Annotated in this window: 53 protein-coding genes, 2 tRNA genes, 1 other RNA gene and 1 pseudogene (1 of these 57 running past the window's edge); 23 read left to right on the top strand and 34 right to left on the bottom strand. The window is 61.2% G+C overall.

The annotated features are described in order from the left end of the window. Positions 1-1,085, bottom strand: the 5' portion of a protein-coding gene (locus M9890_00285; protein MCO5175409.1) for a hypothetical protein. Its footprint begins 142 nt before the window's first position; the window shows 1,085 of its 1,227 coding nt (coding positions 1-1,085); it begins with the start codon at positions 1,083-1,085; its stop codon lies off the left edge, out of view. 99 nt (positions 1,086-1,184) lie between these two features. Here M9890_00285 and ffs point away from each other — a divergent pair. Continuing rightward, an RNA gene (gene ffs, locus M9890_00280) (signal recognition particle sRNA large type) lies at positions 1,185-1,446 on the top strand. Positions 1,447-1,526: 80 nt separating this feature from the next. On the opposite strand, the gene M9890_00275 is transcribed toward ffs, so the two are convergent. The 5 genes from M9890_00275 to sdhC all read right to left on the bottom strand — a co-directional run bounded on the left by M9890_00275 (position 1,527) and on the right by sdhC (position 5,310). Further along, the gene (locus tag M9890_00275; protein MCO5175408.1) at positions 1,527-1,973 is read right to left on the bottom strand and encodes a hypothetical protein; all 447 of its coding nucleotides are present in this window, start codon (positions 1,971-1,973) and stop codon (positions 1,527-1,529) included. 109 nt (positions 1,974-2,082) lie between these two features. Beyond that, positions 2,083-2,781, bottom strand: coding sequence for a succinate dehydrogenase iron-sulfur subunit (locus M9890_00270; protein ID MCO5175407.1), 699 nt, complete (start codon positions 2,779-2,781; stop codon positions 2,083-2,085). Then, on the bottom strand, positions 2,781-4,511 hold the full coding sequence (gene sdhA, locus M9890_00265) for a succinate dehydrogenase flavoprotein subunit (GenBank protein MCO5175406.1): 1,731 nt from the start codon (positions 4,509-4,511) through the stop codon (positions 2,781-2,783). Before sdhA ends, M9890_00270 begins: the two co-directional genes overlap by 1 nt. Positions 4,512-4,514: 3 nt before the next feature. Next, positions 4,515-4,928, bottom strand: a complete 414-nt coding sequence (locus tag M9890_00260; protein ID MCO5175405.1) for a succinate dehydrogenase — start codon at positions 4,926-4,928, stop codon at positions 4,515-4,517. A gap of 22 nt (positions 4,929-4,950) precedes the next feature. Further along, positions 4,951-5,310 carry a succinate dehydrogenase, cytochrome b556 subunit gene (gene sdhC / locus M9890_00255; protein MCO5175404.1) on the bottom strand — a complete coding sequence of 120 codons (360 nt, stop codon included), beginning with the start codon at positions 5,308-5,310 and terminating at the stop codon, positions 4,951-4,953. 294 nt (positions 5,311-5,604) lie between these two features. On the opposite strand from sdhC, the gene M9890_00250 reads away from it, so the two are divergent. The 5 genes and pseudogenes from M9890_00250 to rho all read left to right on the top strand — a co-directional run bounded on the left by M9890_00250 (position 5,605) and on the right by rho (position 12,749). Beyond that, entirely contained in the window at positions 5,605-6,756 is a 1,152-nt protein-coding gene (locus tag M9890_00250; protein ID MCO5175403.1) for a M20/M25/M40 family metallo-hydrolase, read from the top strand. Positions 6,757-6,762: 6 nt separating this feature from the next. Further along, positions 6,763-9,687 (top strand): exonuclease domain-containing protein, encoded by a 2,925-nt coding sequence (locus tag M9890_00245; protein ID MCO5175402.1) that lies wholly within the window; start codon positions 6,763-6,765, stop codon positions 9,685-9,687. Between the two features lie 22 nt (positions 9,688-9,709). Continuing rightward, positions 9,710-10,702: pseudogene (gene glpX / locus M9890_00240) on the top strand (class II fructose-bisphosphatase). 605 nt (positions 10,703-11,307) lie between these two features. Then, a complete protein-coding gene (locus M9890_00235) occupies positions 11,308-11,481 on the top strand; it encodes a hypothetical protein (GenBank protein MCO5175401.1) in 174 nt (57 codons plus the stop codon). 38 nt (positions 11,482-11,519) lie between these two features. Beyond that, positions 11,520-12,749, top strand: coding sequence for a transcription termination factor Rho (rho, locus tag M9890_00230; GenBank protein ID MCO5175400.1), 1,230 nt, complete (start codon positions 11,520-11,522; stop codon positions 12,747-12,749). Between the two features lie 38 nt (positions 12,750-12,787). Here rho and M9890_00225 read toward each other — a convergent pair whose 3' ends face one another. Together M9890_00225 and M9890_00220 are read right to left on the bottom strand one after the other, a co-directional pair. Further along, a complete protein-coding gene (locus M9890_00225) occupies positions 12,788-13,846 on the bottom strand; it encodes an AIR synthase-related protein (protein ID MCO5175399.1) in 1,059 nt (352 codons plus the stop codon). Next, entirely contained in the window at positions 13,830-14,912 is a 1,083-nt protein-coding gene (locus M9890_00220; protein MCO5175398.1) for a 6-phosphofructokinase, read from the bottom strand. The genes M9890_00225 and M9890_00220 overlap by 17 nt, the downstream gene beginning before the upstream one ends. A gap of 167 nt (positions 14,913-15,079) precedes the next feature. Between M9890_00220 and proS the strand changes: the two genes are divergently transcribed. Then, positions 15,080-16,543: a proline--tRNA ligase gene (gene proS, locus M9890_00215; GenBank protein ID MCO5175397.1), complete on the top strand. Its 1,464-nt coding sequence runs from the start codon at positions 15,080-15,082 to the stop codon at positions 16,541-16,543. A gap of 7 nt (positions 16,544-16,550) precedes the next feature. Here proS and xseB read toward each other — a convergent pair whose 3' ends face one another. From xseB to M9890_00165, 10 genes are all read right to left on the bottom strand, one after another. After that, positions 16,551-16,871 (bottom strand): exodeoxyribonuclease VII small subunit, encoded by a 321-nt coding sequence (gene xseB, locus M9890_00210; protein ID MCO5175396.1) that lies wholly within the window; start codon positions 16,869-16,871, stop codon positions 16,551-16,553. After that, on the bottom strand, positions 16,868-18,079 hold the full coding sequence (gene xseA, locus M9890_00205) for an exodeoxyribonuclease VII large subunit (GenBank protein MCO5175395.1): 1,212 nt from the start codon (positions 18,077-18,079) through the stop codon (positions 16,868-16,870). Before xseA ends, xseB begins: the two co-directional genes overlap by 4 nt. Positions 18,080-18,083: 4 nt before the next feature. Continuing rightward, positions 18,084-18,587 (bottom strand): acetyl-CoA carboxylase biotin carboxyl carrier protein, encoded by a 504-nt coding sequence (accB, locus tag M9890_00200; GenBank protein ID MCO5175394.1) that lies wholly within the window; start codon positions 18,585-18,587, stop codon positions 18,084-18,086. Between the two features lie 10 nt (positions 18,588-18,597). Further along, a complete protein-coding gene (efp, locus tag M9890_00195) occupies positions 18,598-19,158 on the bottom strand; it encodes an elongation factor P (protein ID MCO5175393.1) in 561 nt (186 codons plus the stop codon). A gap of 26 nt (positions 19,159-19,184) precedes the next feature. Beyond that, a complete protein-coding gene (locus M9890_00190) occupies positions 19,185-20,222 on the bottom strand; it encodes an aminopeptidase P family protein (protein MCO5175392.1) in 1,038 nt (345 codons plus the stop codon). A gap of 58 nt (positions 20,223-20,280) precedes the next feature. Continuing rightward, entirely contained in the window at positions 20,281-20,760 is a 480-nt protein-coding gene (gene aroQ / locus M9890_00185) for a type II 3-dehydroquinate dehydratase (protein ID MCO5175391.1), read from the bottom strand. Next, positions 20,757-22,406, bottom strand: a complete 1,650-nt coding sequence (locus tag M9890_00180; protein ID MCO5175390.1) for a glycosyl hydrolase family 18 protein — start codon at positions 22,404-22,406, stop codon at positions 20,757-20,759. The genes aroQ and M9890_00180 overlap by 4 nt, the downstream gene beginning before the upstream one ends. Next, a complete protein-coding gene (locus M9890_00175) occupies positions 22,403-23,665 on the bottom strand; it encodes a hypothetical protein (protein ID MCO5175389.1) in 1,263 nt (420 codons plus the stop codon). The genes M9890_00180 and M9890_00175 overlap by 4 nt, the downstream gene beginning before the upstream one ends. An 86-nt stretch (positions 23,666-23,751) precedes the next feature. Then, positions 23,752-25,761 (bottom strand): excinuclease ABC subunit UvrB, encoded by a 2,010-nt coding sequence (gene uvrB / locus M9890_00170; GenBank protein MCO5175388.1) that lies wholly within the window; start codon positions 25,759-25,761, stop codon positions 23,752-23,754. A gap of 133 nt (positions 25,762-25,894) precedes the next feature. Continuing rightward, complete coding sequence (locus M9890_00165) at positions 25,895-26,320, bottom strand: hypothetical protein (GenBank protein ID MCO5175387.1); 426 nt, start codon at positions 26,318-26,320, stop codon at positions 25,895-25,897. A 272-nt stretch (positions 26,321-26,592) separates the two neighbouring features. On the opposite strand from M9890_00165, the gene M9890_00160 reads away from it, so the two are divergent. Then, the gene (locus tag M9890_00160) at positions 26,593-27,069 is read left to right on the top strand and encodes a hypothetical protein (protein ID MCO5175386.1); all 477 of its coding nucleotides are present in this window, start codon (positions 26,593-26,595) and stop codon (positions 27,067-27,069) included. Between the two features lie 17 nt (positions 27,070-27,086). On the opposite strand, the gene M9890_00155 is transcribed toward M9890_00160, so the two are convergent. After that, positions 27,087-28,130, bottom strand: a complete 1,044-nt coding sequence (locus M9890_00155) for a prephenate dehydrogenase/arogenate dehydrogenase family protein (GenBank protein MCO5175385.1) — start codon at positions 28,128-28,130, stop codon at positions 27,087-27,089. 97 nt (positions 28,131-28,227) lie between these two features. Continuing rightward, on the bottom strand, positions 28,228-28,434 hold the full coding sequence (locus M9890_00150) for a hypothetical protein (GenBank protein ID MCO5175384.1): 207 nt from the start codon (positions 28,432-28,434) through the stop codon (positions 28,228-28,230). Between the two features lie 176 nt (positions 28,435-28,610). On the opposite strand from M9890_00150, the gene M9890_00145 reads away from it, so the two are divergent. Then, positions 28,611-28,835, top strand: a complete 225-nt coding sequence (locus M9890_00145; GenBank protein MCO5175383.1) for an aldehyde dehydrogenase family protein — start codon at positions 28,611-28,613, stop codon at positions 28,833-28,835. Continuing rightward, on the top strand, positions 28,835-30,100 hold the full coding sequence (locus M9890_00140; GenBank protein ID MCO5175382.1) for an aldehyde dehydrogenase family protein: 1,266 nt from the start codon (positions 28,835-28,837) through the stop codon (positions 30,098-30,100). Before M9890_00145 ends, M9890_00140 begins: the two co-directional genes overlap by 1 nt. 161 nt (positions 30,101-30,261) lie before the next feature. On the opposite strand, the gene M9890_00135 is transcribed toward M9890_00140, so the two are convergent. Further along, positions 30,262-30,696 (bottom strand): CoA-binding protein, encoded by a 435-nt coding sequence (locus M9890_00135; protein ID MCO5175381.1) that lies wholly within the window; start codon positions 30,694-30,696, stop codon positions 30,262-30,264. A gap of 69 nt (positions 30,697-30,765) precedes the next feature. Continuing rightward, positions 30,766-30,855 (bottom strand) — tRNA-Ser (locus M9890_00130). Positions 30,856-31,069: 214 nt separating this feature from the next. Between M9890_00130 and M9890_00125 the strand changes: the two genes are divergently transcribed. The 6 genes from M9890_00125 (at position 31,070) to M9890_00100 (ending at position 34,944) form a co-directional block, all read left to right on the top strand. Next, positions 31,070-31,801, top strand: coding sequence for a Crp/Fnr family transcriptional regulator (locus tag M9890_00125; protein ID MCO5175380.1), 732 nt, complete (start codon positions 31,070-31,072; stop codon positions 31,799-31,801). Between the two features lie 94 nt (positions 31,802-31,895). Beyond that, on the top strand, positions 31,896-32,126 hold the full coding sequence (locus M9890_00120) for a DUF1858 domain-containing protein (GenBank protein ID MCO5175379.1): 231 nt from the start codon (positions 31,896-31,898) through the stop codon (positions 32,124-32,126). 20 nt (positions 32,127-32,146) lie between these two features. Beyond that, complete coding sequence (locus M9890_00115) at positions 32,147-32,461, top strand: metal-sulfur cluster assembly factor (protein MCO5175378.1); 315 nt, start codon at positions 32,147-32,149, stop codon at positions 32,459-32,461. After that, positions 32,461-33,345: a DUF2249 domain-containing protein gene (locus M9890_00110; GenBank protein ID MCO5175377.1), complete on the top strand. Its 885-nt coding sequence runs from the start codon at positions 32,461-32,463 to the stop codon at positions 33,343-33,345. The genes M9890_00115 and M9890_00110 overlap by 1 nt, the downstream gene beginning before the upstream one ends. Then, positions 33,342-34,721 carry a cbb3-type cytochrome c oxidase subunit I gene (locus M9890_00105; GenBank protein MCO5175376.1) on the top strand — a complete coding sequence of 460 codons (1,380 nt, stop codon included), beginning with the start codon at positions 33,342-33,344 and terminating at the stop codon, positions 34,719-34,721. The genes M9890_00110 and M9890_00105 overlap by 4 nt, the downstream gene beginning before the upstream one ends. Next, positions 34,702-34,944: a DUF2249 domain-containing protein gene (locus M9890_00100; GenBank protein ID MCO5175375.1), complete on the top strand. Its 243-nt coding sequence runs from the start codon at positions 34,702-34,704 to the stop codon at positions 34,942-34,944. Before M9890_00105 ends, M9890_00100 begins: the two co-directional genes overlap by 20 nt. A gap of 79 nt (positions 34,945-35,023) precedes the next feature. On the opposite strand, the gene M9890_00095 is transcribed toward M9890_00100, so the two are convergent. The 4 genes from M9890_00095 to uvrA all read right to left on the bottom strand — a co-directional run bounded on the left by M9890_00095 (position 35,024) and on the right by uvrA (position 40,322). Further along, positions 35,024-35,107 (bottom strand) — tRNA-Ser (locus M9890_00095). Positions 35,108-35,180: 73 nt separating this feature from the next. Further along, positions 35,181-36,446 carry a serine--tRNA ligase gene (gene serS / locus M9890_00090; protein MCO5175374.1) on the bottom strand — a complete coding sequence of 422 codons (1,266 nt, stop codon included), beginning with the start codon at positions 36,444-36,446 and terminating at the stop codon, positions 35,181-35,183. Positions 36,447-36,691: 245 nt separating this feature from the next. Beyond that, a complete protein-coding gene (locus M9890_00085) occupies positions 36,692-37,279 on the bottom strand; it encodes an HNH endonuclease (GenBank protein ID MCO5175373.1) in 588 nt (195 codons plus the stop codon). A 163-nt stretch (positions 37,280-37,442) separates the two neighbouring features. Further along, the gene (gene uvrA / locus M9890_00080; protein MCO5175372.1) at positions 37,443-40,322 is read right to left on the bottom strand and encodes an excinuclease ABC subunit UvrA; all 2,880 of its coding nucleotides are present in this window, start codon (positions 40,320-40,322) and stop codon (positions 37,443-37,445) included. A gap of 462 nt (positions 40,323-40,784) precedes the next feature. On the opposite strand from uvrA, the gene M9890_00075 reads away from it, so the two are divergent. Genes M9890_00075 through M9890_00060 form a run of 4 tightly spaced genes read left to right on the top strand, consistent with a single transcriptional unit; the run spans position 40,785 to position 46,455 of the window. Next, the gene (locus M9890_00075) at positions 40,785-43,457 is read left to right on the top strand and encodes a valine--tRNA ligase (protein MCO5175371.1); all 2,673 of its coding nucleotides are present in this window, start codon (positions 40,785-40,787) and stop codon (positions 43,455-43,457) included. Between the two features lies 1 nt (position 43,458). Beyond that, positions 43,459-43,980, top strand: coding sequence for a DNA-3-methyladenine glycosylase (locus M9890_00070; GenBank protein MCO5175370.1), 522 nt, complete (start codon positions 43,459-43,461; stop codon positions 43,978-43,980). Further along, a complete protein-coding gene (gene mutL / locus M9890_00065; protein MCO5175369.1) occupies positions 43,980-45,719 on the top strand; it encodes a DNA mismatch repair endonuclease MutL in 1,740 nt (579 codons plus the stop codon). The genes M9890_00070 and mutL overlap by 1 nt, the downstream gene beginning before the upstream one ends. 55 nt (positions 45,720-45,774) lie before the next feature. After that, on the top strand, positions 45,775-46,455 hold the full coding sequence (locus tag M9890_00060; GenBank protein MCO5175368.1) for an AroM family protein: 681 nt from the start codon (positions 45,775-45,777) through the stop codon (positions 46,453-46,455). A gap of 47 nt (positions 46,456-46,502) precedes the next feature. Here M9890_00060 and M9890_00055 read toward each other — a convergent pair whose 3' ends face one another. The 3 genes from M9890_00055 to rfbD are packed head-to-tail and all read right to left on the bottom strand — an operon-like array spanning position 46,503 to position 49,160. Beyond that, on the bottom strand, positions 46,503-47,285 hold the full coding sequence (locus tag M9890_00055) for a glycosyltransferase family 2 protein (GenBank protein ID MCO5175367.1): 783 nt from the start codon (positions 47,283-47,285) through the stop codon (positions 46,503-46,505). Between the two features lie 16 nt (positions 47,286-47,301). Beyond that, on the bottom strand, positions 47,302-48,360 hold the full coding sequence (locus M9890_00050) for a glycosyltransferase family 2 protein (GenBank protein ID MCO5175366.1): 1,059 nt from the start codon (positions 48,358-48,360) through the stop codon (positions 47,302-47,304). Then, the gene (gene rfbD, locus M9890_00045; GenBank protein ID MCO5175365.1) at positions 48,324-49,160 is read right to left on the bottom strand and encodes a dTDP-4-dehydrorhamnose reductase; all 837 of its coding nucleotides are present in this window, start codon (positions 49,158-49,160) and stop codon (positions 48,324-48,326) included. The genes M9890_00050 and rfbD overlap by 37 nt, the downstream gene beginning before the upstream one ends. Before the next feature lie 159 nt (positions 49,161-49,319). Here rfbD and M9890_00040 point away from each other — a divergent pair, with 159 nt between their 5' ends. Both M9890_00040 and M9890_00035 read left to right on the top strand, forming a co-directional pair. Then, a complete protein-coding gene (locus tag M9890_00040) occupies positions 49,320-49,613 on the top strand; it encodes a hypothetical protein (GenBank protein ID MCO5175364.1) in 294 nt (97 codons plus the stop codon). 5 nt (positions 49,614-49,618) lie between these two features. Next, entirely contained in the window at positions 49,619-50,503 is an 885-nt protein-coding gene (locus M9890_00035) for a deoxyribonuclease IV (protein MCO5175363.1), read from the top strand. On the opposite strand, the gene M9890_00030 is transcribed toward M9890_00035, so the two are convergent. From M9890_00030 to M9890_00010, 5 genes are all read right to left on the bottom strand, one after another. Further along, positions 50,487-51,914, bottom strand: coding sequence for an aldehyde dehydrogenase family protein (locus M9890_00030; protein MCO5175362.1), 1,428 nt, complete (start codon positions 51,912-51,914; stop codon positions 50,487-50,489). The genes M9890_00035 and M9890_00030 overlap by 17 nt on opposite strands. A gap of 96 nt (positions 51,915-52,010) precedes the next feature. Then, complete coding sequence (locus tag M9890_00025) at positions 52,011-52,247, bottom strand: hypothetical protein (protein ID MCO5175361.1); 237 nt, start codon at positions 52,245-52,247, stop codon at positions 52,011-52,013. A 254-nt stretch (positions 52,248-52,501) separates the two neighbouring features. Next, complete coding sequence (locus tag M9890_00020) at positions 52,502-54,880, bottom strand: molybdopterin-dependent oxidoreductase (GenBank protein MCO5175360.1); 2,379 nt, start codon at positions 54,878-54,880, stop codon at positions 52,502-52,504. Positions 54,881-55,227: 347 nt separating this feature from the next. Continuing rightward, positions 55,228-55,824 carry an ABC transporter substrate-binding protein gene (locus M9890_00015; GenBank protein ID MCO5175359.1) on the bottom strand — a complete coding sequence of 199 codons (597 nt, stop codon included), beginning with the start codon at positions 55,822-55,824 and terminating at the stop codon, positions 55,228-55,230. 60 nt (positions 55,825-55,884) lie between these two features. Next, the gene (locus M9890_00010) at positions 55,885-56,298 is read right to left on the bottom strand and encodes a hypothetical protein (protein MCO5175358.1); all 414 of its coding nucleotides are present in this window, start codon (positions 56,296-56,298) and stop codon (positions 55,885-55,887) included. A 220-nt stretch (positions 56,299-56,518) separates the two neighbouring features. On the opposite strand from M9890_00010, the gene gatB reads away from it, so the two are divergent. Next, a partial coding sequence (gene gatB / locus M9890_00005; protein MCO5175357.1) for an Asp-tRNA(Asn)/Glu-tRNA(Gln) amidotransferase subunit GatB occupies positions 56,519-57,671 on the top strand: 1,153 nt, incomplete at its 3' end.

Here is a 57,671-nt window from a genome sequence, read left to right as displayed (position 1 = left end):
AGGATGTCGCGGCGTTCGCCGATCGTTTCGGCGACGAGTGGCGATACGGTGACGGGCCGCGGCGCGTCCAGCTTGCGGCGGGAAATGATCATGCCGGCGACAGTTGCAGCAGCAATGAGTGCAAGTAGCGCAATGAGCGCGGGGGCGACGGTGGACAGTGAGCGTCCGGTCGATGAGGCACTCGGCAAATTACCGAAGCGCAGACGGATCGTGTCTCCTGCTTCCAGCGAACCGGTCGACCAGACGTGGTATTGCGCGTCGCCAATTGGCACGATGCCGTTGTCGAGCAGCTGTCGCGATTCGGCAGCGACAGTCGGGCCGTCGCCGTTTGCATCGACCGGCAGCAGCAGGCGCATCTCGCTGGTCGGATAGTCGGCCACCAGCGCAATGTCGAACGTGGTGCTGGTGTAGGGGATTGTGTAGTTAAGCGATGCCGGGTTGGCGACACCGGGGCGGAGCGGAGACGTCGCAAAGACGGTCGTTCCCTCCAGACTGGGTGTTCCGAAGTCAAACCCGGCACGCGGACCAACTTCGGCAGAGTTGGCCGGGACGCTGAAGCGAAGCGTGCGCCCGTCCTCGTCGGCGACGATCGTCCGGTTGCCGGTGTTCTCGAACGAGAACACATCCGTAATCGTGACCGCACCAGATTCCTGATCGACTGCATTGAGCAGGATCCCGCGAGAGGCGAGAGTAATCGTCGACTGATCTGCAGTCGTCTCGTAAACCGTGATGTCAGACGTCTGCTCCGGAGTCGTGCTGATCTGCACCATGCCGGAGGAGTACAGCACACCTTCATAGGTCACCGAGATGGCGTACACAAGCCCGTCTGATGTATCGAGTCCGTCGAATGCGTAGGTTCCGTCGGAAGCAGTCGTTGTCGTGACATCGACGCTTTCCGGCACAGTTCCACCCGATGGCATCTGATCGAAACGGGATGCTGTGACGGTCGCGTCTGCTAGCGGAGTGCTGGTTGTTCCGTTGGTGACTGTGCCCGAGATGCGTCCGTTCGTATCTGCAATTGCCGTGGCTGGAATGAGCAGAATAGCCGCAAACACGATCATCATCGCGGTACGAAGTAGTCTCACAAACGCTCACTCTCAACGCCGCAACGGCTCGACACTCGACCGATTGTACCCCTCCAGATCGGCCAGATCCGGGAGAGCATCGTGTTATACTCTTCGCGGTCGTGCTAGGTGGGGAACTAGCGGTGCCCTATACCCGCAATCCGCTCTAGCGGGACGGAATCCCCTTTCTCGGCCCGATCCTTTGGGACTGCCCGTGTAAGTGGTGTTGAAGGCCGGGTCCCGCGCGGCGCGGACCCGCGAACCGGGTCAGATCCGGAAGGAAGCAGCCCTAAGTGGTCACCCGTGGGTGACGTGGGGAAACCCTGCCGGAGCTAACTGCTCGGTGTAAGCTGGAGGGTCGCGGTCAACAGAGGGTGCACGGCCAACCCTCATCAGGACAGCGAATGAAAGAGCCGCTGGTCGATCGACCGGCGGCTCTTTCGTCGTTTCATTGAAGATGAATCAGCGCGCAGTGCGCTTGCGTGACTTGCTGGAGCCGTGCGGCGGAATGTACTGCTTGCGCACGCGATGCCGCTCTCGCTCGGCGAGTTGGGCCGGCAGGATAGTGCGCGCGTAATAGACAAAGTAGGCGAGCACGGCAACCAGAATCAGCATCATCAGGTACAGCCAGATGCGGCGCTCAAAGGTCAGAAACTCGAACTGCATGACGCGGATGCCGAAGAAGACCAGGCCAACGCCCGTGACCCAGAGCAGTAGCTCCGAACCCTTGCGAACCGCATCGCGGCGAATGCGATCGGACTTGAAGCGGCGTGGTGCGTCGTAATAGGCAAGTGCACTCAGGATGAACAACCCGCCGAATACGATCAGGTAGGTCACCGACAGGGGACCAAACACAGGGGTTTCCCGCGTCGTTGCTGTCAGATAGCTCCAGTCAAACGGGTTCGTCATTGAGGCGGCCTCCATGGCATGCGCGGGTCAAGAGCCGCAGTATACACAGCGTCCGTAGCAGAGCGCGACCATGCAGGTCAGCTCCGCTACGGACGCTCCATCGTTCGAATTATTCGCCGGTCATCAGTGTGCGCTTCACCTGTTCAATTGCCTGCGTCACCTTGATACCGCGTGGGCATGCGTCGGTGCAGTTGAAGATCGTGCGGCAACGCCAGACGCCATTGCGATCGTTCAGAATGTTCAAGCGCTGCTCGGAACCCTGGTCGCGGCTGTCGTAGATGAACCGGTGCGCGTTGACAATCGTTGCCGGTCCGACATAGCCCTCGTTAGACCAGACGATCGGGCACGACGTTGTGCAGCACGCGCACAGGATGCACTTCGTCGTGTCATCAAAGCGAGCGCGGTCTTCGGCAGACTGGAAGCGCTCGCTGCCAACAGGTGGGGCATCGTCGTTAATCAGGAACGGCTTGATCTTCTTGTAGCTATCGAAGAACGGTTCCATGTCGACGACGAGATCCTTGATGACCTCGAATCCCATGATCGGCTCGACGGTGATCGTGGAACCCACGTCCTTGATCAGCAGCTTGCAGGCAAGCCGGTTACGCCCGTTGATGCGCATGGCATCCGAACCGCAAACGCCGTGCGCACACGAGCGGCGGTACGTTAGCGTGCCGTCAACATGCCATTTGATCGTGTTCAGCGCGTCGAGAACGCGATCCGATGGCTCCTGTTCGACCGTATATGTCTCGTAATGCGGCTTGCTATCGGCCTCCGGGTTAAACCGGAGCACCTTCACCGTTACTTGCATTAGTACTTTCGCTCCTTCGGCTCAAAGCGGGTCAGCACGACCGGCTTGTACCGCATCTGTAAGCCGCCGGACGTTCGGTAGGCGAGCGTATGCTTCAGCCAGTTGGTGTCGTCGCGGTCCGGGAAATCTTCCCGCATGTGCGCACCACGACTTTCCTGGCGAGTGACCGCGCCTGCGACGAGCGCCTCAGCGCAATCTAGCAGGTAGCCAAGCTCAAGGGCTTCCAGCAGATCCATATTGAACACATCGCCCTTATCGGTGATGGCGATGTGATGGTAACGATCCTTCAGATCTCGGACGGTTTGTTGGACTTCGGCAAGATGCTCGCCGGTGCGGAAGACACTGGCCTTGTCCATCATCTCGAACTGTAGCGTCTGGCGAATATCCGCGACGTTCTCGCCCTTTGTGCGCTCCAGGATGTTGGCGACCTCGGCGCGTCCGCGGAACTCCGGTTCCGGTGGCAGCGGCTCAAGGTCGTTCTCGGCGATGTATTGCAGCGCGTGCCGCCCGGCGCGCCGTCCACAGACGACGAGGTCGACGAGCGAGTTAGTGCCGAGACGATTTGCGCCGTGGACGGAGACGCAGGCAACTTCGCCGGCAGCGTAGAGTCCCGGCAGCACCGTGTTCTGCTCGTCAATTGTGACCCGACCCTCGACGTCGGTCGGCAAGCCGCCCATGGCGTAGTGCGCGGTCGGCTGGATCGGGATCGGCTCCACGTGTGGATCGATGCCGAGATAGGTCTCAACGAACTCGGTGATGTCCGGAAGCTTGGCTTCCAGCGCGCCCGGCGGCAGGTGGGTCAGGTCGAGGGTGACGTAGTCCTTGTTCGGCCCAGCGCCACGACCTTCGCGGATCTCCTGCCAGATGTAGCGCGAGACGATGTCGCGCGGTGCCAGGTCCTTCAACGTCGGCGTGTAACGCTCCATAAAGCGCTCACCCTCGACATTGCGGAGAATGCCGCCCTCGCCTCTGGCACCCTCAGTCAGCAGGATGCCCTTCTTGTAAATGCCGGTCGGGTGGAACTGGTAGAACTCCATGTCCTGTAACGGAAGTCCACGCCGGAACGCGATCGCCATGCCGTCACCAGTCGCGGCCATCGCGTTTGACGTAATCTGGAATGCGCGACCAAAGCCGCCGGTGGCGAGAATGATGGCCTTGGCGTGGAAGACGTGGATTTCGCCGGTCAGCACTTCCATCGCAACGACGCCATTGCAGACGCCGTCGTCGGTCATGATCAGATCGAGCAGATGAAACTCGTCGTAGAACTCGACGTCGTGCTTGATGCAGGTCTGGTAGAGCGTGTAGAGGATCATGTGGCCGGTGCGGTCGGCTGAGTAGCAGGCCCGACGGACCGGCTCCTCACCAAAATTCCGCGTGTGACCGCCGAAGCGCCGCTGGTCGATCTTGCCTTCCGGCGTGCGGTTGAAGGGGAGCCCCATGTGCTCCATCTCGATCACCGCGTCGATTGCTTCGCGGGCGAGCACTTCGGCTGCGTCCTGGTCGACGAGGTAGTCGCCACCCTTGACGGTGTCGAACATGTGCCAGACCCAGTGGTCTTCCTCGACGTTGCCGAGTGCGGCGGCGATGCCACCCTGGGCTGCGCCCGTGTGCGAGCGCGGCGGATAGAGCTTCGAGATAACAGCGGACTTGCACTTCCCGGCGAGCTGGGCTGCTGCCATGAGCCCGGCACCACCGGCGCCAATGACGAGTGCGTCATATCGGTGGTACATGATCTATCTCCCTGCTGCCTGAGCGGCTTCCAGAGCCTGTGGCGTGAACGTTACGATGGCGAGCCCGCCAATGATGAGGAATACCAGAGTAATGACGGCCAACGTCGTGTGTGCTGCGATGCGCCAACCCGGCTTGCGGATGTAGTCCTCAATGCTGACGCGCGCACCGTTTACGCCGTGCAGCAGCGCTAGTGCCAGAAGCAGAAAGTCATACACGCGCCAGAATGGCGAGCCCCAGCGGTCGGCGACGAAGGCGTAGTCAATCTTATCGACGGTGTTCACGATGTGCATGATGACGACGTGCAGGATCGCCAGAATAACCAGGAGCAATCCGCTGACCCGGAAGAAGTACCAGGAAAACATTTCGACGCTGTTTGTATCGGCCGGCTTTGACCGGCCACCACCACGACTGAGCATGCCTAACGCACCCCTCTCAAATTCAGTCGAACAATGGCCGGATCATCAGGACAGCTGTTGGTATGAATGTGAGGAAGAACAGGATGATTGTCGCGTTGAAGAGCTGCTGCTGAATCAGCGACGCACGATCCCAGAAGTCGATCAGGATAATGCGAATGCCGTTGAGCGCGTGGTAATACAGCGCACCAACCAGCAGAACTTCCATCAGCCGGAAGCCAAGTGAGTGGTAAATGAAGAGGAGCGAATTGAACTCCTCTGCCCCGTAGCTGATGACAAAAATGTCGGCGATGTGAACGAGCAGAAACAGCAGGACACCCAACCCGGTTAACCGGTGAAGCGCCCATGCGAGCATGCCTCGATCGCCTCGGTAGATCCGCTGCATCTGCCACCTTCCCCCGCAACGTTACACACGACATGAACGCCCGAGTCGAGCGGCAAAAACGGTTGAGGTTGGTGCCCGGCTAGAAGCGCACTCGCGTGTCTCACTGTACGAACCCCCGCGCGCTGTGTCAATGATAACTTGTTCGTCGAGCATTCAGCGCGATCCTGCGCGTGATTGCGCGGCTCCATGCTATACTGCCCTCGCGTTCCACAGCGTGGTTTTCAACCTCTGGGGCGACCCCAAAATCGCCGGGCGCATGCCCAATTCAGCCGTTGCAGGATAGCAGGAGGACGAGTGTCGCCGAGTCAGCGTCAGCTGGAGCACGTGCGTGCCACCGCTGAGAAGCATGTGCAAGTCGTTGCTGAGCTCGCATTGCGAATCTGCGCGGTTCCCGCCCCGTCGGGGCAGGAGATGGACCGTGCGCGCTTTGTGGCGCAACTATTCAACGATGTTGGCTATGACGCTGAGATCGATGACGTTGGCAATGTCTACGCTCGCCGAGGATCACGTGGCGGCAAGGTGCTGATGCTCGCGGCGCACACGGATACCGTTTTTCCGGCCGGCGTCCCGATCACCGTCGCGCGCAACAACGGCACGCTGAGCGGCCCGGGCATTGGCGACAACTCACTCGGTGTCGCCGCCATGATCGGTACATTGATCGCGCTGGACGACCTGGGTATTGAGACGGAGTACGACATCATCGCTGCGGCGACCGTTGGTGAAGAAGGGCTGGGGAACCTGCGCGGCGTGCGCGAGGCCGTCCGTCGCTATCAGGATCAGCTCGCCGGAGTCATCGCAGTGGAAGGCCACAACGTCGGCCGCATCACCCATGCTGCCGTCGGATCGGTGCGCTGGAAGGTTACCGTCACTGGCCCCGGTGGTCACTCCTGGGGAGCGTTTGGCAAGCCCAGCGCCATCCATGGCATCGGCCGCATCATCGCCGAGATCGCCAAGCTGAATGTGCCGACAAAGCCGAAGACGACCTACAACGTCGGCCTCGTGGATGGCGGAACGTCCGTCAACACCATCGCCGCGAGCGCGACGGCTGTTATAGACATGCGGTCAGTCGATCCCGATTCCCTGAACAATCTGGTCGATCGTATCGGGCACATCGCCGACACCGCTGCCGGCGAAGGTCTGACTGTTGAGGTAGAAGTCATCGGCGAGCGACCAGCAGGTGCCATCCCGGTCGAGCATCCGTTTGTCCGCGCATCCGGCGATGTTCTGCGCGCGCTCGGAGTCGAGCCTGTGTTCGAAGCGTCGAGCACGGACGCGAACATCCCGATCAGCCTGGGCATCCCGGCCGTCTGCGTTGGTGTGTCACGTGGCGAGGGTGGCCACACCGTCAACGAATCGATACAGGTCGAGCCGATCGAGCTCGGGCTGTCGCAACTCATCCTGTTAGCTGCCGGTTCTGCTATCGAAACCGATTCAACGTCTGGATAGATTTTGATGACCGACGTCTGTGTCGCACTCGATCTCGAGGCGACAGGCATGGAACCTGGCCGCGACGAAATCATCGAAATCGGAGCGGTGAAGTTTCGCGGAGCGCGCGTCATCGATCGATTCGAGTCTCTCGTTCGACCGTCATCGCCAATCACACTCAGTATCCAGTCGCTAACTGGCCTGGCCAACGACGATTTGCGCCGCGCGCCGCTGTTTCCGCTCGTTGCGCCACGACTGCGCGATTTTGTCGGGCAAGCACCGATCGTCGGACAGTCGGTAAGCATGGACCTGGCGATGCTCGAAGCTGCCGGGTTGCGATTCCCGAATACGCGCTACGACACCTTCGAGCTGGCAACCGTCCTGCTCCCCGAACTCCCGGCCTACAACCTCGCTACCGTCGCAGCCGCGCTCGGCGTTGATGTGCCGAGTTCGCATCGTGCGGTCGTCGATGCCGAGACAACGCAGGCGGTCTTCAATCGACTCGTCGAGCGCGCAGATCGATTTGACGACGCCACGCTGGAACGACTCGTCACGGTCGCTGCGGCTGGTGGCACGCATATCGGGCGACTGTTTCGCTCGATCCTGCGTGAGCGGCGCCAGGAAGCGATGGAGTTTGGCGGGTCCTCGATTGGCGCGCAGCTGATGGCGCAAATGTCCAGCGCTCCCACGTCAAGTTCCGAGGCGAAGTTCCTGCTGCCCCGCGAGCGGCCCGAACGGCTGGAGCCGACCGGTAGCGAAGGGCTCGTTTCGCTGGAAGCGCTCGACGCTGCGATGGCTCCCGAGGGCCCAGTAGCCCGGATGATCCCCGGCTACGAAGTGCGCCCGCAGCAGGTCGAGATGATGCACGCGGTTGCGTCGAACCTGAACCAGGGTGGCGCACTGATGCTGGAGGCCGGGACCGGGACCGGCAAGTCCCTTGGCTATCTACTTCCGGCTGCCCTGCACGCAGTCGAGCGCGGCGAGCGCGTTGTCGTCTCGACGGCCACGATCGCGTTGCAGGACCAGCTGATGAAGAAGGATCTGCCGGCGTTGATGGCGGCAGCAGAGGCGGCCGGAACCGGCAGTGAAGATGCAGAGTTACGCAAGCTGCGCAACCTTCGTGTCTCTGCGTTGAAGGGCCGCGCGAACTATCTCTGCCTGCGGCGCTGGTTCCTCGCGCAGCGTGAAGCGCCGACATCCGAGCCGCAGGCACAGCTCTACGCGAAGGTCATCGCCTGGTTGCAGCAGACGGAGACGGGTGACTCTGCGGAACTGCATCTATCTCCCGACCAGCGACCATATTGGAGCCAGCTCGCTGAAGAAGAGGGTGCCTGCATTCCGGGTCAGTGCATCTTCCATCGCCGTAATCAGTGCTTCCTGTTCCGCGCGCGTCACGAAGCCGAAGCGGCACACGTCGTTGTCGTCAATCACTCGCTGCTGCTTTCGGACATGCAGGCGCGGCACTCGGTCATTCCGCCCTTCCGCCACCTGATTGTTGATGAGGCTCATCATCTTGAGGCAGAGGCGACGTCGCAAGTCGGCTACGCGTTGTCGCGATCTCACGCGCTTGACCTGGTTCATCGCGTCGTTGCAGACACGCCGCCGGTCGGCGTCACAGGCGTGCTGGGATTATCGTTCCGCTCGATCGCGTCCTCGCCGAGCGATCTGGCCAGAGCGCAGGCAGCGTCGTTGCAAGCGCATCTTGATGCGGGGCTGGATGCAGCGCGCGAATGCGTCACTCGGATCGATGGATTCTATGTAGCGCTCGGCGATTTCCTGGAACGCTATGAGCGCTCGTCGAGCGGTTACGATCGCCAGACGCTGGTCACGCCAGCAGCGCGGCGTGACCCGGGGTGGTCTCAGCTGGAAATTGAGTGGGACGATCTGACCCTGCCCCTTGGCCGTTTGTTCGAGTCCATGCGCCAGTTTGATGCTGTCGTGCAGCAATGCTCCGATGAAGACCTGCCAACCCGTCCCGAGATCATTACCGAGCTGGAATTGCTGCAGCAGGAGTTGGAGCTCTTCCGCATGCGCATGACCGGGTTTGTGTCTAACCCGGATCCTGAAACGATCTACTGGCTCAGCCGCCGGGTGTCGTCTGATGAGACGAGCGGACACACCGCGCCGTTGCACGTTGGCGAAATTCTCAATGAGCGTCTGTTTCAGCGCTGCGACAGTGTGACGCTGACCTCGGCAACGCTGACGACCGACGGTTCGTTCGATTACATTCGCGATCGCCTGTCGCTCGATCACGCCGACGAGTTCCGGGTTGCGTCGCCCTTTGACTATGAGCGATCTGTCTTGTTGTCGCTCGTCGACGACGTGCCTGAGCCGGGTGAATCCGGCCACCAGAAGAAGTTGCACGATGCCGTTGTGCAACTCTGCCGCGCGTCGCAGGGTCGGGCGATGGTGCTCTTCACCTCGCACAGCGCGCTGCAAGCCACCTACCGCGCAGTGAAGCGCCAGCTCGAAGCTGACAACATCCTCGTGCTGGGACAGCGGATTGACGGATCGCCGCGACAGCTTATCGAGCGGCTGCGGGCGAATCCGCGCACGGTGGTGCTCGGCACTAACTCGTTCTGGGAGGGCGTTGACATCGTCGGCGGTGCATTGAGTTTGCTGGTGATCACCAAGCTTCCGTTCCCGGTTCCGTCCGACCCGGTGTTCGCTGCGCGGAGCGAGCTGTTCGACGATCCGTTCGGACATTACGCGGTGCCGCAGTCGATCCTGCGCTTCAAGCAGGGGTTCGGGCGCCTGATTCGGAGCTCCGAAGACCGCGGCGTCTGCGCAGTCCTCGATCGGCGCATAGTGACGCGGCGCTACGGACAGTCGTTCATCGCGTCGCTGCCCGAGTGTCGCGTCGAACGTGGATCAACCGAGGATGCGGCGTACATCATCGAGGAATATCTGGACGAGTCACCAAGTGAGGCGCAGAATGCGTTTCCAACATGAATTACACAGAGAGGACAGCGAGATGAGCAATTCGCAACCGACGCAGCCAGATCGTAATCTGGCACTTGAGCTGGCCCGGGCGACAGAGGCCGCAGCACTTTCTGCTGCCCGCTGGATGGGCCGTGGCAACAAGGAGGATCCGACCAGGCTGCTGTCGACGCGCTAGCACGACGCTACATCGGATCGAAATGGATGGGTCGTCGTCATCGGCGAGGGTGAGAAGGACGAAGCGCCGATGCTCTATATTGGCGAGCAAGTCGGCTCCGGCTCGGACCCGAAGGTCGACATCGCGGTGGATCCGATTGACGGCACCCGACTCCTCTCGAATGGTATGCCGAATGCGTTGGCGGTCGTGGCGCTGTCAGAGCGCGGTACGATGCACTATCCGCCGCACATCGCGTACATGGAAAAGATCGCGACTGGGCCGGAGGCTGCCGACGCGATCGACATTGAGCGATCCGTCACGGAGAACCTGGAGCGTGTGGCGAAGGCAAAGGGGATGGCTGTTCGCGATCTCACCGTCGTCATTCTGGATCGACCGCGACACTCCGCAATTATCGACGAGATCCGGCAGGTCGGAGCACGCATCAAGCTCATTATGGATGGCGACGTTGCAGGAGCGTTGATGACGGCCATGCCCGAAACTGGCGTCGATTTGTTGCTGGGCATCGGCGGCGGCCCGGAGGGCACCATCTCGGTCTGCGCGCTCAAGTGCATGGGCGGCAACATGCAGTGCCGCATCTGGCCACGCAACGATGATGAGTGGCGGATCGTACGGGAAGAGAATCTGGACACGACCAAGGTGTACACAATGGATGACCTTGTCTCGTGCGACAACGTGTTCTTTTCGGCGACAGGGATTACCGATGGAGAGTTGCTTCGCGGCGTGCATTACACACAACGCGGCGCTTCGACTGAGTCGCTGGTGATGCGCTCAAAGTCCGGCACGATTCGCAGGATTTCGGCATCGCATCGTCTCGATAAGCTACAGCAATTCTCGGTCACAGAGTACTAGGATTCTCACATTTGACGTGGCGCTGAAATACTGTTACACTGCGTTGCAGGGACAGTTGTCTGCTGTCCTGACCTCGGGCTTGTTTCAGCGCCACATCTCAAACACAATGCATCAACAGCTATAAATGAGCCCTTCCGCGCGATCTGTTCCTAAGCCCACGTCGTGAACATTGCCACGACGATTTCATATGAGTCAGGTTTGATGGTTGCCCGTACCAGGGCCGCATGCGCCGCGATGGCGCGAACGTAAACGGTGAATCATGTCCCAGGAAACCAGTTCCGATGTCGTCGTCGAGGCATCAGAGGAAGTCGAGAAACCCAAACCTCGACGCGCGCCTCGTCGAAAGCCCGCCAAAGTTGAGGCAGCTATCGAATCCACACCAACAACATCCACAGACGAACAACCAGCCGTCGAAGCACCTGCCGCACAGGCCCCGGCTCCGGCCGAAACACCTGTAAGCGCTGAGGTTTCGACGCCTGCCGAGACGGTAGCGAGTAGCGATGCGCCTCAGGCTGCAGCGCCGGCTGAGGAACCGAAGGTCGCGAGCGAGCCTGCTACAGAGCCGACTTCAGCAACGTCGGCTGAACCCCCAGCAGCCGCAGCCGATGGGCAGCACGACAACGCTCCTCGCGACCGTAATCGTGCTCAACAGCAGCCACGGCCACAGCGTCAGCCACGGCGCGACCGGCCAGACGGCGATCGCCAGTCGCACGATGGTCACCGCAACAATGGTCGACCGCGTGGCCAGTTCCGCGAACGCGAACGCGACATGGACCTGATCCAGCGCGACGGCCCATCACATAACATCCTCGATCTGATGCAGAAGGAGATGCCGGAGCTTCAGGAGCTGGCTCGAACGATGGAGGTGCAAAACCCCCAGCGCTTCAAGAAGGCCGACCTGATGAACCGCATCCTGCAGGCGCAGACTGAGGCTGCCGGCTATAAGTGGGGCGAGGGCGTCCTCGACGTTATCGAAGACGGCTTCGGCTTCCTGCGCGGCGAGCGCTATCTGCCGGGTCCGGACGATATCTACGTCTCACAGTCGCAGATTCGCCGCTTCGGCCTGCGCACCGGTGACAAGGTTGCCGGCCAGATTCGCCCGCCGAAGGACAACGAGAAGTTCCACTCGCTGCTGCGTGTTGAAGCAGTCAATGGCCTCGATCCTGAGACTGCGCGTCGACGACCGGGTTTCGATACGTTGACACCGATCTTCCCACTTGAGCTCATTGATCTCGAAACGCAACCACATATCCTCTCGACGCGGCTGGTGAATCTCGTCGCGCCGATCGGTCGCGGGCAGCGTGGCTTGATCGTTTCGCCGCCGAAGGCGGGCAAGACGATCATCCTGAAGGCGATTGCCAACGGCGTTACTACGAACTGCGCCGACATTCATCTGATCGTCTGCCTCATCGGCGAGCGTCCGGAAGAAGTTACCGACATGAAGCGGTCGGTTGATGGCGAGGTTGTCTCGTCCACGTTCGATGAGCCGGTTGAGGACCACACTAAGGTTGCCGAGATGGTCCTGGAACGTGCCAAGCGTCTGGTCGAGGGCGGTCGAGACGTGGTGATCCTGCTCGACTCGATCACGCGCCTCGCGCGCGCCTACAACCTGGCTGTGCCACCCAGCGGTCGTACGCTGTCCGGCGGTATCGACCCGATTGCACTTTACCCACCGAAGCGCTTCTTCGGCGCTGCTCGAAACATTGAGGGTGGCGGTAGCCTGACGATCATCGCGACCTGCCTGGTCGACACTGGTTCTCGTATGGACGACGTCATCTACGAGGAGTTCAAGGGCACCGGTAATATGGAATTGCACCTTGACCGCAAGCTCGCCGAGCGCCGCATCTATCCCGCTATCGACATCCAGCGCTCCGGCACGCGCCGCGAAGACCTGTTGCTGGACGAGAATGCGCTCCGGCAGGTGTATACGATGCGCCGCATGGTCTCAATGCTCGGCGGAACCGAGGGCACCGAGCTCGTCGTCGGGCGGCTGGCGAAGACGCAGAACAACGCCGAGTTCCTGGTGACGCTGACAAAGGACATCTAGCCCACCGCGTTAGCTCGAACAAGCACGAGAGTCGGCCGTTATGGCCGATTCTCGTTGCTTTGTGCGGATTCGCGTTCAGCAAAGAATCGCGCGATTTCGTCGACGGCGAATACTGGCAGCGGCTGTCGCCGACCATCACGAACCATCGAACACGACCCATCCGCAATTATGTGCCCGATGATGCCGGCCGGGATCCCTGCGCTGTTCAGTGCGGCAATTCCGCGGTCTGCGTCTGCGCCGTCGACCACGGCAAGCAGCGCACCGCTGGCGATGAGGCCGAGTGGGTCGATGCCCAACGCGCTGCAGATGGCGCGCGTCTCGTCGCGAATTGGAATTGCGTCCCCGTCGACCTCGATGCCCAGAGACGCCGCAGCGGCCAGCTCGCCGAGAGCGGTCGCGAGCCCCCCTTCAGTCGGGTCGTGTAAACCGCGAATCGCCACGCCGGCGTTCTGCAGTGCGCGTGCAGCTGGGATGACGGAGATCCCGGGGGATTCAAGGAAGCGCTCGGCGCTCGCAAGCAGCTCCGCGTCAATGCGGTCAACGAGCTCATCATGCGCCTCGTGGGCGAGGATGGACGTGCCCTCGATTGCGATGCCGGACGCTAGCAACACTGCGTCACCGGGCTCGGCCCTGCTTAGATCGTAAAGATCCGAAGGGGCGCAAGTACCGATCATCTGGCCAACCAGGATGAGGCGATCGAGTCCGATCGTGATCTCCGTGTGCCCTCCGACAAGGGCAACACCGATTTCGCTGGCGGCGGTCGCCAACGAAGCGAACGTGTCTTCAACCATTGCCGGTGTCGTCTTGCCGTCCGGGAAGAGCGCCGTTACGAGGAGCCAGCGCGGGCTCGCGCCCATGCAGGTGATGTCGTTGGCGTTGACGTTGACAAGGTATCGCCCTGCGTCGTTCGTCGAGAACGTGATCGGGTCGGTCTTGACGACTAGTGCTGTCTCGTCGACCTGAATTGCAGCGGCATCGCGCCCGATGCCCGGTCCGATCAGGACGGCGGGGTCCGGGCTGATGTAGTGTCCGAGCAGGCTGCCCAGCAATTCGCCCGGCAGCTTCCCGGCCGGTAGAAGCTCATCTCGATTCGCCAACGTACATCCCCATCATATGCGCTGCTCGCAGGAGCGCGTGATCCTGCGGCACAACTCGTGGACCAGCAGCGACCTGGTCGAGCGATGTATATTGCACGCGTTCGCCGTCAACTCCGACCATCACGCCGTTCTGACGCTGATGCACCGCCTCGACAGCGGCGGCTCCCAACACCGTTGCCAGCAGTCGGTCAGCAACGACGGGTGAACCTCCGCGTTGAATATGCCCGAGCGAGATCGACCGCACCTCACTGCCGGTGCGGTCGGCCAAACTGACAGCCAATTGATCGCAGACACCACCAAGTCGCCACGAGTGGGAGGCCCCGTCGCGCGCGCGATAGACCATCTCGCCGCTTGGTGATTGGACGCCCTCAGCGACCACGCCAATCGTAAAGCGGCTGCCACGATCTTCGCGGCGACGGATCGTGTCAACGATGCCATCAAGAGAGTAGGACCGCTCAGGGATCAGTACGACGTCTGCGCCGCCTGCGACGCCGGCGTGCAGCGCAACCCAACCGGCGTGACGTCCCATGACTTCCAGTAGCAGAATGCGATGGTGCGATTCCGCCGTCGTGTGCAACTTGTCGATGGCGTCGGCGACGGTCGTTATGCACGTCTGAAAGCCGATTGCGTAGTCAGTGCCGTGCACGTCGTTGTCGATCGTCTTCGGCACGCCGATCACCGGTAGTCGACCATCGGCGAACTCATAGGTCAGGCGCATGGTCCCATCGCCACCGATTACGATCAGCGCCACGACGCCGGCCTCGCGGAGAGTCTCGAAAGCATCTGCCCGCCGATCGCGCGGCTCCGACTCGCCTGGGGCGACATAGTGCGAGAGGTCGGTGCGATTGGAGGAACCCAGGATCGTGCCGCCAACTCGCAGAATGCCGCGTGTGTCTGCGAACGTCAGCTCACGGAGCCGGCCCTCGACCAGTCCCTCGTAGCCATCGTGAATGCCGATGACGCGGTAGCCATAATCATGCGTTGCAATGCGCGTGATTGCCCGAATTGCGGCGTTGAGTCCGGGGCAGTCGCCGCCGCCTGTCATCACGGCGATGGTCCTCGTCATGATTCTCCGATACCTTGTTACAGTAAAAGAGGCAGATCTGGCGGCGGTGATGGTTGCTATAATGATCCGCTGGCATGACATTGCATACCGGTGTCCAAACGTCGATTCTACATGACTGCCAGGATTGCAATTTTCCGGCACCCGCCGGGCACACAGATGGGGCGACCGTGGAGGAAGACAACACGACTCGAAGCCGCGGCTTCGTTGAGGAGCTGATCGATCAGGACGATGACTTCGATCGTTGGTACGTCGATGTCGTCAAGCGGGCCGAGCTGGCGGATGATGCGCCGGTGCGTGGCTGCAAGGTCATTCGGCCCTACGGCTATGCGTTGTGGGAGAACTTCCAGTCCTCACTCGACCGTCGATTCAAAGCCACTGGCGTCCAGAATGCCTACTTCCCGATGCTGATCCCGCAGCACATGATGGAGCGCGAGGCAGAGCACGTTGAAGGCTTCGCGCCGGAAGTTGCCTGGGTGACGCGCGGCGGAAAGAGTGATCTCGAAGAGCCACTCGCGATCCGCCCGACTTCTGAGGCGATCATCTGCTCAAAGCTCGGTGAGTGGGTGCAGTCATACCGCGACCTGCCGATCATCGTGAATCAGTGGTGTTCAGTCTTGCGCTGGGAGAACCGCCCACGAGCGTTCCTGCGTACCAGCGAATTCCTCTGGCAGGAGGGTCATACGGCGCACGCCACGCCGGATGAGGCCGACGCACGCTCGCGGATGATGCTTGGCATCTATCGAGACTTCCTTGAGCAGGAACTGGCTATTCCGGTCATCCCTGGCGTGAAGAGCGAGTCGGAGAAGTTCGCCGGCGCCGTTCGCACTTACACGGTCGAGGCGATGATGGGAGGCAAGCACTGGGCGCTCCAGTCCGGCACTTCGCACTATCTCGGAGAGAACTTTTCGAAGGCGTTCGGCATTGATTTCCTCGATAAAGACGGCGAGCGCAAGTATGCGCACGGCACGAGCTGGGGCCTGAGCCACAGAACTGTTGGCGCGGTCGTCATGGTTCATGGTGACGATGCCGGATTGAAGCTGCCGCCCCGCGTGGCCCCGATCCAGGCCGTCGTCATCCCGATCTGGCGCAAAGAGACCGAGCGTGACGGAGTCGAGGAGCACGTTGCGCGCGTCATTGAGGCACTCGGCGATGTCCGCACGTTCGTTGACCGACGCGACGACAAGACCCCCGGCTGGAAATTCAACGAGTGGGAGCTGCGCGGAGTTCCGCTGCGCATCGAAGTTGGCCCGCGCGATGTCCAGAGCGGCAACGCTGTTGTCGTGCGGCGCGATACGCGCGAAAAGCAGGTCGTAGCCGTCGATCAGCTCGGCAGGGTCGTAGCTGACCTGCTCGTGGACATTCAGGCGAACTTGTACAACATGGCTCTTGAGCGCCAAAACGCGCACACCGTCGCGGTGACATCGCTCGAAGAGCTGTATGACCGCGCGTCGTCGAATGCCGGGTTCTCAGTGGCGTCGTGGTGTGGGGACAAGGCCTGCGAAGCGACCGTCAAAGAAGCGTCGAAGGCGACGATTCGCTGCCTGCCGTTCGAGCAGCCGAACGAACATGGCCCGTGTATTGTGTGCGGCAAGCCGGGTGTGACCGAAGCGATCTTCGCGCGCGCATATTAGCGTTGGATTACTCTTCGTCGTCCAGCAGGTCTGCAAGCTCATCGTCGTCGCCCAGTAGTAGCTGGGCGACGCGGCTTTCGCTGTACTCATAGCGCACGACTTCTTCACGCAAAGCGCGGGCCGAATCGTCGATCTTGCGCACGCGCAACTCAGCCGCGTCGAGCATCGCGTTGCAGCTGTTGGCCAGCGACACGGCTTCCTCGTAGGCGTCGATCGTATCGGCAAGCGTCAGATCATCTTCCTCAAGCCGCTTGACAGCCCTTTGCAGCTGCTCGATTCGCGCCTCGAATTGTTTTAGCGAAGGCGTGCCATTGTCGTCGCTGCTCATTGTCGCTCCTGACGCACGGTCGCCTTGACGGCCCCGTCTGCAAATTCGATTTGTAATTCGCCGGCACCTGCCGCAACGACCGCAGATCTGACTCGCCTGCTCCCATCTGGAGTCGATGTTGACACAAGCGCGTAGCCACGTTGCAGGATCGCGCGCGGATCCAGCAGCGCCGATGCTGCCGCTAGTGCCGCGATGTCACGTCGGTGGTTCGTCAGCCTCCGCGGTACGTTGGCAACTGCGGCCCGCTCGGCTTCGTCAACGACTTGTCGCGCAGAATCAAGCGACCGGGATGGATGTCGATGGCGTGTCGACAGCGTAGCCTGCTGCACGAATTGACGCGCGGATTGCAGACTCGAAATCGCGTTCGCCTGTGCGCGCATCACTGCGAATCCCAATTGCGCAACGATCTCATCGCGGTCGGGCACGCAGAGTTCGGCCGCCGCACTCGGTGTCGGCGCGCGAACGTCGGCAACGAGGTCAGCGATGCAGGTGTCGGTCTCGTGGCCGACGGCGCTGACGATTGGCGTGCGCGCTGCATAGATCGCGCGAGCCAGGCCCTCGTCATTGAATGCCGCCAGGTCTTCGGCTGAGCCGCCGCCGCGCCCAATGATGATGATGTCGCAACCGCCGAACGCGTCGAGCTTGCGGAGCGCACGGGCGAGATCCAGCGCTGCGTCCGGACCTTGCACGGCGCTGGGGGCCAGAATCAACTCGGTGAGCGGGAATCGACGGGCGACAACATTCTGGATGTCGTGCCACACTGCGCCTTGCGCCGAGGTGACGACGCCAATTGTTGCGGGCATTTCCGGCAGCGGGCGCTTCCGGTCCGGCGCGAACAGCCCTTCGGCTTCGAGACGCCGCCGCACTTCCTCGAATTGCAGTTGCATAACGCCGATGCCAATCGGCGCGACGTTGTCAACCATGACCTGGTATTGGCCACGCATCTCGTAGAGCGTGATGCGCCCGTGCACCAGCACTTCCTCGCCGCTGCGTGGCATGGCGAGGAGACCCTTCTGCTTGCCCCTGAACAGTACGCAGCTGATCTGGAGACTTTCACTGGTAAGTGAAAAGTAGATGTGGCCCGCAGCGGAGCGCGAGAAGTTGGTGACCTCGCCGCGTACCCAGATGTCAGAAAGAACCGGATCGCATTCGATCAGTTCCTTCAGGTACGCGGTGATCTCAAGGACACTCAGGACGCGCATGGACATGGCGCTATTGGTCGTCTGGTTTGAGCACCACGAGGGGGCTGCCATATTCGACCGCCTGCGCGTTACCGGCGATGACTTCGACGATTGTTCCGGATCGATCGGCGGCGATCTCATTCATGATCTTCATCGCCTCGATGATGCCGATTGTCTGGCCCTCCTCGACGCGGTCGCCGGGCTGGACGAACGGCGGTTCATTTGGCGCAGACGCAACGTAGAACGTACCGATCATCGGCGCGCTCACGATGTGTGAAGCGTCTTCTACGATGGGGGTCGGCGAACTGGCGAATTGCGTCGTAGACGAATCGGTCGCACTGTTGCCCACGTAGGTGGTCGGAACTGCCCCTGACTTCGCGCGCAGGCTGACGCTGAGGTCACCGTACGCCATATCAAGGCTCTCAATGCCGCCAGTCTGCATCATTGTTATGAGCGATCGAATGAATGTCGAAAGCTCGTCCGAGCCAAGGTTATTGATCGCCTGATCGCGTTGCACTGCACTGTCCTCGACCACCGTCATGCTCCTATGAGACGCGCTCAAGGTAATCGCCACTGCGTGTGTCGATCTTCAGCGTGTCACCTTCGTTGATGAACAATGGTACGTTGACGACGACGCCCGTTTCGAGCGTGGCCGGCTTGTTGCCGCCGGTCGCGGTGTCTCCGCGGAATCCGGGATCAGTCTGGGTGACGACCAGCTCGACAGTGATTGGCAGCTCGATATCGATCGGCTCATCCTGATACGTCAAGAGGTCGATCGTCTCCTGCTCCTTCAGGTACTTCAGTGCGTCGCCGAGCGTCTCCTTCGACAGGGGAATCTGCTCGAAGGTGTCGAGGTCCATGAAGATGTAATTCTCGTCTTCAGGGTAGAGGAACTGCACACGCTGGCGCTCAAGTCGCACGAGCGGGAACCTGCTGCCGGCCTGGAACGTCTGGTTGGTCGTCGAGCCAGTCCGTAGGTTCCGCATGGTGAGCCGTACAAAGGCGCTGCCACGACCCTGCTTTACATGCTGATATTCAACGATGCGTTGCAGGGCACCGTCGTGCTCGATAATGAGGCCTTTGCGCAGATCACCAGTTTCGATCATTGTGGTCGTTCTCCTCAACGCTTCTATCAGATAGACATCTTACTTGCAGATGTCAGGACTTCGATGCCGTCTTCCGTTATCAGGATGACGTCCTCGACTCGAACGCCGCCCCATTCGGGCAGGTAGATGCCTGGCTCAACGGTGATGACATTGCCCGGTCGCAGTGTGTCGGTTGACGCGGTACTCGCCGATGGCGCTTCGTGGACGCGGACGCCAACTCCGTGTCCGAGGCTGTGGCTGAACTCGCGACCGTAACCTCGCTCTGCGATGTATGAACGCGCGACGGCGTCCATTTCTCGGCCGGTCATGCCCGGCTGCACGCGCTCCAGAACCTCTTCGACCGCTTGCGCGACGATCGGGTAGATCTCGCGGAGCTTCTCATCCGGCTCACCTACCCAGACGGTACGCGTGAGATCGGCGCAATAGCCCTTGTAGCGCGCGCCCATGTCAATGACGATCGGCACGCCATCCTCAATCACGCGGTCACCAGGCTCATGGTGTGGACGAGCAGCGTGTGTTCCGGCGGCGACAATCGTCGGGAACGACGGCCCCTCGGCACCAAGCTCAACGAACGCAACGTGGATCTTCCAGGCGACCTCGTGCTCAGTCTGGCCGGCTTTGATCGTGGGGGCGACCCGCTCAAATGCTGCGTTAGTGATCTCGAACGCCTTGCGGAGCAGCTCGATCTCGCTGTCCGTCTTGATGGCGCGAAATTCCTCAACGAGACCATCGACTGGCACCCAGTCCACCGCGTAGCTCTCGGAGCCCAAGCGCTCGTTGATGCCACGCAGGACGCCGTCGAACATCGCCTGCGATTCATAGCCGATACGATGCGCGCCAGATTCGAGGATGGCGGCGGCATCGGCTGTTCCCCAACCGCCTTCGCGCTGGACAACGCGGACATGCGGCGCTTGCGCCTCGGCCTGCGTGACGTTGACCGAGCCGGTTACGAGCACGGCGTTGGTTGCCGTAATCAGCAGGTGACCCGACGATTCGTTCGGGGCAATATCCTCGCCGGTGAACCCGGTCAGGTACAGTCGGTTCGAAGGGTGCGTAATCAGCACTGCGTCCAAGCCCTGATCCTTCAGCGCCTGTCGCACTTGATCCACACGTTGCGCGGTTTCAGTCAATGTGAGCCTTCCCATCCTGCTTGATGGTATCCAGCAAGTAGTGGAGCGCCATCTCATACCCGGTCGCGCCGAACCCGGTAAGTGTCCCGCGCGCGACTGCTGCGATGACGGAGTGGTGGCGGAACGGCTCACGAGCGGCGACATTTGAGAGATGAATCTCAATTGCCGGCGCGGGAACCGCAGCAATTGCGTCTCGCAAGGCGATGCTGTAGTGCGTTAGCGCGCCCGGATTAATGATGATACCAGCGGCAATCCAGCCGTAGCGATGAATCTGGTCGACGAGCGCGCCTTCGTAGTTGGACTGCGTGATGGATAGCTCGGCGCCATGCTCGGCTGCGATGTGCGTCAGGCGCTGGTCGATCTCATCGAGGGTGGTTGCGCCGTAGATTTCCGGCTCGCGTTTTCCGAGGAGATTGAGATTCGGTCCGTGCAGCACAAGAATCAGCGGCTGCTGTCTGGTTGATTCGCTCACCGTACCCATCCTCGCTCGCGAAGCATCTCATTGCCCAGTAATCCGAGAAGAACTTCTGAATCAGTCCCGGCGTATTCAGGATGATATTCAAATCGAGCGCGCTCGAAATATTGAACGAGATATGTCCTGCCATCTTCCTGATTGCGCTCTCGGACCGGCTCGCTGATCGGAAAGCCGAACGACATCAGACCGCCGTGCATTGTCCAGTACTGTTGAAATTCTGCTCCCATATTGTGGCCCGTTTCAGCAAAGTAGGTGAGTCCGGTCTTCGGTGAGGTTGCAGATGCCCACGGATCGATGCCGCGCTTTGCCAACGCCCAGCGGCCCATATGGCCGAGCAGCACCTCAAATTCTGAACCCGCAAATTCCGGGTGATATTCGAACCGCGCTCGCTCAAAGTACTGAACTGTGTAGCTCTTGCCGACAAGCGGGTCGTATTCGGTGAACTCCTCGGTCTTTGGGTAACCGAACCGAGCGAGTCCACCATTCTGCTGCCAATAGGTCAGAAACCCGTAAGCGAGGCTGTGCCCGGTTTCTGAAAAGTACAGTCGGTCTGCGGTGCTGTTGAAGGCTGGGACTCTCGCGGCCGGTGTCGCCAGGCTATTGACGACATACCAGCTCGATGGATCCTCATGCCCAAGACGCCACGTCGCGTAGCCGGCGATGTTGCGGTCGAGGACGAGCGAGATCTTTTCCTCGAAGCTGGCCGCATTCTCGTACCAGACGGTGTGTTGGTCACCAGCGGCGTCTGTGTATCGAATCCACGGTGAGCCCTCATCCTCGTCGTAGCCACTCTCCGCGCCGTCTTGCGCTGCCAACGTTGCTGCCTTAGCAAACGTGACTGACGTGGCCGGCGGGCCCTTGGTGGTGTTCCAGTCGTATCCGTAATAGGGGATGCCGAGGAGGATGCGATTGTCGGGCATCTGTTTGCGCGCGTAGGTCAGGACATCTCGCACCCACCAGATCGGCGCGACCGGCGCGGGATCGGGCCGTCCGGCGTAGCCCCAGTCGTAGGCCATGATCGCGACATAATCATTGACCGCTGCCAGCGCCTTGTAGTCGTAGACACCGCCCCAGGTCGATGGTGCGTCGCTCGTGCGAGCGATGACAGCCTGGCTCACGATCCAGCCGCGTGGCTTGAATGAGAGGTTGAGTCGCCGCATGAAATCGGTCAGTGCTTCACGGTCAGTCTGGTTCAGGCCCTCGAAGTCGATGTGGATACCGTCATAGCCGTTGGTAGCGACGACCTCAACCAGCTTCGCGACGATGGCGTCGCGCTCTTCTGGTGTGTCGATCTGCTTCGAGAAGTCGTCCCAGCGCGCTTCGTTCTGGATCAGCGGGACAACCTTCTTGCCGTGCGCCTTCACAAACGCTGTGACATCCGGTTGGGCGAATGTCTTGATCGAGCCATTCGGTGTCAGGTGGTAGAAGTAGGGTGAAACGACATCGATCTGCTCGATGTTCTGTTCGAGCGACGCGCGCGATGTCGGATCGTTGCCGACGTAATACGCCCACTTGTCGATGTCTCGCGCGCGTGCGACGTCGCTATCACGCCAGAGCGGCAGCAGGCTGACCCCCAGCGCGACGAGAACGAGGCAGGCGATCCCGGCAATTGCGCGCTCGCGATTGCGTTGATGTCGTTTCATCCAGCAGCCGAGGCCTCTCCTTGCACGGCAGACATATAGACCCAGACCGGGAAGGCGGATCCGTCGTCCGTGACCGCTGTGCCGCTAAAGACCATGATCGGCAGCAGGAACTCGCCTTCGCTGCCCGACCCGACGGAATAGGCGATGCCGATTCTCTCAACGGTGAATTTCGCGTAGACCGAGCCGGTGCCGGGTACATCGCTCATATCGGCTTCGATCGCGCCCTGTCCAGCCACGACCTGGTTCCAGACCTCCGAGAGCGATCGCATACCATATTCGGAGCCAACGTAATCAACCGGCCACTGAATGTTGGCCTCACGAACGACACCAGCACCAGTGACTGTGACCGATGCAGACGGGAAGGCTGCCAGTAGCGGTGACGGATTGGCCGGCTGCACGAAGACAACGGCGATGTCGGCGTCGTCGTTGCGTCCGATGATCTGCCCACTACCGACGCTGGTGCTGACCAGCCCGCTGTTTGCCAGCCAGCTCTCGGCAGATGCAATCAGCGTGTCATCATCGGCCAGCGGTGCGGTGGTTGCTGAAGAATCGCTGTACTGGATGGACCGTGTACGGACGTACAAAGAGCTGGACGAGCCGACGACGCTGTACGACGTGCTGCTGTTGGTTGTGACGTCGCCATCGACGCCGACGTTTGCGGCCATGACCGCGACATCGTCGGCGCTGTATTCCGGCCAGATGAATTTGTAAACGGTACCAGTGATCGGTGCACTCACAGCGGACCGGTCGAGGACATAGTCGAGCGTCAGGCCGCGCGCTAGTCCGCCGCTGACGATCTGCGCAGGCGGTAACGAGCCAAAGTCGCCGATCAACGGCTCAGGCGTTGGCTCCTCGTCGACTGGTTCATCGACGATTTCTTCGGTCGGGTCTTCGATAATGTGTTCAGTCGACTCCTCTTCCTCAACGACAACCTCGTCGGTTGACGTTGGTTCGGCCGAACCGACAGTTTCGGTGGGCGGAGCTTGTGGCGTGACGGTTGGCTGAATTCCAGCGATCGACTGGGTAGCGGTTGAGAGGTCCGGTGTTACCGTGCTGCCAACAACGCCACTGAAGCTGGGGGTATTCGCCGCATTGGCCCGCGACGGATTGTCATCGTTACCGCGGTCGGTAAGCAGCATGACTCCGACAAATGCAAAGGCGGCGAGGAAGAAGGCGATCGCAATCAACGCGTTGCGTTGCGACGTGTCGCGGCCGCGAGTCGGCGGTCGTCGCTCGTCGTACGTGCGGCGGTCTCGCAATCAGATATGTCCTTTCACCGTCTACCCAGGCGAATGCTCCCCAACGATCGTCGATGGGGACGGCGGGCAGAGCACGATTCGGAAGCCTACACCACTTCCTGGATGCGGCGCAGTTGAACGATCTGGTCGCGAAGCAGTGCCGCTCGCTCGTATTCGAGCATCTTGGCGGCGTCCTTCATCTGGCGCTCCAGGTCGCTGATGAGACGTGCCAGCTCATCTGGCGGAATCATCGCGATCTCGCCATCCGGCGAGCCTGCCGCGTACTCAGGTGATTCCTCGGCCGCCATCTTGACCCGATCGGTCAGGTCGCGGATCTCCTTGACGATCGTGCGCGGGACAATGCCATGCTCGCTGTTATGCGCGATCTGCTTGTCACGACGTCGATACGTTTCCTCGATCGCCTTTTGCATCGAGACGGTCATGTTGTCCGCGTACATGATCGCCATGCCGTCGACGTGCCGGGCGGCACGCCCAACGGTCTGGATCAGCGATCCGTACGACCGCAGGTAGCCTTCCTTGTCTGCGTCAAGGATCGCCACGAGCGACACTTCGGGAAGATCAAGCCCCTCTCGCAACAGGTTGATGCCGACGACGACATCGTAGATGCCGAGTCGCAGGTCGCGCAGGATCTCTATCCGCTCCAATGTCTCAATCTCGGAGTGCAGGTAATGGGTACGAATACCCATCTCTTTGAGGTAATCGGACAGATCCTCGGCCATCTTTTTGGTCAGGGTCGTGACCAGAATGCGCTCGCCGTGGGCGATCCGCTCGTTGATCTCGTGCAGCAGATCGTCGATCTGGCCCTTCGTCGGTCGCACCGAGATCTGCGGGTCAAGCAGACCAGTGGGTCGAATGATCTGCTCGACGATCTGCTCGGAGTGCTCCATCTCGAACGGCCCCGGTGTCGCCGTCACATGGACCACCTGGTGAATCGTCTCGAGGAATTCGTCGAACGTGAGCGGTCGGTTGTCACGGGCTGACGGCAGCCGGAAGCCGTGATCGATCAGGACATCCTTACGGGCTTTGTCGCCGTGATACATGCCGCGAACCTGCGGCAGTGAGATGTGCGACTCGTCGACAAAGAGCAGGAAGTCGGCGGGGAAGTAGTCGAGGAGCGTCCACGGTTTCTGGCCCGGGTGGCGGCGGCCGAGGTGCATTGAGTAGTTCTCGACGCCCGCGCAATAGCCCGCTTGCTGCAACATCTCGACGTCATACATCGTGCGCTGCCTGAGGCGGGCGGCTTCCAGTACCTTGCCCTCACGATCGAGCTGTGCGAGGCGATCATCAAGCTCCGCCAGAATGTCGACGATGGCGACCTTGAGCTTGTCGTCGGTGGTGACGAAGTGCTTGGCCGGATAGATCTCGGTGCTGTCTCGCTCGGCAAGAATCTCGCCGGTGAGTGGGTCGAGCTCGACGATGCGATCGACCTCGTCTCCGAAGAATTCCACGCGGATGGCCAGCTCGTCGTAGACCGGGTAGATCTCCAGCGTGTCGCCGCGCACACGAAAGGTGCCGCGCACGAGCGTCATGTCGTTGCGATCGTATTGCACGTCGATAAGATGTCGAAGCACGCGATCGCGTCTGATCGCCTGACCACGCTTGAGACTGACGACCTGCTGCTCATAGTCCGATGGTGAGCCGAGGCCATAGATGCAGGAGACGGACGCGACGATCACAACGTCATCGCGGGTGCGCAGTGCGCGCGTCGCGGCGTGGCGCAGTTTGTCGATCTCATCATTGATCTGCGCGTCCTTCTCGATGTAGGTATCAGTCCGCGCGATATAGGCTTCCGGCTGATAGTAATCGTAGTAGGACACGAAGTACTCGACGGCGTTGTCCGGGAAGAATTCCTTGAACTCGCTATAAAGCTGGGCGGCGAGCGTCTTGTTGTGCGCCAGCACCAGCGTCGGCTTTTGAATACGTTCGATGACGTTGGCCATCGTGAATGTCTTGCCTGAGCCGGTGACGCCGAGGAGGGTTTGCTTGGCCATCCCTGCATTGAGACCGGCAACGATCTCCTCAATGGCTTGTGGCTGATCGCCGGTCGGTTGCAGATCGGAGACGATGCGGAAGGCTGGCATGCTGGGTTGCTCCATTCCGGAGGGATGAAGATGCCGACCGCGATTCCGGTCGGCAGAGTCAGTCTCATTATACCCCGTGATGTCGCGTGCCCCCGGTCGAACACGTGATAATCCAGTGGTCGAATGTGTGGTCCACGACCAGGTTTGATCAGCGCCTGAACCGACGGAACAAGGCTGAAATGCGGTCGCCAATCGGAGTCGTCGGTTCCGACGAGAGAGTGATGTCGCGTCCGCGCCATGTTTGGGGACCGAAGTTGGGCGCTGTTCCGCCGCGCGGTGCTCGTCCGCGACCGAGAAGCATCGCAACAAAGCAAACGAGCGCCAGCACCGCCGCGACAATCTGGATCACTCCGCTCGTCATCAGCGCAACGAACGCAAACAGGAAGACGCCGCCAAGGATGATGGTTGGCGAAATTCCCGGGACGCGTGGGAGCGAAGACAGCTTGCGTCGTTTCGGCTTCTGTGAGTGAACGAGACGCAGGTTCGGTGGACGCTGAGGGGCAGGATCATCTCCCATGCGATCCAGAATCTGGATGATCTCTTCTTCGACCTTGGTGTATTTCTTGTCCGGCATTGCAGCCTCCTCCGCGAAGGAGATGCGGAGCACGGGGACGGAATCAAGATTCCGACGTGATTCCGCGCGATTCTGGACGCCACCGACGATAACAGGATTGATGCATGGACTCGCGAACAGAACAGCGATCGTGTTTGTAGTGTACGACACGCCTTCCGTTTCAGCCTTGTTCGGTCGTACGATCTCCGTATGATCGTTCGATGTTACACTCGTGTTTTGCCTTGCGCTGAGATCTTCTGCTCAGCGGTCGTACCACTTCACTGGATAGGTCTATGTTCCGCTATACCGTTGCCGATGCCGATGGCACTGTCAGCTTTCTTGGGCCAGCCCACGCGCTAAAGATGCTGGTTGCCGCCTGCGCGCGTGGCGCGTCGACGTTGGCCGAGCTGCTCGAATTCGCCCGCCGATATGACGATCAGTTTCCGAATGCGATTCTCAACGGTCTCGCCGTGTTCGATGAACACAATCTTCGTGGGAACACCAGCCAGATTGAGTCGATCATGGCGAACGAGTCGCCGTTGGACTGGCCGCCGTTTCGGGTCTACAACGACGCGACCCGGCGCGCGAGCACGCAGCCGGGCCGTACGGGTCTCATCGTCTTCAACCTGGGATCAAAGCGGATCGTGCAGGTCCAGAACAGCTACTCCGAAATTCAGCGCAAGGATCGCGGTCGCATACGCGCTGGAGGGCATCCCACTCGCGTGCTCTACTTCTACGATCTCCCGTCCGAGTGGTCAATCGTTCCGTAGGCCACAACTCGTCGGATCTACTGGCGATCCTTGCGGACTGCTGCCTTGCGATCGGCCGGCGAATCCATCCGCGGGCGGCGACGGAACATGCCCCCGAAGAGCATCTGCGACATCTGGTCGCTGACGGACCCTTGCGAGAGCTCGGATTGCGTCTGCTGCACCAGCTGGCCCTCGCGGCGCTCAGTCGTCGCCCAGTCCGCGCGCGCGTCACGTGCTTCAGTGAAGTTGGCCAGTAGCGCCTCATCAGCTTCCGGAGATGCCGAAGCGATCAACGTCCGCTGATGATCCAACTCTTCCATTACGGTGTCGATCCAGCGCAGAATCGCGCCGCGGTTTGTCGCGCAGATGTCGCGGTGCATCTCCGGGCTGCCGGCTGACAGGCGTGACGCGTCGCGGAACCCTCCGGCGCTGAGGTACTTCATGTCGCGCCAGCCTGCATCCCGGCTGACGGAGCGCATGAGTGCGACCGACAACAGGAACGGCAGGTGGCTGATTCCCGCGACATAGGCGTCGTGCTCGACCGCGTCGATGAACAGCGGCTCAGCGCCGAGCGCGTTCACCATACCCAGGACCGTCTGGACAGCCGCCTCGTCGGCGTCGACCTGCGGGACGACGCACCAGGTAGCGTCCTTGAAGAGGTCAGCTTCGGCACCCTCAACACTCTGCGTCTTCCCGGCCATCGGGTGTCCACCGATAAAGCTGACCGTGCTCGGAAGCTGTGCCTTTGCCCACTCCATCACGTCGGACTTAGTCGACGTTGTGTCTGTAACGACAGCACCGCTTTTCAAGTGTGGTGCGATCGATTCCATGACTTCTTTAGTCGCGAGCGGCGGGACGGCAAGAATAACCAGGTCGGCATCTGTTACCGCACGCGAAAGATCCCACTCGGTGTTGTCTACCGCTTTGATCTTCTTGCTGTAGTTCTGGTGCTCGAGATCGAGATCGAAGCCGGTGACGTGAAGCACCGAGTCGCGATTGCCGTCCTTCGTTGCCCATCGGCGAAGTCCAAGACCGATTGACGAGCCGATCAGCCCGAGGCCGATAATCGTCACCCTCTGCATGATGTCTCCTTCATTGTTGGGTTGGGAAATTCGTCGGTCGAAAGTGCATTCTGACGCGGAAAGTATACCAAGCGGATTGCAGCGTCTCGCGGCTGGCTCATGGTTCAGGCGAGCCCGTGGGAGTCTCTTGCACTGTCGTGATCGTGATGGTCGGATCCGCGCCGGTTGAGGTGAGATCGCTGAGGAGCGGATCGAGCGCAACGTAAAGCACGACAAACATCGTAATCAGGATACAGATGGCGATGGCAAGCGCCGGGGCGACGAGTTTGTCGCGGCGGGAGTGGTGAGACGAACCCTCGTTCACTGGCATTCCCTGTCGAATTTCCCAACTACATCGTCGTGCGAAGCGCCTGATGTCCGAAAGCATAGCAGCGACGCGGATTTTCCCGGTCAGCGCGTTTGCTACACTGCCGTTTAGCATATTGCAGGGCTTGCGCCCGACACGACGGAGTGTCGATTCGCCGGAAAAGGATGGTTTTGATGACGGATTTCAAGAACTACATCAATGGTGCCTGGAAAGAATCCGCTTCTGGCGAGACCTTTACGCGCCACAACCCGGCCACTGGCGAGTTGGTGGCCACCTACACCAAAGGCACGGCCACCGATGACGTCGTCCTTGTCGAAGCTGCCAACAACGCGTTCGATAGCTGGAGGCGCCTCCAGCCGGCGATGGCGAGATCCTCTATCGTGTTGGTCAACTCATGATGGAGCAGAAAGAACAGCTCGGTCGCGAGATGACCGAGGAGATGGGCAAGGTACTGACTGAGGCCAAGGGCGATGTCCAGGAGGGCATCGACATGGCGTTCTACATGGGCGGCGAAGGGCGTCGCATGTTCGGTCACACCGTGCCGGCCGAGCTCCCCAACAAGTGGGCGATGTCGATCCGCAAGCCGCTCGGTGTCGTCGCTGCGATCACGCCGTGGAACTTCCCGATGGCGATTCCCACCTGGAAAATCATGCCCGCACTCGTAGCCGGAAACACGGTTGTCCTGAAGCCGGCTTCGTACACGCCGCGCATGGCCGTACGACTGGTCGAGATCTTCGAGGAAGCCGGACTGCCGAAGGGCGTCCTGAACCTCGTGATCGGTAGCGGCCAGGAGGCCGGCGAAGTTCTACTTGAGCACCCCGACGTCGCGCTCATCTCATTCACCGGCTCGACCGAGACCGGCACGCACATCAACGTCGAGGCGGCGCGGTCGCTGAAGCGCGTGTCGCTTGAGCTGGGTGGCAAGAACGCCATCATCGTGATGGACGATGCCGATGTCGATCTCGCCGTCGAGGGCATCGTCTGGAGTGCGTTCGGCACCTCCGGCCAGCGCTGCACGGCCGCCAGCCGCGTGATCGCCGACAAGCGTGTGGCGGACGAAGTGACGCAGAAGATCGCCGATCGCGCCGAAGCCATGCGGTTGGGTGATGGACTCGATGCCTCGACTGATGTTGGCCCCGTTGTCAGCAAGTCGCAGCTTGAGCGCATCCAGTCCTACATCGTCATTGGCAAGGAAGAGGGTGCCGACCTTGCAGTCGGTGGCCGGGTTGCTGACTGGGACGATCTGGCGAAGGGCCACTTCCACCAGCCGACCGTGTTTGGCAACGTGAAGCCGGACATGCGCATTGCCCAGGAAGAGATCTTCGGTCCGGTGACGGCGGTGATCCCGGTCGATGGTCTCGATCAGGCGATCGACGTGGCAAACAACGTCAAGTACGGACTGTCCGCGTCCATCTATACGCAGGATGTGAATCGCGCGTTCCGGGCGATGCAGGACATCTACACCGGCATCTGCTACATCAACGCCGGCACGATTGGCGCAGAAATCCAGCTACCGTTCGGCGGCACCAAGGCGACCGGCAACGGTCACCGCGAGGCTGGCCAGGCTGGCCTCGATGTTGTCACCGAGTGGCAGTCAATCTACGTCGACTACAGCGGCCGCCTGCAGCGTGCGCAGATCGACGACGTGTCCAACGTGGAGTAAGAGCGCTCCGTCACGGATTTGAACCGCAAGAGCGCAGGGTCGGAGCACCGATCCTGCGCTCTTCAGTTGCGTTCGACGTAGTCCAATGCAGGAGAGACTTCTCAGACCCATGCCCGACACCGAGTTGAATGGCATTGAGGCGACGACAGCTGCGGTGGAACTCAGTGCGGCGGCTCGTTGATGCCGTTCGGCCAGATGCGCTTCTCGACCATGGCACAGCGGTGATGAACGACATCCAGTCCAAGGCCAGTGGCATATTCGATCAGCTCGTCGCTCTCGGCACCCGGCTGTAACCAGAAGATCGGAATGCCGATCTCGGCGGCCTCGGTCGCCACACGCCGCCCCACCCACGACGGCACGACAACGTCAACGACATCCGGCTTCTCCGGCAGGTCTGACAGCGTCGCATAGACGGGATCGCCGTCTGCTGTCTCGGCATTCGGGTTCACACCGTAAACGGTGTAGCCGGCTTGCTTCATGTTGCGATAGATCTTGTAGCCGAACTTCTCCGTATTCTCAGAGGCACCGACGATCGCCCAGACCTTGCGGTTGACTGCGTCGTCAATAATGTCCTGCACGCTCCGTTGCTCAGTCATCTCGATTGCTCCCATCGACATCTGCGCCGAAAAAGAAAGCGGTCGGGCATTACGCCCGACCGCTCCGCGCGGGAAGGGAGGGATTCGAACCCTCGGTAGACTTTTACGGCCCACAACCGCTTAGCAGGCGGCCCCATTCGACCACTCTGGCACCTTCCCAGGTTCGGCACTCAACAACGCCAGTAGCGCTATTGATCCGGCGCGCGCACTCACGTGCGAGACACCGCAGGCCGCGCTGAAGTATAGCAGAGCCCACAGCGGCGAACGCCGGAATCTGGCAAGTCGATGCTGGTGCATATTATGGTTGCCTCGGAAGGCTAGTCATCCATTCTCCTCGCATTGGTAGACGCGCTGGAAAGAGGCCGTTTGCGACGTGACAGGGCACCAGTCATCATGGGATCTCGAACGGCGCGCAGATCTGCTGAGTTGGGTACGACCATTTAGCCAGCTCGATCGGGATGTGCTGAACAGCGTTGCGAGTCAATGTCGCGTCCGCTCGTTCCAGAAGGGCGAGATCATCTTCGTTGAGGGTCAACCTGCCGGCGCAATCTACGTGCTTGCCGATGGCGAGGTTCGCGTTGTTCGTGAGACAGACGACGCGCGCGAGGTGATTTTGCGCCTCATCCGGCCCGGAGAGCTGTTTGGTGGCGCAGGTGGCTGGGGCGCGTCGCACTACCCAGCGACGACGATTGCTTCGGCACGGTCTGACGTGCTCGCGCTTGCCGCAACCGAGTTTTCGCGCCTGATCGAGGAGCATCCTGCTTTTGCGACGGGCCTCATTCGGGAACTCAGTATGCGACTCCGGGAAGCAGAATCTCGAATTCAGGAGCTGCAGACCGAGCGCGTCGAACGACGCATCGCACGAATGCTCATGCGCCTGGCGAACCGTACCGGACGCCGCATCGAGCAGGGTATCGAGATTGACGCGACGCTGTCCCGGCAAGCGATCGCTGACCTGTGTGGGACGACACTCAGTACTGCCAGCCGCATTCTGGCCTCGTGGGATCAACGCGGCATCCTCATTTCAGCCCGCGAGCACGTTGTCATCGTGCGCACGCATGAGCTCGTTGCCATCGCCGATGACGCAGTTAGCGATTCCGCCTGACCACGCCTCTTTGCGCTAGCGCAAAGACGTCGGCAACCGCAACTGGCATAACCAGGATGACGAGCGACGGAGAGTTCCGGAAGGACTTTCGACGTTGGCTGACGACCACATCACTGCCGATACCAACCTTGAAGACCTGCTGTCGCGCCATCCGGAGGTCACCTGGGTATTCGTCCGGCGGCGGATGCTTTGCTTCAGTTGCGACCTTGCGAAATTCGAGAGCATCGGTGACGCCTGCCGAATCTATGGGCAGCCAACGCACGCATTACTGGCCGAGCTCAGCGCCGCGATCAACAGCAAGTCATCTTCATCAGGCACGACATAGATGAGAGGCAGCGTGTCGTCATGCTATCGGCACTCATGAACGAGGACATGATCCTCGCGATTCTCAAGGAGGTCTACGACCCCGAGCTCGGCGTGAACGTCGTCGACCTGGGACTCGTCTATGGAGTCGAGATCAGCAACAACGATGTCCGCGTCACGATGACACTGACGACGCCCGGCTGCCCGCTCCACGATGTGCTGACCGACGCGGTTGACTCGGCAGTCCGATCGCGCGTGCCGGGTGTCGACGGTGTCGAAGTGAACCTGGTCTGGTATCCGCCATGGACGCCGGACCGAATCTCCGATGAGGGTAAGCAGGAGTTGGGGTGGTGGTAATGCGGCTCATATCCAGGAAGAAGGAGTCTGACCTCGAAGTCGGGCAGCCAGTAACTGGGCAGTGGAGGATCAGCGATGTCCTGAAGATCTATCCTGATCTGCTCGACACTCTGGTTGAGACTACTCCGGCCTTTGAGAAGCTGCGTAATCCAGCGCTACGCAAGGTGCAATCGCGGCTCATCACTGTTGAGCAGGCGGCCGGGATTGCGGGAATTGAACCAAGGGCGCTCATTTCGCGGCTGAATGCTGCCGCCGGTCTCGATGTAGCAACCGACGACGACCCGGATTCTGAGGACGACACTCCTGTCGCTTCCGATCAACCGACGTGGCTCGACGACGTAACAGTCGCGCAGGAGCTAGACGCGCGTCCATTCCAGGAGCGAGGCGAGGAGCCGTTCAGCGCCATCATGGAAGTGTCGCGGCAGATACCGGAGGGGCAGGCGTTCCTGCTGCTGAACAGCTTCGAGCCGGTTCCGCTGTACGACGTGTTGGGCATGCGCGGCTTTGAGCATTGGACAGAGTTCAACGCGCCGGACGAATGGCGCATCTGGTTCTTCCACTCGGGCAAGAAGCTCGCGCCGAAGACTGCCGGTGAGCGGAAGCAACCTGCGCCACCAGTTTCCGAATCGGATTGGGGGAGTGCTGACGCCAGCGTCACGATCGACGTGAGCGAGCTGGTTCCGCCAGAGCCGTTGATCAAGATCATGGAAGCACTGGAGTCGTTGCCGGATGGCTCGTCATTGCTCGTCCACCACGTCCGGCGCCCGATGCATCTCTATCCGCAACTCGATACGATGGGCTACCGCCACGACACACGTGAGCTGGCACCGGATCAGATTGAAGTGCTGATCCAGAAGCCACCGTTCGCTGAGGCTGCGCCGTGAAGCCAGCTGCGATCCCTCGACCGAGTGGGGGCATCAGTTCCGCCCACGCCCCTGATCTGGACATTCCAGCGCGCTTCATGGCACTCGCGATGTTCGGGCTGCTGGTCACGGGGATTATCGGCGTTGTGGCGTATCCGCTCCTGCTGGAGTCGTTTTACGCGCCGAAGCTGCTGGCGTTTGTGCATCTCCACACGCTCGGCATCGTCGCGCCGCTGGTCGTTGGTGCGAGCTATCAGCTCGTGCCGGTGGTGTTGCAGGAGCCGCTTGCTGCGCCGCGCGTCGCGCGCTTCTCATTCTGGGTATATCTCGTCGGCGTTCTGCTGTTCCTGCCATCTTTGGTAGCAACCTGGCAAATCGGCCTGGGAATCGGCGGAACACTCCTGTTCGCCGCGTTGCTCCTGTACGCAGCCATCGTCTGGATGACGCTGGCATCCGCGCCCGAGCGCGGCGTCATCCGCTGGCACATCGCTGCTGCGGTCGTTGGATTGCCGCTCGGCGTTGCTGCGGGTCTGCTGTTGGCGCTGAACAAGACAACCGGCTTTCTGGAGGGGCGGACGCTGTCGCTGCTGGCCGCCCACGCGACACTGATGATCCTGTGCTGGATCACGCCGCTCCTGTTCGGCGTCGCCTATCGGCTGGTCGGCATGTTCACGCTCAGCGAAGATCGCCTCTGGCATCGCGTTGCCTGGGCCGAGCTTGGGTTCACGCTTGTCGGCGGCTGGACACTGGCGACGAGCTTCCTGCTATTTCATTCACGACCGGTGTTCATCATGGCATCGGCGCTCGTGTTGATCGGGCAGGCGCTATTCTTCGTCCAGCTCGCCCACATGTATCACGCGCGTCGTCGACGGCAGATCGATGTCCACATTCCATTCGCAATGACGGCCGCCAGCTGCGGTGTGCTTGCCGGACTGGCGTTGTTCATTGGCTTCATCCGCGGTGACGGCCCAGCAGGCGAGTTATGGGTGGTGGCAGTCTGGCTGGGCATCGCCGGGATGATGATTAGCGCCATTCAGGGCTTCTTCTACAAGATTGCGACATTCCTCGTCTGGCTCAATCGCTACGCGCCAGTTGCTGGCCGCCAGAAGGTGCCGCGACTGGAAGAGCTCTACAAGCTGCGAGTTGCGCGGATCGGCTGGATCTGCTGGCTCGCAGCGCTGATTACCTCGGCTTCAGGGATTCTCTTGGGTGTCGATCTTCTTGTAACGGCGGGCGGACTGCTCGCCGCTGGCGGGATCGGCTGCTTCCTGAGCAACGTCGTTCGGATCGCCAGTCACTGGCAGTCCGGACCGCTCGATCGTGTTATCGGCCGCATGCGCCGGAGTCGACGCGCGGCAGGTGGAGAAAGGGTAGGCCATGTCATCGCAAGCGAGTGAGACGGTCGTTGTGGATGTTCGCGGGATGGTGCCGCGCGATCGGCATCCGATGATCTTCGAGAAGATTGACGGTCTGGCGGCCGGCGAGACGATGCGGCTGGTTAACGACCACGATCCGAAGCCGCTCTATTACCAGCTGATGGCCGAGCGTCCGGGCGCAATCGCCTGGGAATACCTCGAAGAAGGCCCGGAAGTCTGGCAGGTTCGGATGACCAAGCAGTAGACAACCGGCTGGGCGAACTCAGCCCTCAATGACAAGCGCTCGGTTCATACGAACCGAGCGCTTGTCTGCATTATTGCTGCGGAGAGGGAGGGATTCGAACCCCCGGAGCTCATCACTCAACTGTTTTCAAGACAGCCGCCTTAAACCACTCGGCCACCTCTCCAATGTCGCGCCCGCCACGATTGTGACGGACGCTCCCTGGATTTTACACTGCCTGCTTCAGGACTTCAGCCCGGTTAACCGATGCGTTCCTGGCCGCCCATGTATGGCCGGAGGACCGTCGGAATGGTGATCGACCCGTCTTCGTTCTGGTAGTTCTCCATGACCGCGATCATCGTTCGCGGCATGCCGAGGCCCGAGCCGTTTAGTGTGTGGACGAACTGCGGTCGCTGGCCTTCTGCCGGTCGGAACCGGATGTTCGATCGGCGCGCCTGAAAGTCGCGGAAGTTTGAGCAGGACGACACTTCCAGCCACTCATCGACGCCCGGTGCCCAGACTTCCAGATCGACCTTGCGTGCGGCGACGAACGACAGGTCACCGGTGCAGATCTCCAGGTTGCGGTATGGCAACTCCAGACGCTCCAGCGTCTCGGCGGCGTCACGGACCAACCGAGCGTGGGCGTCGCTTGATTCTTCGGGCCGGACAAACATGACCATCTCGACCTTGTCGAACTGGAACAGGCGCTTGATGCCGCGAACATCGCGACCTGCGCTGGCCTTTTCGTTCCGGAAGCAGGCCGAGTAGGCCGTGTGGTTAATCGGCAGTTGCGCACCGTCGAGGATCTCATCTCGATACATGTTTGTGACCGGCACCTCGGCAGTTGGAATCATCCAGAGATCTTCCGCTTCGTCGCGGAACAGTGTGTCCTCGAACTTTGGCAGGTTACCGGTGCCGACCATGGCTTCGCGGCGCACGAGATACGGAGGATAGACCTCGTCGTAGCCCTGTTCGCGGTGCAGATCGAGCATCCAGGAAATGATCGCGCGCTGGAGTCGAGCACCGTCGCCACGCAGGAAGTTGAAGCGTGAGCCCGAGACTTTGACGCCACGCTCGAAGTCGATGATTCCGAGCTGCTCGCCGAGCTCCCAGTGTGGGCGCGGCTGGAAATCGAACGTGCGCGGCGTCCCCCAGGTGCTCGTCACAATATTGTCGTTCTCGTCTGCGCCGACCGGTGCTTCCGGCGCTGGGAGATTTGGAACGAGAAGCTGCAGGTGCAGGAGCTCCTTGTCGAGCGCGGCGACGGTCTCGTTCTGCGTCGAGATCTCGTCGCCGAGCTGCCGCATCTTTGCGATGTGCGCGTCGCGCTCTGCGCCGGCAGGGACCTTGCCGGTCTGGCGCGAGCCCTCGTTGAGCGTCGCGCGCATTGTCTCAACCTCGGTCAGCAATGCTCGTCGGCGCTCGTCCAGCTCGACGATCTCGTCGATCGGCGCGGTCGTGTGCAGCTTGGCGATCTGCTCTTTGACAAACTCGGGCTTTTCGCGGATCAGCCGTAAGTCCAGCATTGTCGGTCTCCTTCTCAGTCCGTTCGATCATCAATCAGGCCGGCAAGGTGAGGACGACTGCAGCTGATTCCGCCGCGTGTGCCAGGCCAGCCCCGCGCACGGCTGTCGAATCGCCTGTTCGGAGCTTCACTTACTCGACCATACATTCTGACATACCTGCCGATCGTTCATCGCGATTGAACAACGAAAGACGCCCTACCAGGTAGGACGTCGTGAGCAGCGGCCTTCAGTTGACAGGCTGCTGCTCAGTCGCTGGCGCTACTGTGGGAATACGCGCGCGGCATCTGCTCAAATCCGGGGATGAATCGCAGCCACGCGTCTGACACCGAGGAATTGATTCTCCGCTGAATCGTGTAGTACCGACCGGCCTTCGGCTCGAACGGCTCACGACGCAGCCGCATCTTCGAGTCGATCAGCAGCTTCCCACCCTTGCGATGGTTGCAGGATCGACAGGCCGACACGAGATTCTCCCAGGAATGCTCGCCGCCGCGCGACCGTGGAACGATGTGGTCGATCGTCAGATCGCCGGTATGAACGCCGCAGTACTGACATGTGTAGTTGTCGCGAATGAAGATCTCACGCCGCGTGAGCTTCACGCGCGGATGCGGTCGCCGGATCAGATGGCTGAGGCGTATGACGCAGGGCGCTTCGAACGTCCGGGACGACGTTGCAATCGATGACTGATAGACGTCCAGAATCTCGGCCTTGTCGTGGAGGACGAGGCCGATGGCGCGGCGCATATTGCAGACATTCAGTGGCTCATAGTTCTGGTTGAGTACCAGGACCATCCTGCGAATGGCAGCGGGTTGGTGTGGTTCCGATCGTTGCGACATCGGCGTTATGCTTCCAGGCCGCTCTCGCACTGAGCGTGCATACAGACACTGGATACTGGCTCGCACTGACCGATGATAGCAATCACCGGCGGCATGACGCAAGTACCGAACGATGAACGCGGACAGAGCGTACGAACACTCTGACCAACGCGGTCAGAGTCTGCTAGTCGGCAGCCATCGCCGGTGCAGACAGGATCGACTGGAGCGCCTGCCCTGTATACGACGACGCGATGGCGGCGACCTCTTCCGGAGTCCCCTGCGCGATGATCTGGCCACCGCGATGCCCGCCTTCCGGGCCGAGATCGATGATCCAGTCGGCGGACTTGATGACATCAAGATTGTGCTCGATGACCAGGACGGTGTTCCCAGCGTCAGTCAGCCGCTGGAGGACGCCGAGCAGACGTTCAATGTCTGCGAAGTGCAATCCAGTCGTCGGCTCATCAAGGATGTAGAGCGTCTTGCCGGTTGCGCGGCGCGATAGCTCGGACGCCAACTTGACGCGCTGTGCCTCGCCGCCAGACAACTGCGTGGCAGGTTGGCCGAGATGGACGTAACCGAGGCCGACATCGTAGAGCGTCTGCATCTTGTTGCGGATCTTCGGGATGTTCGCGAAAAACTCCAGTGATTCTTCGACTGTCATGTCGAGGACATCGGCGATGTTCTTGTCCTTGTATTCAATCTCAAGCGCCTCGCGATTGTAGCGCTTGCCGTGGCAGACCTCACACGGCACGTACACGTCCGGCAGGAACTGCATCTCGATCTTGACTATGCCGTCGCCGGAGCACGCTTCGCAGCGTCCGCCCTTGACGTTGAATGAGAAGCGTCCCGCCTTATACCCGCGCGTCTTCGCTTCCGGCATCGCAGCGAACAGCTCGCGGATGTGGGTGAAGACGCCGGTGTAGGTCGCAGGGTTCGAGCGCGGCGTGCGTCCGATCGGGCTCTGATCGATATCGATCACTTTGTCGATGTGCTCGATACCGTCCAGCCGGTCAAACGCTCCCGGTCGCTCGTGGGCGCGATACAGCACCTGTGCGATGCGCCGGTAGAGCGTGTCGGTGATGAGCGTGCTCTTGCCGGAGCCGGACACGCCGGTAACGCAGATGAACGTCCCAAGCGGGAACTCTGCCGTGACATCCTTCAGGTTATTCTCGCGTGCTCCGCGCAGGACGAGCTGAAGGCCGTTGCCAATCCGCCGCTCCTCAGGCATCGGAATGCTACGCCGGCCGCTGAGGTAGTCTCCGGTGATCGAGTCCGGGTTGGCGACGATCTCGGGGTAGGTACCAGCCGCAACGATGTGGCCGCCGTGCTCACCGGCGCCCGGTCCAATGTCAATGATCCAGTCCGCCGAGCGCATCGTCTCTTCATCGTGCTCAACGATGAGTAATGTATTGCCGATGTCACGCAGGTGCTCCAGCGTGCCGATCAGCCGCGCGTTGTCGCGATGGTGCAGGCCGATCGACGGCTCATCCAGCACGTACATGACGCCCATCAGGCGGCTGCCGATCTGGGTTGCCAGACGGATGCGTTGCGCCTCACCACCCGAGAGGCTCGCGGCTCCGCGGTTGAGTGTCAGGTAGTCGAGGCCGACATCAACGAGGAAACCGAGTCGCTCGCGGATTTCCTTCAGAACCTGGCGGGCGATGAGAAGCTCGCGATCTGACAACACTCCGGACTGTAAGCGCTCAGCAAAATTCAGCGCATCCTGCACCGACATGCCGGCGATGTCGACAATCGAGTGGTCGTCGATCGTGACAGCGATGATCTCGGGTCGAAGTCTCGCGCCCTTACATGTCGGGCACGGACGCGAGGCCATATATTGCGACATCTCCTGGCGGATGAAATCCGACGAGGTCTGGCGCAATCGCCGTTCCAGGTAGGGGATGACCCCTTCGTACTTGACGGTGTATTGTCGCCGCCGTCCACTCCGTGCCGTGTACCGCACGGTGAGAGTTGGGCGGCCAGTTCCCTGCAGGACAATGTTCCGCTGTTCGTCGCTCAACTTCCGAAACGGGACGTCCAGCGGGATGTCTTTGGCTTCTGCCAGCGTCTGCAGCATCGCTTCGTACCAGGCGTTGGCGTCACGACCGGGCCGCGACCACGGTGCAATCGCACCATTAGCGATGCTGAGATCCGGATCGGGGACGATGAGCGATTCATCAAACTCCATGGCAATGCCGAGTCCGGTGCAGGTCGGGCACGCACCGTGTGGGCTGTTGAACGAGAAAGATCGCGGCTCAATCTCGCCAATCGATATGCCGCACACTGGGCAAGCAAACTGTTCGGAGAACGGCAGCTCCGGCCCGTCGACTACCTGGACAGTCACGTTGCCCTCGCCGAGTCTCAGCGCAGTCTCCAGCGAATCGATCAGCCGGATGCGGAGGGCATGGAGGTCTTCGTCAGATTCATGCTGCACCACCAGTCGGTCGACGACGACCTCGATGGTGTGCTTCTTGGTCTTCGCCAACTTGATGGTGTCTTCGAGGTCGCGTGTTTCGCCATCGACGCGAACGCGAACAAAGCCACCCTTGCGGATCTGCTCCAGGACGCCCTGATGTTCGCCCTTACGGTCGCGAATCACCGGCCCGAGAATCAGTAGCCGCGAGCCCTCTTCGAGCGCCAGAATCGACTCGGCCATCTGCTGGACCGACTGCTGCGAAATCTCGCGACCACACTTCGGGCAATGTGGGTGTCCAATGCGTGCGTAGAGCAGACGGAGGTGGTCATAGATTTCAGTGACGGTCCCAACGGTCGAGCGCGGGTTGCGGCTGGAGCCCTTCTGGTCGATTGAGATGGCCGGAGAGAGTCCGTCGATCAGGTCGACGTCCGGCTTCTCCATCTGCCCCAGGAATTGGCGGGCGTATGCGGAGAGCGACTCTACGTAGCGCCGCTGCCCTTCGGCATAGATAGTGTCAAAGGCGAGTGATGACTTGCCGGAACCGGACAATCCGGTGAGGACGACGAATTTGTCACGCGGTATTTCAACATCAATGTTCTTCAGGTTGTGTTCGCGTGCGCCTCGTACAACGATTTTGTCAGTCGGCATGTGGTCTCCGGTTGTTTGTTGGGATCGATTGGCAGTGAGCGGGTCGCTTCAAGCGTAGAACATTCATTCGCAATATCGAATTGTAACACCGTCCGTACTGGCTGCACCTGTCCTCGTGGCGCAATTTCAGATGGACGGGACTGCTATCATTAGAAGGAGCGAAAGTGCCGCCGGTTCAGGCTCACTGTCGGGGAAAATGGCCGGTTGTTCGGGGCGCTGGCGAGCGGTTTGTATGACCACAGTCGCGTCCGCACTTGAGGTCATCTGGTCGACCGTAAAGGCTTCCGCGTCGTTCATTCACCGGTCGTCGCCAACGAGTCCGCCGACGCGAATTTGCGCGGAGCGGACAGGCGAAACGTTGTGATGCCGCAGGTCGACCCGTCCTTGGCAGGACGGGTTTTTCGTCTTTGCAATGCTGGTAGATGCTGGGTCGGGGCTATCGGTCCGAGGAGGAGAGCGCGGATGACGACAGACGAGCAAATGAACGAGGCCGGCGGCCTTGCCAAGGCGTACGATCCGTCGTCGAGCGAAGCACGCTGGTACGAGTTCTGGCATTCGCGCGGCTACTTCAAGCCGATCGATCGTGGTCAGGGGCCGTACGTCGTGGTGATGCCGCCGCCGAACGTCACCGGCGAGCTCCACATGGGCCACGCGCTGTTCTCCTCGGTCGAGGATCTGATGACGCGCTACCACCGCATGCGCGGCTTCGCGGCGTTGTGGCTGCCGGGTGCCGACCACGCCGGTATCGCAGGGCAATGGGTGGTCGAGAAGGAGCTGGCTAAGGAGAATCTGACTCGCCATGACCTGGGTCGCGAAGAGTTCATCTCGCGCGTCTGGGACTGGATGGAATCGTATCAGGAACGCATCAAAGGCCAGCTGCAATCGCTCGGCGCGTCGTGCGACTGGTCGCGCTACGTGTTCACGATGGATCCCGGACCGGCTCGTGCTGTGCGCGTCGCGTTCAAGCATCTGTACGACAAGGGGCTGATCTATCGCGGTGAGCGCCTGATCTCCTGGTGCCCGCGCTGCATGACCGCGCTGTCCGACCTTGAGGTGATCCACGAGGAAGAGCAATCGTTTCTCTGGCACCTGCGCTATCCGCTTGCCAGCGGCGAGGGCGTGATTGAGGTCGCGACGACCCGGCCTGAGACGATGCTCGGCGATACAGCCGTCGCGGTTCATCCGGATGACGCGCGATATAGCGACTTGATCGGCCAGGAACTGAGCCTGCCGATTCTGGGTCGGCGCATTCCGATCGTTGCTGACGCTTCCGTGGATCGCGAGTTCGGCAGCGGCGCGGTCAAAGTCACACCGGCGCACGATCCCAACGACTTCGAGATCGGCCAGCGACACGATCTGCCGAAGATCACGGTCATGAATCTCGATGGCACGATGAATGCCGAGGCAGGGGAGTTTGAGGGCCTGACGATCGCCGAAGCGCGCGAGGCGGTTGTCAAGCGCCTGGATCGTGATGGTGCGCTCGAGCGAGTCGAGCCACACACGCATTCAGTCGGGCATTGCGACCGCTGCGGCACCGTGGTTGAGCCGCTAATTTCGAAGCAGTGGTTCGTTCAGATGGAGCCGCTTGCCCGTCCGGCGATTGATGTTGTGAAGTCCGGCGAGGTGAAGTTCTATCCGGCGCGGTTCGCGAGTGTCTATCTCAACTGGATGGAGCATCCACGACTGGTGTATCTCACGACAGCTGTGGTGGGGCCACCGCATTCAATCTGGTATTGCGACGACTGCGGCGAGGTGACTGCCACCGACCTGGAATTGCTGACGGAGTGCCCTGCCTGCGCGTCGACCAATATCCGCCAGGATCCGGACGTTCTTGACACCTGGTTCTCCTCGGGTCTGTGGCCGTTCTCGACGCTGGGCTGGCCGGAACAGACACCGGATCTGGAGATGTACTACCCCGGCCACCTGATGGAGACGGGCTACGACATCATCTTCCACTGGGTTGCCCGCATGATCTTCTTTGGGATCGAGCTCATGGGTGAGCCGCCGTTCCGGGATGTGTACCTGCACGGCACCGTGCGCGATCAGCACGGCCAGCGCATGAGCAAGACCAAGGGTAACGTTCTCGATCCGACGACGATCACCGCCGAGTACGGCACCGATGCGCTGCGGTTTGCGTTGCTGACTGCATCCGGGCCTGGCAGTGACCTGAAGCTGTCGATCGAGCGTGTTGAATCGATGCGCAACTTCGCCAACAAGCTGTTCAACGCGACGCGCTTCGCCTTGCGCGCGATCGAGGGCGCGGAGATCAAGCGCGACGAATCCGGCGCGCCGCTGCGTCCGGCCGACGGCGATCTTTCGATCCCTGACGAGTGGATCCTCAGCCGGTTGGCGGCAACGACGCGCGAGGTGACACGTCAGATCGACGAGTACCAGCTGCACGAGGCCGGCCGGTCTCTGTACGAATTCATCTGGTCGGAGTTCTGCGACTGGTACATCGAGGCCGTGAAGGTGCGGCTGTATGCGACGCCGCCGGATCCGGTCGTGCCGCAAACACTTGCTTACGTGCTGGAGCAGACGCTGACGCTCCTGCATCCGTTCATGCCGTTCGTGACCGAGGAGCTCTGGCAGCAGCTGCCGCATCCCGGCGATGCACTGATCGTCGCGAACTGGCCGAGCGCCGGAGCTACCTACGCTGACGGCGAGGCGGCCTTCGAGCTCTTGCGCGAAGCTGCGCGCGAAATCCGCAACGCTCGCAGCGAGCACGGGGTTGACCACGGACGACGTATTAAGGCGGTGATCTACCCGGGCAGCCATCGGGCTGCGTTCGAAGCGCTTGCTGCCGAGTTGCAGTTCTTTGGCCGGATCGATCCAGAGGCGTACGAGATCCACGATGGCGAGCCGGAGGCACCGGGCAAGAGTGCGGCGATCGTGGTGAGCGGTGCGACGATCTACTTGCCGCTCGCCGGCATGGTCGATCTGGTGGCTGAGCAGGGACGCCTGGAGAAGGAGATCGCTGAGGCTGAGGCGGAGATTGCACGCGTTGATGCCATGCTTGGCAACGCCCAGTTCGTCGAGAAAGCGCCGGAGAAGGTTGTTGCCGCCCAGCGCGAACGCCGCGAGCGCGCGGTCGAGCGGCTGGCGCTGCTGCGCAGGAGTCTCGCGGAGCTCGGCTGATATGGCAGGTTGGCTCGCCGCGTCCTGGTTTGCGGCCGATGTCGTGACGGTGGCACGCGAGCTGATCGGACGACGACTGTCGGTCGGCGGGACGACCTGTGCGATCATCCTGGAGACCGAGGCGTACGGAGGTCCGGATGATTCTGCGTCGCACGCAGCCTTTCGTCCGGGCGGCCGTGCAGCGCTCATGGCGGCTGAGGCCGGGCACATCTATGTCTACGCTGCCTACGGTGTCTATCCGTGCTTCAACATCGTAACTGGTCCGGTTGGTGAAGCATCGGCAGTGTTGCTGCGCAGCGTGCAGATCGTGGGTACACCCAGATCGATCAACGGACCGGGTCGTACCAGTCGGGCGCTGGGTATCTCGCTGGCCGACCACGGTCGACAGGTGCCGGACGCGCGATTTTCGGTCAGTGTTGATCGACTGCCGTGCCGCATTGTACAAACGCCCAGAATCGGGATTACTCGCGGTGTTGATGTCCCGTGGCGCTTTGTCGGTCAGGTAATGGCAGGAGCAATCTGATGAGCATCAAACGCCTGCCGGAAGACATGATCGGGCGGATCGCCGCCGGTGAGGTCATCGAGCGTCCAGCCGCTGCGGTCAAAGAGCTCATCGAAAACGCGCTAGACGCCGGTGCTACGTCAATCGTTGTGTCAATCGCCGGTGGTGGTGTCGAGCTCATCGACGTGCGCGACAACGGCCTGGGCATGTCCGACGAGGATCTGATTCTAGCCGTCGAACGCCATGCGACATCGAAGATCACCGCGATTGAAGACCTGATGTCGCTGACCACACTCGGGTTCCGCGGCGAAGCGTTGGCATCGCTGGCGGCGGTGAGCGATCTGACGATTCGCACGCTCAACGCGACCGACTATGCCGGCTGGACGCGGCGCGTGCGGTTTGGCAACGGGCAGCCGGTTGAGCGAATCGCCTGGGCCGGAGGCACGGCAGTCTCTGCGCGCTATCTGTTCGAGAACGTTCCGGCGCGGCGTAAGTTCCTGCGCCAGCCACAGACAGAATCGGCCTACGTCAGTCGTGTCGTCGGTTCGTACGCGCTGGCCTATCCGCACGTCGCATTCACCCTGGAGGTCGACGGCCGGTCGACGATCCAGACAGACGGGCGCGGGGACCGCATCTCGGCGGCTGTCGGCGTCTGGGGCGACGAGATCGCCGGTGCGCTGGTTGAGCTGCGTACGCCCGATGATTCGCACGAAGGCTATGCGGTTTCGGGCGTTGTCTCGCTGCCCCACGTCGACAGAGCGACCCGGCAGACGCAGCACCTGTTCGCGCAGGGGCGCTATATCAACAGTCGCCAGATTGGCGCGGCGTTCGAGCAGGCGTACCAAACGCTGCTAATGGTCGGTCGGCATCCGGTCGGTTGTATTTGCATGACCGTTCCACCGGACAAGATCGATGTCAACGTGCATCCGACAAAGGCAGAAGTCCGCTTCGCCGAGGAGCGCTTGGTGTTCGCGCTCGTCCAGCGTGCCGTCCGCGAGGCGATTGTGGCGCATGCACCACTCCCGACGATTCCGACCGTCATCGCTTCACCACTCAGTGATTGGAACGTCCAGCGTCGGTTCGCGTTGGCAAATCCGGAGCGCAGCCAGCAATACCAGCATCCGGTTGCTTCACAGAGTCCATCTGTTGACTCGCCTTCTGTCGAGCCGGTCGTCGCTGGAGGCCACAGACTGCCGGTGTTACGGGTTCTCGGGCAGGTGGCGTCGTCGTTCATCATCGCTGAGGGCCCGGACGGCATGTACATGGTCGATCAGCATGCAGCCCACGAGCGCATCATGTTCGAGAAGCTGATGACTGATTTCGTCGCGCGGTCGCCTGATACTCAGATGCTGCTGGAGCCGGTCACACTGGAGCTTTCCCCGCGCTTATGGGAGATGTACGTGGCCAGCCGCGAGGATTTGCTGGGGCTGGGCTTCGATCTCGACGAGTTCGGCGGAACGACGATCCTGATGCGCGGCGTGCCGGCGACGCTGAAGGTCCGCAACCCGGGTCGGATGCTGGAGACGATCCTTGACGAAATCGCGGGTGGCGGACGTGGCGAGTCGCGGCTAGAGTCGCTGGCGATCAGCGCCGCTTGCCACGCTTCGATTCGCGCCAACCAGGCGCTCTCGTTGTTGGAGATGCGCGAGCTGGTTGTGCAGCTTGAGCAGTGCTCGTCGCCGCTGGCCTGCGGCCATGGCCGACCAACGATGATTCGCATGACCGCCGACGAGCTCGCGAAGCAGTTCTCGCGGCGCTAGGTGCGCACCGCAGGGTATGTATGCGGTCGTGGAATCTGCAATGAGGAGGGAATGCATGCTTGGCCTTGTCACGATCGGGCAATCACCGCGGAATGATGTAACGGCGTCCATGTTCGGTTCCGGCGGAGTCGACTTCGTCGAAGCGGGAGCACTGGATGGCCTGAACGATGATGAGATTGCGGCGCTTGCTCCGTCTGGTAGCGACCACGTGCTGGTGACGAGACTTACTGACGGTCGTGAGGTTGTCGTGGCGAAGGAGCGCCTGCTGGCACGCGTCCAGTCCGCCGCAGATCGTGTTGTCGCGCACGGCGCGACGGTCGTCTGCGTGCTCTGCACCGGCGCGTTTCCGGAGCTCACTGCGCCTGTCCTGCTTGTGTTTCCCGATCGACTCCTGTTCGGCGTCGTTGACGCGACGCTTCCGCGCGGCACGCTCGGCGTCGTCATGCCGCATCCCGGCCAGCACGCCACGATGATCGAGAAATGGACATCCCCTGATCGCCGCGTGCTGACTGGCTCGGTGTCGCCGTATGCGGGTGGCAGCGTCGATGAAGTTGTGGCGACACTGCGGACGAGCGGCGCTGATGCGATTGTCCTCGATTGCATGGGCTTCGATCGAGTGATGCTCGCACAGGCACGCGCGGAATTCGACGGACCTGTGTTCCTCGCCAATGGCGTTGTCGGAGCGATTCTCGGCGAGATGACGGCAACTGCGCAGCAGCCTGTCGGCGCGCGCTGACGACAGTGGACTACCGCATCCGCTCTGGCCGCGGCCGGCGAGCTGGCTTAGTCTGTCACTGTCTTGTCGAGCGCCTTATCGTAGAGGCCGCGTAATGCATTGATACGCACGCGGACGACATCGATGAACATCAGGGCTGCGTCCTGAACGGGCCGAACCTTGCTGCCTCGAACGTGCTCCCAATACACCGGTACCGTCGCGATCCGGTATCCAAGTCGGCGAGCGATGAACAGGACCTCCACGTCAAAGCCGCTGACGCGCGGCCCTCTGATTTCACCCGGATCGTGCAGGCGCGTGAGCGCGAAGATCTCCTGCGCGGCGTCACGCTGGAAGGCTTTGAAGCCGCACTGTGTGTCGTCGATACCGGGGACGGCGAGGAGCTGCACAACGGCGTTGAACACGCGCCCCATCAGGTGCCGATAGGCCGGTTCACCAACGCGCCGCGCGCCAATGCCTTCGCGGGAACCGATCGCGATGCTCGCGCCCTGCTCAAGCTCAGCCAGCAACTGCGGCGCAAACTCCATCGGTGTTGACAGATCAGCATCAGTGAACAGGACATAATCAGTTTTAGCCTGCAGGATGCCGTCCCTTACTGCGTACGCTTTGCCGCGGTGGGGGAGCTGCAGGACAGTGATGGTCGACGCGACTGGCTGGAACTCGCGAGCAACCTGAGCGGTGCGATCGGTGCTGCCGTCGTCGGCGACGATGAGCTGGGCCGTCGTTTGGGTAGCCTGAAGATAGCTGTCGATCGCAGCGAGGGTTGCCGGCAGGCGAGATTCTTCGTTGTAGGCCGGAATTACGATGGTGAGGTCGGGCTGCTCGTTGTTCACTCTTGGCAGAAGCCGATCAACCAGATCTTGTCGCCGAATCGTCACTCGTCAGTGATTCGTGAAGTGTAGCAGCGTCCGGCAGGCCCGGTCGCAATCGATGATCGGTCAACAGGCTGCGCAAGCGCTCCTGTTCACGGACCGGTACTCTGGGGCGGTCGCTCCAGGCGCGCGCAGCCTGCCAGAGTCCGGCTACCGTTCCTCGAAGCGACGCGCGTGCTGCCGGTTCTCGAGCGTGGTGTAGATCGCGCAGGAATCGCCCGAAATGATAGGCAGCCACCCGTCGCCAATCCGGCAGGACGCCAGCCGGAATCGAGCGAGCGATCACCAGCCAGACGTTTCGCGAGACGTAGTAGCTCGCCAAGATGCCGCCGCCGGTCGCTGACAGAGCGTGATAGACGACCGCCTCGGGGCAGAAGACGCATTCCCAGTCGGCCCGCCAGAGTCGCCAGCCGAGGTCAACATCCTCGCAGTACATGAACAAACGCTCGTCAAAGATCTCGCCGTCGCTGAGTGCGACATCATTGAGGGCAGCTCGACGGTACAGCGCAGCTCCACCGCAGGCGCTGAATGTTGTGCGCATCGCGTCGTACTGCCCGGTGTCGAGCATCCATACGCCACGGTTGCCCGGCATGCCGCGTACCGAGTAGTAATCACCTGCAGAATGCAGGCGTGCGCGATCGCTCATCAGGCGCATCTTTGAGGCAACACTTCCGGCGGACGGGTTCGCGTCGGCACAGGCAACAAGGGCCGCCAACCAGGTGTCTTCAACGTCCGTGTCGTTATTTAGCAGCACGACGTACTCGGCGTTACCTCGGCTCATCGCGACGTTCAGTCCGCGCGCGAGTCCAACATTCTGCTCGAAGCGGATGACTTGGGCTGATGGAGCGCATGCTGAAACGACAGCGCGGATGTCCTCTGTCGACCCGTCATCGACCACCCAGAGCTGATAGTCGGTGAACGCGGACGTTGCCAGGCTCCGCAGGCACGCTCGCAGGAGATCGGAGCCGTTGTAGGTTGGGATGATGAGATCGACACGCGTCATGTGCTGATGCACCGTCGCAATGCGTCCCGCCAATCTGGTAGCTCGATACCAAGGATCGGTAACGCGAGCGACGTCATCGCGCCGTTCGTGGGCGGTGTCGCGGCGCGGGGATACTCCGAACCGGGGATAGGCTGCACGTCGGTTGTAGTTGCTGTCAGCGCCGCGATTTCGGTCGCCCAATCGAACCATGACGCAATGCCGTTATTGACGGCGTGATAGACGCCGGACGGCGCGTCAACCATCAGCGCTTCAACCGCAGTGGCCAGATCATCGGTGAATGTCGGATTGCCGAACTGGTCGTTGACGACCGTCAGCGAATCGCGCTCGCTCATGAGTCGTCGCATCGTCGCGACGAAGTTTCGGCCGGTCCGGCCATAGAGCCAAGCGGTCCGGACGATGATGGAATTTGACACTGCCAGAGCTTCGCGGTCACCGGCGTGCTTGGACGCGCCGTAGACGCTGATTGGGTTGGTGGCATCGAACTCGTGGTAAGGCGATGGGCTCATGCCGTCGAAGACGTAGTTGGTGGAGATGGCGACAAGCCTGGCACCGACTGCAGCTGTCGCCTGCGCGACGTTGCGGGTGCCGAGCGCATTGATTCGAAAGGCCCAGTCTGGTTCTCGCTCACATCTATCGACGTCAGTCGCTGCAGCGGCGTGGATAACGATGTCGGGCTGAACGTGTGCGATTGCATCGCGCACTGCGCTCCACGATGTCAGGTCGAGCGATTGCCCGCCCAAGGGGGTGACGTCCCAGCGGCTCTCCCAGAGCCGCAGCATCGATTCGCCGAGTTGGCCAGTGCTTCCGGTTATTGCAACTGTCGCCCGCGCCATTCGCCCTCCATGCTTCAACAGGAAGCCCGACTCTGGATGATACAATGCCGGATGATGTGTACGTACATAGCAAATGGAGGAGCGATGACTGTTCGAGCCTTCGTTCACCCAACCTGAACGAGCTGCAAAAAGGCTGAGGAGTTCCTCGCCAACGCTGACATTGAATACGATCGCCGCGACTTTTTCCGCAATCGCCTCACCATCGACGAATTGCGCGCCATTCTGAAAAGCGCCAATGTCTCCCCGTCTGACATCCTTTCTCGTCGATCGCGCGTCTACCAATCGCACAAGGACGAGATTGACGCCATGACGGCCGATGAATTATTGGCAGAGATGATTGTTGAGCCCACGTTGATCCGGCGTCCGCTCATTCTCGACAACCAGAGACTTGTTGTTGGCTTTGACAAAAAGGGACTGGCGGCGCTCGCCGAGCAGTCAGAACAGACAGGATAGGGTGCATGCTCCGACTTGGTGCTCACATGTCGATTGCCGGTGGATACGACAAGGCGGTTGAACGCGCGCATTCCGTAGAGTCCGACGCGTTGCAGATCTTCACCAAGAACCAGAACCAGTGGAAGGCGAAGCCGATTGATCCGGATGCGGCAACGCGGTTCAAGGCGGCTTTGGAGGAATATCAGATCGGACCTGTCGTCGCGCACGACTCGTACCTGATCAACCTGGCATCGCCGAAGGACGAGCTCTGGGAGAAGTCAATCGCCGCGTTTCGTGATGAGCTGGAGCGCTGCGATCTCCTCGGCGTCCCATACCTGGTGACGCACCCAGGCTCGCACACGGGCAGCGGGACAGAGGCCGGCATCGCGCGCATCATCGAAGCAATGAATCGCGTGCACGAGGAAGCGCCGGACATCAAGGCCATCACGCTTCTGGAGACGACCGCTGGACAGGGATCGAACCTGGGCTCAACGTTCGAAGAGTTGCGGGCGATGCTCGCCGGTATTCACGACAGGAGCCGCGTAGCGATCTGCTTCGACACTTGCCACATCTTCGTCGCTGGCTACGACATCCGCTCGCAGGAAGCCTACGCCGAGACGATGTCGCAGTTCGATTCATTGATCGGCATTGACCAGATCAAGGCGATTCACCTCAACGACGCCAAGCAGCCACACGGCTCGAAGAAGGATCGCCATCATCTGATTGGTCAGGGCACGATCGGCGTTTGCGGCTTCTGGCACCTGATGAACGATGCTCGGCTCGAAGGTGTGCCCGGTCTCCTTGAAACGGAGAAGGGCAATGACCTCGCGGAAGATCGCGAAGCCATCGCCCTGTTGCGTAGCATGATCGGAGCGCCGTTCCCGGAGGACGCGCTTACGACAGACGATTAACGACGAGCAGGCGGGTCTCGGTCATGTCCTCGATGGCGTAACGCACGCCTTCGCGACTGAGGCCCGAATCCTTCACGCCGCCGTACGGCATGTGGTCGATGCGGTACACCGGAATGTCATTCAGAATCACACCGCCGACGTCGAGCTGATCGAACGCCTTGAATGCGTTCTCGACGTTATTCGTGAACACACCCGCCTGCAGCCCGAAGACGGAATCATTGGCGGCTTTCAGGGCAGTGTCGAAGCTATCGACCGGGAAGACGGTGACGATCGGCGCAAATGCTTCGCGCGAGCAGACGAACGAATCCTTGGCAGCGTTGACGATGATGGTCGGCTCGTAGAACCGGCCATTCACCTTGCCACCGGTAAGTAGCAGGGCACCTTCATTCGTGGCTGTCTTGACCCACGAATCAATCCGCTCGGCGGCTTTGGCGTTAATCATCGGTCCGACTTCGGTCTCGGGATCGAGTGGATCGCCGTTCTTGATCGACCGGACTTCTTCGACCAGCTTCGCGCAGAACTGATCGTAAATCTCACGATGCACATAGACGCGCTGGACGGAGATGCAGACCTGACCTGCGTAAGCGAACGCTCCGGCGCGCACGCGCTTGGCCGCCAGCTCTATGTCGGCACCCGCGTCGATAATGACGCCAGCATTGCCGCCCAGCTCAAGAACGACCTTCTTCTTGCCGGCGCGCGACTTCATCTCCCAGCCAACATCCGGCGAGCCGGTGAACGAAAGCACCTTGAAGCGATCGTCGGTTACCAGCCGGTCGCCGGTCTTGCGGTCCATCGGCATGATTGACACTGCGCCCTTTGGCAGGTCGAGCTCGTCGATCATCTCGGCGAAGACCAGCATCGTGAGCGGGTCGACTGTGGGCGGCTTGAGCACGACAGTGTTGCCCGACGCAATTGCCGGTGCGATCTTGTGCAGCGCCAGGTTCAGCGGGAAGTTGAACGGCGAGATCGCAGCGATGGGGCCAACGGGCACCTTGCGGGTAACACCGAAGCGGCCCTTGGAGCTTGGCAGCAGATCGAGCGGGATCATCTCGCCACCGATGCGCTTCGCCTCTTCGGACGCAATACGTAAGGTGAAAACGCCGCGCATGACTTCGGTGCGCGCGTCGCGCAGCGGCTTGGCTGCTTCGCGAGCAATGAGCTCGGCAATCTCTTCGCCGCGCTCCTCGAGGCGGTCCGCGAGGCGATCAAGCGCAGCGGCTCGTTCGTAGGCCGGCATGACCTTCATGGTTTCGAAGGCTTCTTCGGCAGCGACAATTGCGTCTTCGAGGTCCTTATCGGTGGCGAATGATGTGACGCCGACGACCTCGTCATTCCACGGGTTGCGCACCTCAAGTGGCTGGTCGCTCGACCTCCACTCCCCTGCGCAATAGAACTGATACGTCTTTGGCACGGCGATCTCCTCTCTCCAAAGGTCAGTCTACATGCGAACAGGGGCGCGTCGGTAAATCCCACGCGCCCCTACTGCTTGACTCTGTGTACCACCGCGCTAGTTCTGCGAGAACGTGGGCGTGTCTGCGCCCCACCACGTTTCATTCTGCGCACCAAAGGCGGCAAGTTCGGTCTTGGTGTAGATCAGGCCGTCGCGGTCCATGACCGAGCGCTCGAATGCGCCGCTCGTGATTGCGTCGACCGGGCAGACCTGGGCGCAGAAGCCGCCAGAACAGGCAACGTCCCGAACGCAGGATAAACTCCCAAGCTCGCGGTCGCCTTCTTCGGACGGCACGACGTGCATCTCCAGACGTACCATGCAGTCGGGCAGATGCGCGCACACAGCCCGCAGGCGACGCACAGCGCCTCGCCGGTATCCGGATCGGCCCGCAGCGACGGCAGCCCGCGGAAACGCGGCGGCATCGGTCGCTTCTCGTCCGGGTACTCAAATGTGAGGGGCTTACGGCCAAGTCGCTTCAACGTGACGGCAAAGCCCTTGAACTCATCAAACATCGTGTCAGGACACCTTTCTGCCCGAGTTGGCTCTGCCTAGTCGGCGACGATCCGAATCTCATCAGCCACCAGCCCGTGGCCAACTGCAAGCCGAACCGTACCGGCAGTGCCGAATCCGGAGACGGGCCACTGCATGCCGTTGCGCTCCAGGCGCGGATATGAGATGCCCGCGTACTCCGGAACGGTCATGGAGATCTCGTCAAGAATTGAAGCGGAGTTGAGGTAGCCGAACGTATAGCCGAGACGCTGCGCGATTTCGGCAGCGTAGTACGTCGACGGATGCGACTCGCCCGGGGCGGACACCGCGAATCGGAGCCGCTGCACGGTTCGATCGAGACTGGTGAACGAACCGTCCTTCTCCAGGAACATCGCGGCTGGCAGCACGATGTCGGCGCGGCGCGTCAACTCGCTCTCGAAGCAGTCTTCAACGATCAGCAGTTCCAGCTTGTCCAGCGCCGCGAGCAGGGCTGGATCAACCGACTTGCTCCACTTGTGCGACTGCGCCGTGATGTACATTGCGCGGACGTTGCCAGACTCGATTGCGTCGACAAGATCGGCGATGCCAACGCCCGGCTCGGTCGGCAGATCAACGATCGGGCCGAAGCCGTTGTCGCTGGCGACCGTCGCAGCCCAGCGATCGCGCCACATCTCGGCGACGGCGGCGCGGGATGTCGTGTCGCTTACCAGCGCTCCGCCCGGAAGCAGAGCCGGATGGCAGCCGACATCGTAGCTACCCTGCATGTTGGCGTTACCTCGACCGGCCAGCACGCCGCCGCCGGGCCGGCCAACGTTGCCGGTCAGGACGGACAGGTTGTGAGCAGCCGTTGCGATCGCGCCGGCGTCTCCGCTGGTGCGGCTCGCCGCGGTGTGCCAGATGGTGCTTGGCGGGTACTCGGTGACACCGTCCTTCTTGCCAACTCCGCCTGTCGCGTACAGCTCGGCGCAGGTACGCAGGAAGTCGACAGTCACGCCGGCCGCTTCGGCAACCTTGCCGACGTCAACCGAATCAACCGCGCTTCGCAGTGCATCAACATCTGCAGACGGGGACGCTAGCCCTTCGCTGATGATGATCTTGGCCATGGCGTTGAGCACATCGGCTTCGGTGCCGGCCGGCGTCGGGATCCAGTGATCCGACCGATCACACATATAGGAGTGCTCTGGTCGAACGACAACCATCTTCAATTCACGATAGCGGAGCGCCCAGAAGAGCCAGTACGACGCGATCGGCTCGGTGACGCCGATGTCCGGGCCAACGACGAGTGCCATGTGCGAATCGGTGCGCATCTCCTGCATGCCTGCCGGTGACGCGCCGACACCGAACGATTCCAGCAACGCCTTTTCAACGTCTGCCTGGCTGCGAGTCATCAGGCGATCAATGTTGTTCGAGCCCATGACGGCACGGCTGAACTGCTGCAGGACGTAGTTCTCTTCGTTGGTGTTGTCAGGTGAGACGAGCGCAGCGAACGATGGTCCCTGGAAGTGCTTCAACTTGTCGGCGGCTGTCTCCAGCGCCTCATCCATCTCGACTTCGATGAAGCCATCGACTTCGCGGATCATCGGGTAGCGCAGCCGCATCGGGTCCTGTACAACCTCGTGGCCCCACTTGCCCTTTTCGCAGGTGTAGCCTTCGTTGACGCCACGATCCCACAGATGGGTAACGCGGCGAACCAGCCCACGGTTGTGCTCAACATTCAGGGTGCAACCAACGTCGCAAAAACCGCAGACCGTCTCGACGGCGTCCAACTCCCACGGGTGGTGGCCGAAGTGGCGATCGGTCAGCGCGCCGACCGGGCAGACCGCGATGCACATGCCGCAGTTCGTGCAGGCAGTTTCGCGCAGGTCCGCGCCATAGGATGTAGTGACCTCGGCTTCGAGACCTCGCCCGGCGATCGTGATCGCCGTGACGCCGATCATCTCATCGCAGACGCGCGTGCAGCGCGCGCAGATGATGCAGCGATCCCACTTGTAGTCGATCGTCTCCCGAAGGTGACGGTACGGCTGAGCGATCTTCGGTCGCAGGTATGGGCTGCTGTTGACGTTGTGCAGGTAGGTGTTGTCCTGCAGGTAGCACTCGCCGGACTTGTCGCACGTCGGGCAGTCCAGAGCGTGGTCAATCAGGTACATTCGCAGGATGAACTGGCGCGCCTCGATGACAGCCGGTGAATGCGTCGAAACTTCCATCCCGTCGCGTACCGGCGTCGCGCACGACTCAATCAGGCCGCCGCGCGCACCGAGGATTTCGACCGTGCACAAGCGGCACGATCCCCACGGTCGCAGAAGCGGCTGATAACAGAGGTTAGGCAATTCAATACCGGCAGCCTCTGCCGCCTGAAGAATATAGGTGCCTGCGGGAACGGTCACCTCTTGCCCGTCGATCGTGCACGTGACGAGCTTCGTTTCGGTATTCACCACCATCTCTGGCTGCCCCGTCTCCTCATGCTCCGGTTGCTCCGGCCGGCGGCGGTGGAATGACACCGTCGTTCGGTTGAATCGGTTCGGCAATGTCCGTCGATGGAATGTGGACGATGCAGGATGAAGACGACGGAACACGCACGACGGCGCACAAATCGACCGTGCGCTCTATCCGCGTCGATTCTAGCACGACACGCCGAATGCCTCACAAAATGGGCACGGAATTACTCGGGGCAGATGCTCTTCATCGCCCCGAGTGTGAGGAACTGCCCGGCTTCGTGTTCACGGACCTCGTCAGTTCGACTTCAGCACGCGAGACGAGAGTGCCGGTACATGGTCGTGTGCCGCGCCTAGACGATGTCGTCTCGTGCGCCGTTGATCGTCTGGGTCATGTATTCGAGGTACGCGACGAACGCTCGGCGACTTGCGACGAAGTCTGTGTCCCAATTGCCGACTTGCCCGGCCTTGACTGCGGGATGCGATGCCCAGGTCGCGATCGACATGAGCTGGCCCGGCGCATTGTCAGGTTCACCACGGTGATCCTGAAAGACGAGGTCGACAGGGTACTTGTTGACCTGCTCCCAACTCAGTGTCTCCCAGTTGCTGTCAAGCGGGATATCCTGCGGCACGATGTTGAGTCCAAGCGATTTGTAGTAATTGAGTTGGGTGAATGTCCGGGAGTTGCCAACGTACAGGTTGTCACCGACGTAGCCAACGACAAACATCGTGCTCAGGTCAGGCTTCTCGACGATGGCGGCCTTGAGATCGTCGGAAGCCTTGTCGAAGTCTGCGTGGGCGGATTTCACGAGATCAGATGTGAGGTCCGCCCCCAAAGTACCGGCAAGCTCCTCGATGCGATCCATGAGCTCCAGCGCCGTACGCTCGACGAAGCTGACCGTTGTAACTGGGCAGATTTCGGTGACAGTTTCCGGCGCTGCCATAGCCAGAATCGGATCGCTGCCAAAGGTGTGCGTGATGATGATGTCCGGTTTGAGCGTTGCCAGCTTTTAGAGATCCAACTCGCCCCAGCCTTCGGTGAGCAGCTCGAGACTGCTCACGTCGACTGACCCGAGCATGGGTTCGTTGGTGCCGTCAGTCCTCGTGAATGAACCGAAGATGGCGATTGGTCGAATGCCGAGATCCCACAGCGACGATGCCATGTTGACGGAGCAGACAACCCGCTCCGGTCGACGGGGCAGGTTCACGGTCACGCCAAGGTCGTCGGTGTACTGCCAGTTCGGTTCCGGCGTCGTCGTTGGCGCTGCATCGTCGCCGCCGCAAGCTGCCAGCATCGCCGCAAGCGCGAACGCCGCACTCGTTGACAGGAACCGCCGACGGGTGAGGGCTGCGACGAGCGCATCCCACTCTTCGCTGGTCCAGTCGCTCGGTCTGGTCATCGGCTGCGCTGCAATATTCAGCATCCCCGGTCCCATCCATTCTCCATTCCGACAGCGATCCTGAACCTCAGGATCGTTCCTTCCAGCAAATCCCGATGGATTAAGTCGGGATTATCGTAATGCGTCGCAGCGATTGATGTCAAACCGAGTTTTCGAGTGGCCAGGCGGCCGGGAAGGGGACGGCTCCGTGCTATACTCGTGCGGCAAAATTGCTGCGGAATTGCGGTCTTGTGCGGGAGGACGCGTGGAGTTCGAAACGATCATTGGCCTGGAAGTTCACGTCCAGGTTGCGACGAACAGCAAGATGTTCTGCGGCTGCTCGTCGGACTACCCGAGCGCGCCGCCCAATACGCACGTCTGCCCGATTTGCCTCGGTATGCCCGGTGTCCTGCCGGTCATCAACCGTGAAGCAGTGCGCAAGACCATCATGACCGGTCTCGCCCTTGGCGCGGAGATCCCGCAGTTCAACAAGTTCGATCGCAAGAACTACATCTACCCTGACCTGATGAAGGGCTACCAGGTCTCCCAATATGACCTGCCGATGGCGCTGGGCGGTCAGGTGGACATTGAGGTCGACGGCGAAACACGCCGCGTCGGCATCACGCGTGTGCATCTCGAAGAGGACACTGCCCGCCTGTCGCACGGTAGCGGATACAGCCTGGTCGATGTCAATCGCTCCGGCGTCCCGCTGATGGAGATCGTGTCCGAGCCGGACCTTCGCTCGCCGCAAGAGGCTCGGGAACTGCTGATCGAGCTGCGGCGGATTCTGCGCTACATCGGTGCCTCAAACGCCAACATGGAAGAGGGCCAGTTCCGCTGTGATGCAAACATCTCGCAGCGCACGACCGACGGCAGTGTTGTTGGTGCCAAGGTCGAGATCAAGAACATGAACTCGTTCCGCGCGGTGGAGCGGGCGCTGCGGTTCGAAGAAGTGCGACAGCGAGAGGCCGTGGCGGCCGGTGAGACGCTTGCCCAGGAGACCCGAGGCTGGAACGAGGCCCGCGGGGTCACCCTATCGCAGCGCACGAAGGAGCAGGCGCACGACTACCGGTATTTCCCGGAGCCGGACTTGCCGCCACTGACGGTCGACGATCCGATGCGCGAGCGCGTGCGCGCGTCGTTGCCGGAGCTGCCGGCGGCGCGATACCAGCGCTTTGTCAGCGACTTTGCCCTGAACGGTGCCGACGCCGCCATCCTGACCAACGAGCGGCCAATTGCCGACGTGTTCGAGGCGGCGGTCGCGAATGTCGATGAGCCGGAGGCCTACCAGGCGACGGCGAACTGGATCGTCAACGACATCATGGGGCTTGCTCGCTCGCGCTCGATGGCGGTTGACGAGCTCCCGCTTGCCCCGGACCAGATCCAGGAGCTGGTTTCCCTGGTGCGATCCGGCAAGT

The organism is Thermomicrobiales bacterium, assembly GCA_023954495.1.
Classification (GTDB): Bacteria; Chloroflexota; Chloroflexia; order Thermomicrobiales; family CFX8; genus JAMLIA01.
This window is presented reverse-complemented; position numbering and strand designations above follow the sequence as displayed.

Excerpts from the sequence above, each read along its gene's own strand:
- M9890_00275 (MCO5175408.1), bottom strand. The coding sequence starts at position 1,973 with ATGACGAACCCGTTTGACTGGAGCTATCTGACAGCAACGACGCGGGAA.
- M9890_00270 (MCO5175407.1), bottom strand. The coding sequence starts at position 2,781 with ATGCAAGTAACGGTGAAGGTGCTCCGGTTTAACCCGGAGGCCGATAGC.
- sdhA (MCO5175406.1), bottom strand. The coding sequence starts at position 4,511 with ATGTACCACCGATATGACGCACTCGTCATTGGCGCCGGTGGTGCCGGG.
- M9890_00260 (MCO5175405.1), bottom strand. The coding sequence starts at position 4,928 with ATGCTCAGTCGTGGTGGTGGCCGGTCAAAGCCGGCCGATACAAACAGC.
- sdhC (MCO5175404.1), bottom strand. The coding sequence starts at position 5,310 with ATGCAGCGGATCTACCGAGGCGATCGAGGCATGCTCGCATGGGCGCTT.
- M9890_00245 (MCO5175402.1), top strand. The coding sequence starts at position 6,763 with ATGACCGACGTCTGTGTCGCACTCGATCTCGAGGCGACAGGCATGGAA.
- M9890_00235 (MCO5175401.1), top strand. The coding sequence starts at position 11,308 with ATGGGCAGCACGACAACGCTCCTCGCGACCGTAATCGTGCTCAACAGC.
- rho (MCO5175400.1), top strand. The coding sequence starts at position 11,520 with ATGCAGAAGGAGATGCCGGAGCTTCAGGAGCTGGCTCGAACGATGGAG.
- M9890_00220 (MCO5175398.1), bottom strand. The coding sequence starts at position 14,912 with ATGACGAGGACCATCGCCGTGATGACAGGCGGCGGCGACTGCCCCGGA.
- xseB (MCO5175396.1), bottom strand. The coding sequence starts at position 16,871 with ATGAGCAGCGACGACAATGGCACGCCTTCGCTAAAACAATTCGAGGCG.
- xseA (MCO5175395.1), bottom strand. The coding sequence starts at position 18,079 with ATGTCCATGCGCGTCCTGAGTGTCCTTGAGATCACCGCGTACCTGAAG.
- efp (MCO5175393.1), bottom strand. The coding sequence starts at position 19,158 with ATGATCGAAACTGGTGATCTGCGCAAAGGCCTCATTATCGAGCACGAC.
- M9890_00180 (MCO5175390.1), bottom strand. The coding sequence starts at position 22,406 with ATGAAACGACATCAACGCAATCGCGAGCGCGCAATTGCCGGGATCGCC.
- uvrB (MCO5175388.1), bottom strand. The coding sequence starts at position 25,761 with ATGGAGCAACCCAGCATGCCAGCCTTCCGCATCGTCTCCGATCTGCAA.
- M9890_00165 (MCO5175387.1), bottom strand. The coding sequence starts at position 26,320 with ATGCCGGACAAGAAATACACCAAGGTCGAAGAAGAGATCATCCAGATT.
- M9890_00160 (MCO5175386.1), top strand. The coding sequence starts at position 26,593 with ATGTTCCGCTATACCGTTGCCGATGCCGATGGCACTGTCAGCTTTCTT.
- M9890_00155 (MCO5175385.1), bottom strand. The coding sequence starts at position 28,130 with ATGCAGAGGGTGACGATTATCGGCCTCGGGCTGATCGGCTCGTCAATC.
- M9890_00145 (MCO5175383.1), top strand. The coding sequence starts at position 28,611 with ATGACGGATTTCAAGAACTACATCAATGGTGCCTGGAAAGAATCCGCT.
- M9890_00140 (MCO5175382.1), top strand. The coding sequence starts at position 28,835 with ATGGAGCAGAAAGAACAGCTCGGTCGCGAGATGACCGAGGAGATGGGC.
- M9890_00135 (MCO5175381.1), bottom strand. The coding sequence starts at position 30,696 with ATGACTGAGCAACGGAGCGTGCAGGACATTATTGACGACGCAGTCAAC.
- M9890_00115 (MCO5175378.1), top strand. The coding sequence starts at position 32,147 with ATGCTATCGGCACTCATGAACGAGGACATGATCCTCGCGATTCTCAAG.
- M9890_00110 (MCO5175377.1), top strand. The coding sequence starts at position 32,461 with ATGCGGCTCATATCCAGGAAGAAGGAGTCTGACCTCGAAGTCGGGCAG.
- M9890_00100 (MCO5175375.1), top strand. The coding sequence starts at position 34,702 with ATGTCATCGCAAGCGAGTGAGACGGTCGTTGTGGATGTTCGCGGGATG.
- serS (MCO5175374.1), bottom strand. The coding sequence starts at position 36,446 with ATGCTGGACTTACGGCTGATCCGCGAAAAGCCCGAGTTTGTCAAAGAG.
- M9890_00085 (MCO5175373.1), bottom strand. The coding sequence starts at position 37,279 with ATGTCGCAACGATCGGAACCACACCAACCCGCTGCCATTCGCAGGATG.
- uvrA (MCO5175372.1), bottom strand. The coding sequence starts at position 40,322 with ATGCCGACTGACAAAATCGTTGTACGAGGCGCACGCGAACACAACCTG.
- M9890_00075 (MCO5175371.1), top strand. The coding sequence starts at position 40,785 with ATGACGACAGACGAGCAAATGAACGAGGCCGGCGGCCTTGCCAAGGCG.
- M9890_00070 (MCO5175370.1), top strand. The coding sequence starts at position 43,459 with ATGGCAGGTTGGCTCGCCGCGTCCTGGTTTGCGGCCGATGTCGTGACG.
- mutL (MCO5175369.1), top strand. The coding sequence starts at position 43,980 with ATGAGCATCAAACGCCTGCCGGAAGACATGATCGGGCGGATCGCCGCC.
- M9890_00060 (MCO5175368.1), top strand. The coding sequence starts at position 45,775 with ATGCTTGGCCTTGTCACGATCGGGCAATCACCGCGGAATGATGTAACG.
- rfbD (MCO5175365.1), bottom strand. The coding sequence starts at position 49,160 with ATGGCGCGGGCGACAGTTGCAATAACCGGAAGCACTGGCCAACTCGGC.
- M9890_00035 (MCO5175363.1), top strand. The coding sequence starts at position 49,619 with ATGCTCCGACTTGGTGCTCACATGTCGATTGCCGGTGGATACGACAAG.
- M9890_00020 (MCO5175360.1), bottom strand. The coding sequence starts at position 54,880 with ATGGTGGTGAATACCGAAACGAAGCTCGTCACGTGCACGATCGACGGG.
- M9890_00010 (MCO5175358.1), bottom strand. The coding sequence starts at position 56,298 with ATGCTGAATATTGCAGCGCAGCCGATGACCAGACCGAGCGACTGGACC.